Source organism: Thermovenabulum sp. (assembly GCF_049701175.1).
Classification (GTDB): Bacteria; Bacillota; Thermosediminibacteria; order Thermosediminibacterales; family Thermosediminibacteraceae; genus Thermovenabulum.
The window spans coordinates 1-57,671 of sequence record NZ_JBNATW010000010.1; the positions used below are offsets into that span (position 1 = coordinate 1).

At 37.1% G+C, this 57,671-nt stretch carries 54 protein-coding genes (1 of these 54 running past the window's edge); 43 read left to right on the forward strand and 11 right to left on the reverse strand.

Translation table 11 applies throughout. The annotated features are described in order from the left end of the window. Positions 1 to 87 precede the first annotated feature (87 nt). The 9 genes from ACPLVF_RS04925 to ACPLVF_RS04965 all read left to right on the forward strand — a co-directional run bounded on the left by ACPLVF_RS04925 (position 88) and on the right by ACPLVF_RS04965 (position 9,228). Positions 88 to 1,422 carry a pyrimidine-nucleoside phosphorylase gene (locus ACPLVF_RS04925; RefSeq protein ID WP_424906716.1) on the forward strand — a complete coding sequence of 445 codons (1,335 nt, stop codon included), beginning with the start codon at positions 88 to 90 and terminating at the stop codon, positions 1,420 to 1,422. A 15-nt stretch (positions 1,423 to 1,437) separates the two neighbouring features. Then, on the forward strand, positions 1,438 to 2,610 hold the full coding sequence (locus ACPLVF_RS04930; RefSeq protein WP_424906717.1) for a phosphopentomutase: 1,173 nt from the start codon (positions 1,438 to 1,440) through the stop codon (positions 2,608 to 2,610). Positions 2,611 to 2,726: 116 nt separating this feature from the next. Then, the gene (locus ACPLVF_RS04935; protein WP_424906778.1) at positions 2,727 to 3,545 is read left to right on the forward strand and encodes a purine-nucleoside phosphorylase; all 819 of its coding nucleotides are present in this window, start codon (positions 2,727 to 2,729) and stop codon (positions 3,543 to 3,545) included. A gap of 13 nt (positions 3,546 to 3,558) precedes the next feature. Then, positions 3,559 to 4,260, forward strand: a complete 702-nt coding sequence (gene lipB / locus ACPLVF_RS04940) for a lipoyl(octanoyl) transferase LipB (RefSeq protein WP_424906779.1) — start codon at positions 3,559 to 3,561, stop codon at positions 4,258 to 4,260. Then, positions 4,239 to 5,087, forward strand: coding sequence for a lipoyl synthase (lipA, locus tag ACPLVF_RS04945; protein WP_424906718.1), 849 nt, complete (start codon positions 4,239 to 4,241; stop codon positions 5,085 to 5,087). Before lipB ends, lipA begins: the two co-directional genes overlap by 22 nt. A 237-nt stretch (positions 5,088 to 5,324) precedes the next feature. Next, positions 5,325 to 6,326, forward strand: coding sequence for an aspartate kinase (locus ACPLVF_RS04950; RefSeq protein WP_424906719.1), 1,002 nt, complete (start codon positions 5,325 to 5,327; stop codon positions 6,324 to 6,326). A gap of 114 nt (positions 6,327 to 6,440) precedes the next feature. Further along, the gene (locus ACPLVF_RS04955; RefSeq protein ID WP_424906720.1) at positions 6,441 to 7,454 is read left to right on the forward strand and encodes an aspartate-semialdehyde dehydrogenase; all 1,014 of its coding nucleotides are present in this window, start codon (positions 6,441 to 6,443) and stop codon (positions 7,452 to 7,454) included. A gap of 10 nt (positions 7,455 to 7,464) precedes the next feature. Beyond that, positions 7,465 to 8,640, forward strand: coding sequence for an aspartate kinase (gene dapG / locus ACPLVF_RS04960; RefSeq protein ID WP_424906721.1), 1,176 nt, complete (start codon positions 7,465 to 7,467; stop codon positions 8,638 to 8,640). Positions 8,641 to 8,673: 33 nt separating this feature from the next. After that, positions 8,674 to 9,228 carry a pyruvate kinase alpha/beta domain-containing protein gene (locus ACPLVF_RS04965; RefSeq protein ID WP_424906722.1) on the forward strand — a complete coding sequence of 185 codons (555 nt, stop codon included), beginning with the start codon at positions 8,674 to 8,676 and terminating at the stop codon, positions 9,226 to 9,228. 31 nt (positions 9,229 to 9,259) lie between these two features. Here the strand turns inward: ACPLVF_RS04965 and ACPLVF_RS04970 are convergent, their stop codons facing one another. From ACPLVF_RS04970 to ACPLVF_RS04980, 3 genes are all read right to left on the reverse strand, one after another. Next, complete coding sequence (locus tag ACPLVF_RS04970) at positions 9,260 to 9,781, reverse strand: redoxin domain-containing protein (protein ID WP_424906723.1); 522 nt, start codon at positions 9,779 to 9,781, stop codon at positions 9,260 to 9,262. 39 nt (positions 9,782 to 9,820) lie between these two features. Further along, positions 9,821 to 10,474 carry a cytochrome c biogenesis CcdA family protein gene (locus ACPLVF_RS04975; RefSeq protein WP_424906724.1) on the reverse strand — a complete coding sequence of 218 codons (654 nt, stop codon included), beginning with the start codon at positions 10,472 to 10,474 and terminating at the stop codon, positions 9,821 to 9,823. A 111-nt stretch (positions 10,475 to 10,585) separates the two neighbouring features. Beyond that, a complete protein-coding gene (locus tag ACPLVF_RS04980) occupies positions 10,586 to 11,689 on the reverse strand; it encodes a coiled-coil domain-containing protein (protein ID WP_424906725.1) in 1,104 nt (367 codons plus the stop codon). A 90-nt stretch (positions 11,690 to 11,779) separates the two neighbouring features. On the opposite strand from ACPLVF_RS04980, the gene ACPLVF_RS04985 reads away from it, so the two are divergent. Then, the gene (locus ACPLVF_RS04985) at positions 11,780 to 12,517 is read left to right on the forward strand and encodes a metallophosphoesterase family protein (protein ID WP_424906726.1); all 738 of its coding nucleotides are present in this window, start codon (positions 11,780 to 11,782) and stop codon (positions 12,515 to 12,517) included. 13 nt (positions 12,518 to 12,530) lie between these two features. Continuing rightward, positions 12,531 to 12,701, forward strand: a complete 171-nt coding sequence (locus tag ACPLVF_RS04990) for a PAS domain S-box protein (protein ID WP_424906727.1) — start codon at positions 12,531 to 12,533, stop codon at positions 12,699 to 12,701. Between the two features lie 43 nt (positions 12,702 to 12,744). On the opposite strand, the gene ychF is transcribed toward ACPLVF_RS04990, so the two are convergent. After that, on the reverse strand, positions 12,745 to 13,839 hold the full coding sequence (gene ychF / locus ACPLVF_RS04995; protein ID WP_424906728.1) for a redox-regulated ATPase YchF: 1,095 nt from the start codon (positions 13,837 to 13,839) through the stop codon (positions 12,745 to 12,747). Between the two features lie 197 nt (positions 13,840 to 14,036). On the opposite strand from ychF, the gene ACPLVF_RS05000 reads away from it, so the two are divergent. Both ACPLVF_RS05000 and ACPLVF_RS05005 read left to right on the forward strand, forming a co-directional pair. Beyond that, positions 14,037 to 14,834: a Cof-type HAD-IIB family hydrolase gene (locus ACPLVF_RS05000; protein WP_424906729.1), complete on the forward strand. Its 798-nt coding sequence runs from the start codon at positions 14,037 to 14,039 to the stop codon at positions 14,832 to 14,834. A 20-nt stretch (positions 14,835 to 14,854) separates the two neighbouring features. Next, positions 14,855 to 16,459: a TolB family protein gene (locus ACPLVF_RS05005; RefSeq protein WP_424906730.1), complete on the forward strand. Its 1,605-nt coding sequence runs from the start codon at positions 14,855 to 14,857 to the stop codon at positions 16,457 to 16,459. Positions 16,460 to 16,464: 5 nt separating this feature from the next. Here ACPLVF_RS05005 and ACPLVF_RS05010 read toward each other — a convergent pair whose 3' ends face one another. After that, positions 16,465 to 17,190: a pseudouridine synthase gene (locus ACPLVF_RS05010; RefSeq protein WP_424906731.1), complete on the reverse strand. Its 726-nt coding sequence runs from the start codon at positions 17,188 to 17,190 to the stop codon at positions 16,465 to 16,467. A 98-nt stretch (positions 17,191 to 17,288) separates the two neighbouring features. Then, positions 17,289 to 17,717 (reverse strand): hypothetical protein, encoded by a 429-nt coding sequence (locus tag ACPLVF_RS05015; protein ID WP_424906732.1) that lies wholly within the window; start codon positions 17,715 to 17,717, stop codon positions 17,289 to 17,291. 260 nt (positions 17,718 to 17,977) lie between these two features. Between ACPLVF_RS05015 and ACPLVF_RS05020 the strand changes: the two genes are divergently transcribed. Continuing rightward, positions 17,978 to 19,063, forward strand: coding sequence for a S8 family peptidase (locus ACPLVF_RS05020; RefSeq protein WP_424906733.1), 1,086 nt, complete (start codon positions 17,978 to 17,980; stop codon positions 19,061 to 19,063). Positions 19,064 to 19,073: 10 nt separating this feature from the next. Then, entirely contained in the window at positions 19,074 to 19,379 is a 306-nt protein-coding gene (locus tag ACPLVF_RS05025; protein WP_424906734.1) for a hypothetical protein, read from the forward strand. Positions 19,380 to 19,619: 240 nt separating this feature from the next. Here ACPLVF_RS05025 and ACPLVF_RS05030 read toward each other — a convergent pair whose 3' ends face one another. Then, entirely contained in the window at positions 19,620 to 20,843 is a 1,224-nt protein-coding gene (locus ACPLVF_RS05030) for a polysaccharide deacetylase family protein (RefSeq protein ID WP_424906735.1), read from the reverse strand. 212 nt (positions 20,844 to 21,055) lie between these two features. Here ACPLVF_RS05030 and ACPLVF_RS05035 point away from each other — a divergent pair, with 212 nt between their 5' ends. Next, a complete protein-coding gene (locus ACPLVF_RS05035; protein ID WP_424906736.1) occupies positions 21,056 to 21,871 on the forward strand; it encodes a carbon-nitrogen family hydrolase in 816 nt (271 codons plus the stop codon). Between the two features lie 18 nt (positions 21,872 to 21,889). Next, positions 21,890 to 22,159 (forward strand): hypothetical protein, encoded by a 270-nt coding sequence (locus tag ACPLVF_RS05040; protein WP_424906737.1) that lies wholly within the window; start codon positions 21,890 to 21,892, stop codon positions 22,157 to 22,159. Here ACPLVF_RS05040 and splB read toward each other — a convergent pair. Beyond that, the gene (splB, locus tag ACPLVF_RS05045) at positions 22,156 to 23,178 is read right to left on the reverse strand and encodes a spore photoproduct lyase (protein ID WP_424906738.1); all 1,023 of its coding nucleotides are present in this window, start codon (positions 23,176 to 23,178) and stop codon (positions 22,156 to 22,158) included. The genes ACPLVF_RS05040 and splB overlap by 4 nt on opposite strands. An 81-nt stretch (positions 23,179 to 23,259) precedes the next feature. Here splB and ACPLVF_RS05050 point away from each other — a divergent pair, with 81 nt between their 5' ends. Then, positions 23,260 to 24,693, forward strand: a complete 1,434-nt coding sequence (locus ACPLVF_RS05050) for an RtcB family protein (protein ID WP_424906739.1) — start codon at positions 23,260 to 23,262, stop codon at positions 24,691 to 24,693. A 111-nt stretch (positions 24,694 to 24,804) separates the two neighbouring features. Further along, positions 24,805 to 26,577, forward strand: coding sequence for an FAD-dependent oxidoreductase (locus ACPLVF_RS05055; protein WP_424906740.1), 1,773 nt, complete (start codon positions 24,805 to 24,807; stop codon positions 26,575 to 26,577). Here the strand turns inward: ACPLVF_RS05055 and ACPLVF_RS05060 are convergent. The 3 genes from ACPLVF_RS05060 to ACPLVF_RS05070 form a co-directional block, all read right to left on the reverse strand. Then, positions 26,518 to 27,483 carry a polyprenyl synthetase family protein gene (locus ACPLVF_RS05060; protein ID WP_424906741.1) on the reverse strand — a complete coding sequence of 322 codons (966 nt, stop codon included), beginning with the start codon at positions 27,481 to 27,483 and terminating at the stop codon, positions 26,518 to 26,520. The two genes, ACPLVF_RS05055 and ACPLVF_RS05060, sit on opposite strands and share 60 nt — an antisense overlap. 163 nt (positions 27,484 to 27,646) lie before the next feature. Further along, entirely contained in the window at positions 27,647 to 28,474 is an 828-nt protein-coding gene (locus ACPLVF_RS05065) for an FMN-binding protein (protein WP_424906742.1), read from the reverse strand. Positions 28,475 to 28,613: 139 nt separating this feature from the next. Further along, the gene (locus ACPLVF_RS05070) at positions 28,614 to 29,462 is read right to left on the reverse strand and encodes a prenyltransferase (protein WP_424906780.1); all 849 of its coding nucleotides are present in this window, start codon (positions 29,460 to 29,462) and stop codon (positions 28,614 to 28,616) included. Positions 29,463 to 29,894: 432 nt separating this feature from the next. On the opposite strand from ACPLVF_RS05070, the gene ACPLVF_RS05075 reads away from it, so the two are divergent. The 24 genes from ACPLVF_RS05075 to ACPLVF_RS05190 all read left to right on the forward strand — a co-directional run. Then, on the forward strand, positions 29,895 to 31,178 hold the full coding sequence (locus ACPLVF_RS05075) for an ABC transporter substrate-binding protein (protein WP_424906743.1): 1,284 nt from the start codon (positions 29,895 to 29,897) through the stop codon (positions 31,176 to 31,178). Between the two features lie 63 nt (positions 31,179 to 31,241). Continuing rightward, on the forward strand, positions 31,242 to 32,096 hold the full coding sequence (locus ACPLVF_RS05080) for a branched-chain amino acid ABC transporter permease (RefSeq protein ID WP_424906744.1): 855 nt from the start codon (positions 31,242 to 31,244) through the stop codon (positions 32,094 to 32,096). 24 nt (positions 32,097 to 32,120) lie between these two features. Further along, a complete protein-coding gene (locus ACPLVF_RS05085; protein WP_424906745.1) occupies positions 32,121 to 33,107 on the forward strand; it encodes a branched-chain amino acid ABC transporter permease in 987 nt (328 codons plus the stop codon). Further along, a complete protein-coding gene (locus tag ACPLVF_RS05090) occupies positions 33,082 to 33,825 on the forward strand; it encodes an ABC transporter ATP-binding protein (RefSeq protein ID WP_424906746.1) in 744 nt (247 codons plus the stop codon). Before ACPLVF_RS05085 ends, ACPLVF_RS05090 begins: the two co-directional genes overlap by 26 nt. Next, positions 33,803 to 34,507 (forward strand): ABC transporter ATP-binding protein, encoded by a 705-nt coding sequence (locus ACPLVF_RS05095; protein ID WP_424906747.1) that lies wholly within the window; start codon positions 33,803 to 33,805, stop codon positions 34,505 to 34,507. The genes ACPLVF_RS05090 and ACPLVF_RS05095 overlap by 23 nt, the downstream gene beginning before the upstream one ends. 112 nt (positions 34,508 to 34,619) lie before the next feature. Next, positions 34,620 to 35,273, forward strand: a complete 654-nt coding sequence (locus tag ACPLVF_RS05100; protein ID WP_424906748.1) for a hypothetical protein — start codon at positions 34,620 to 34,622, stop codon at positions 35,271 to 35,273. Between the two features lie 355 nt (positions 35,274 to 35,628). After that, complete coding sequence (locus ACPLVF_RS05105; protein ID WP_424906749.1) at positions 35,629 to 36,798, forward strand: HD-GYP domain-containing protein; 1,170 nt, start codon at positions 35,629 to 35,631, stop codon at positions 36,796 to 36,798. A gap of 3 nt (positions 36,799 to 36,801) precedes the next feature. Further along, positions 36,802 to 37,368, forward strand: a complete 567-nt coding sequence (locus tag ACPLVF_RS05110) for a DUF5317 domain-containing protein (protein ID WP_424906750.1) — start codon at positions 36,802 to 36,804, stop codon at positions 37,366 to 37,368. 76 nt (positions 37,369 to 37,444) lie between these two features. Next, complete coding sequence (gene secA, locus ACPLVF_RS05115) at positions 37,445 to 39,958, forward strand: preprotein translocase subunit SecA (RefSeq protein ID WP_424906751.1); 2,514 nt, start codon at positions 37,445 to 37,447, stop codon at positions 39,956 to 39,958. A gap of 15 nt (positions 39,959 to 39,973) precedes the next feature. Continuing rightward, a protein-coding gene (prfB, locus tag ACPLVF_RS05120) for a peptide chain release factor 2 (RefSeq protein WP_424906752.1) occupies positions 39,974 to 41,072 on the forward strand; the annotation gives its coding sequence in 2 pieces (ribosomal slippage) (positions 39,974 to 40,033 and positions 40,035 to 41,072; 1,098 coding nt in all). 30 nt (positions 41,073 to 41,102) lie between these two features. After that, positions 41,103 to 41,549 (forward strand): hypothetical protein, encoded by a 447-nt coding sequence (locus ACPLVF_RS05125; RefSeq protein ID WP_424906753.1) that lies wholly within the window; start codon positions 41,103 to 41,105, stop codon positions 41,547 to 41,549. 21 nt (positions 41,550 to 41,570) lie between these two features. Beyond that, on the forward strand, positions 41,571 to 43,493 hold the full coding sequence (locus tag ACPLVF_RS05130) for a DUF5693 family protein (RefSeq protein WP_424906754.1): 1,923 nt from the start codon (positions 41,571 to 41,573) through the stop codon (positions 43,491 to 43,493). Between the two features lie 5 nt (positions 43,494 to 43,498). Further along, entirely contained in the window at positions 43,499 to 44,575 is a 1,077-nt protein-coding gene (gene csaB / locus ACPLVF_RS05135) for a polysaccharide pyruvyl transferase CsaB (protein ID WP_424906781.1), read from the forward strand. Between the two features lie 15 nt (positions 44,576 to 44,590). Then, the gene (locus tag ACPLVF_RS05140) at positions 44,591 to 45,328 is read left to right on the forward strand and encodes a WecB/TagA/CpsF family glycosyltransferase (protein WP_424906755.1); all 738 of its coding nucleotides are present in this window, start codon (positions 44,591 to 44,593) and stop codon (positions 45,326 to 45,328) included. An 11-nt stretch (positions 45,329 to 45,339) separates the two neighbouring features. After that, positions 45,340 to 46,182 carry a YitT family protein gene (locus ACPLVF_RS05145; RefSeq protein WP_424906782.1) on the forward strand — a complete coding sequence of 281 codons (843 nt, stop codon included), beginning with the start codon at positions 45,340 to 45,342 and terminating at the stop codon, positions 46,180 to 46,182. 244 nt (positions 46,183 to 46,426) lie between these two features. Continuing rightward, entirely contained in the window at positions 46,427 to 47,587 is a 1,161-nt protein-coding gene (locus ACPLVF_RS05150) for a glycosyltransferase family 4 protein (RefSeq protein WP_424906756.1), read from the forward strand. Beyond that, a complete protein-coding gene (locus tag ACPLVF_RS05155; protein WP_424906757.1) occupies positions 47,580 to 48,605 on the forward strand; it encodes a hypothetical protein in 1,026 nt (341 codons plus the stop codon). Before ACPLVF_RS05150 ends, ACPLVF_RS05155 begins: the two co-directional genes overlap by 8 nt. After that, positions 48,587 to 52,081: a glycosidase gene (locus tag ACPLVF_RS05160; RefSeq protein WP_424906758.1), complete on the forward strand. Its 3,495-nt coding sequence runs from the start codon at positions 48,587 to 48,589 to the stop codon at positions 52,079 to 52,081. The genes ACPLVF_RS05155 and ACPLVF_RS05160 overlap by 19 nt, the downstream gene beginning before the upstream one ends. A gap of 132 nt (positions 52,082 to 52,213) precedes the next feature. Further along, complete coding sequence (ftsE, locus tag ACPLVF_RS05165) at positions 52,214 to 52,888, forward strand: cell division ATP-binding protein FtsE (RefSeq protein WP_424906759.1); 675 nt, start codon at positions 52,214 to 52,216, stop codon at positions 52,886 to 52,888. 1 nt (position 52,889) lies between these two features. Further along, positions 52,890 to 53,762: a permease-like cell division protein FtsX gene (gene ftsX, locus ACPLVF_RS05170; RefSeq protein WP_424906760.1), complete on the forward strand. Its 873-nt coding sequence runs from the start codon at positions 52,890 to 52,892 to the stop codon at positions 53,760 to 53,762. A gap of 30 nt (positions 53,763 to 53,792) precedes the next feature. Further along, entirely contained in the window at positions 53,793 to 54,935 is a 1,143-nt protein-coding gene (locus tag ACPLVF_RS05175; RefSeq protein ID WP_424906761.1) for a murein hydrolase activator EnvC family protein, read from the forward strand. Between the two features lie 27 nt (positions 54,936 to 54,962). Then, positions 54,963 to 56,183, forward strand: a complete 1,221-nt coding sequence (locus tag ACPLVF_RS05180) for a S41 family peptidase (RefSeq protein WP_424906762.1) — start codon at positions 54,963 to 54,965, stop codon at positions 56,181 to 56,183. Positions 56,184 to 56,186: 3 nt separating this feature from the next. After that, positions 56,187 to 57,428 carry a PDZ domain-containing protein gene (locus ACPLVF_RS05185; protein WP_424906763.1) on the forward strand — a complete coding sequence of 414 codons (1,242 nt, stop codon included), beginning with the start codon at positions 56,187 to 56,189 and terminating at the stop codon, positions 57,426 to 57,428. A gap of 237 nt (positions 57,429 to 57,665) precedes the next feature. Beyond that, positions 57,666 to 57,671, forward strand: partial view of a hypothetical protein gene (locus ACPLVF_RS05190; protein WP_068748311.1) — the 5' portion only. The gene runs 192 nt beyond the window's last position; the window shows 6 of its 198 coding nt (coding positions 1–6); the start codon lies at positions 57,666 to 57,668; the stop codon falls past the right edge of the window.

A 57,671-nucleotide genomic window follows, 5' to 3' on the forward strand; every position in this document is an offset into this window, starting at 1 on the left:
ATGCAATAAATTTGTGATAGAAATTAAAAAAAATGGTACAAAGCAAAAAGCTCATAATGTAAAAAGGAGAAAAAAGAAGGTGAAGGTATGTTTTTTGTTTCTGATATAATTGAAAAGAAAAAAAGGGGAATAAAACTTTCAAAGGAAGAAATAGAATTTTTGATAAAAGGTTATGTAGCTGGGGAAATCCCCGATTATCAAATTGCGGCTTTTTTGATGGCTGTTTACTTTCAGGGGATGGACGAAGAAGAGACCACATACCTTACTTTAGCAATGGCATCTTCAGGGGAAATGATTGACCTATCAAAGATTGATGGAGTAAAGGTTGACAAGCATTCCAGCGGAGGGATAGCTGATACCACCTCCCTTGTTCTTATACCTTTGGTGGCTTCTGCCGGGGTTAAAGCAGCCAAGATGTCCGGGAGGGGGCTCGGGCATACCGGTGGGACCATTGACAAATTGGAATCCATTCCTGGTTTTAAGACAGAGCTTTCTTTAGAGGAATTTATTGAAAATGTGAATAAAATAGGAGCTGCAATAACGGGACAGTCAAAACACCTGGTCCCAGCGGATAAAAAGCTCTACGCCTTGCGCGACGTCACCTCAACGGTGGACTCAATACCCTTAATTGCGAGTTCTATAATGAGCAAAAAAATTGCAGGTGGAGCTGATAAAATAGTGCTCGATGTAAAATTTGGACGCGGGGCGTTTATGAAAACTTACGAAGAAGCAAAAGAGCTTGCCGAGTTGATGGTTAAAATAGGAAACCTTGCTGGAAGGGAAACGGTAGCCTTTGTCACGGACATGGAACAGCCCTTAGGCCTTGCGATAGGAAATTCCATAGAAGTAATCGAGGCTATAGAGACCCTTAAAGGCAACGGACATGAGGATTTAATAAACCTTTGTTTTGAATTGGGTTCCGAAATGCTTCTTTTATCAGGGCTTTACAAGGAAAAGGAAGAAGCGATAAAGGTATTAAAGGATAACATAACAAGCGGTAAGGCATTGCAGAAATTTAGAGAAATTATAAAAGCTCAGGGTGGAGATGAAAAAGTAGTAGAGGATTACAGCCTTTTACCCGGTGCAAAATATACTTTGGAGGTTTATCCTGAGGAAGATGGATATGTGAGAGAAATAGATGCTTTGAGGTTGGGACTTACCGCAATGAAGCTCGGAGCCGGAAGGCAGAAAAAGGAAGATGTTATAGACTTAGGAGTAGGAATTTGGATATTTAAAAAAGTGGGGGACTTTTCAGAGAAAGAAAAGCCTCTTGCTAAAATACTAGCCAATGATAAGGATAAACTGAATTGGGCGGTAAAAGAAGTAGAGGAGTCTTTTATACTTTCCAAGGAAAAAGTGCCAAAAAGAAAGGTAGTGTGGGCAAAAATTACCGGTAGTGAAATCATAGAATATAAAAGCTAAAGCGAGGTAGATAAATTGATAGAAAGGGTAATACTTATAGTTTTGGACAGTGTAGGAATTGGGGAACTTCCCGATGCAAAGCTGTTTAATGATGAAGGAAGCAATACTTTGGCAAATACGGCTAAAAAAGTTGGTGGGCTTAATCTACCTAATTTAGAAAAAATGGGCCTCGGCAACATTACGGATATACTTGGAGTAAGCCACAGTGATGAACCAATAGCATCTTACGGAAAAGCGGCGGAAAAATCATCAGGCAAAGACACCACTACGGGTCATTGGGAGATTGCTGGGCTCATTCTCGAAAAGCCTTTTCCCGTATACCCTAACGGATTTCCGGAAGAACTGATTAGCGAATTTGAAAAAAGGATAGGGAGGAAAATTTTAGGCAATTATCCTGCTTCGGGGACGGAAATAATAAAGGAATTGGGCGAGGAACATATGAAAACCGGATATCCTATTGTATACACTTCAGCGGATTCCGTTTTTCAAGTAGCTGCTCATGAGGAAGTTATTCCCTTAGAGGAATTGTACAAAATATGCGAAATTGCAAGAGAATTATTAGTGGGAGAGCACGCGGTGGCTCGTGTAATTGCAAGGCCCTTTATAGGAACCCCGGGGAATTTTACAAGAACTTATAATAGAAAGGATTTTTCATTAAAACCCCCTGAAGATACACTCCTTGACAAAGTAAAAAATAAAGGGTATGAGGTATGGGGGATTGGGAAGATAGGAGATATTTTTGCAAAAAAGGGCTTAACGGAAGAGATACATACAGAGGGGAATATGGATGGCGTCGATAAAACTATTGAAGCAATGAAAAGAGCAAAAAGGGGATTAATTTTTACAAACCTTGTAGATTTTGATATGATTTACGGCCACAGAAACGATGCCGAGGGATACGCAAAAGCCCTTGAAGAATTTGACAGCAGAATCCCGGAGATAATTTCTCATATGAAAGAAGCTGATTGCCTTATAATTACCGCTGACCACGGCTGCGATCCTACTACCGAAAGTACCGATCATTCAAGGGAATACGTGCCGGTTTTGGTATACGGGCAACGGATAAAGAGTGGAGTAAATTTGGGTACTTTATCGAGCTTTGCTGATATAGGCCAAACTATTGCCGAGATGCTGGGATGCGAAAGATTAAAAAACGGAGAAAGTTTTTTAAGCAAAATAATAATATAGGGGACAATACCGCCTGCCGGGAAGGTCCCTTTTATATAGGCGGAAAAAAATATCCCGGCTCAAGCCCCTTTTAAAAATTTAATCTTAATAAAAAGGGCTTGATGAATTTTAGGATTATGAGCGAAAGAGAAAGGCTCTTAAAGGCTGTTTCCTACTTAAAAAACGCGGTAAAAATAAAACCCGAAATAGGAATTGTATTGGGCAGCGGGTTAGGGGAATTAGGTAACCTTGTAAAAAACCCTTTAATAATTCCCTACAAAGACATTCCCGAATTTCCTGTACCTACAGTAAAGGGGCATAAGGGAAACCTTATTTTTGGTAATTTCTATGGAAAAAATGTAGCAATGATGCAGGGGCGCTTTCACTTGTATGAAGGATATCCTGTAAATAAGGTTGTTTTCGGAGTAAGGGTGCTTGGCCTTTTGGGAATAAAGACCCTAATAGTTTCAAATGCTGCCGGAGGTATTAACGAAAATTTACAACCCGGAGATTTGATGGTGATAAAGGATCACATCAACTTTGTAGGAGAAAATCCGGCAGGAGGCGAAGAAATAGAGGAATTGGGCCCTCGATTTTTTGATATGACCTGTGCTTATGACGAAAAATTAAGAAATATAGCAAGAGAAGTCTTTGAAGAATTGGGAGTAAGTTTTAAAGAAGGGGTTTACGCCTTTTTTAAAGGGCCATCTTATGAAACACCAGCAGAAATAAGGATGCTTAAAATACTTGGAGCGGATGCAGTGGGAATGTCTACAGTTCCCGAAGTTATTGCGGCGAGGCAGATGGGGATAAGGGTTTTTGGGATTTCCCTTATTACCAATATGGCTGCAGGCATAAGCAAAGCGCCCCTCTCCCATGAAGAAGTCCTTGATGTTTCAAAAAAAGCAGGAGAAAAATTTATAAAAATTATTTTAGGTATTATTGAAAGAATTTAGTTAATAAATGGTGATGGTGATGAATGGAATTTTATTAAAACTTGGTATTGTCCCTTATCAAGAAGCAAAAGAAATACAACTTAAAGCCTTAGAATTTGTAAAGAATGAAAGAACCGAGATGATCTTGATGACTCTTCAGCACCCTCCGGTTTATACTATTGGAAGGGCAGGGGGATTTGAAAATATATTAATACCAATGGAAGAATTAAAAAAATTAGCTGAGGTTTACGAAGTGGAAAGGGGAGGGAATATCACCTTTCACGGTCCGGGGCAGATAGTGGCATATCCTATTATAAACCTCAACAAATGGGAAAAAGATGTTCACAAGTTTGTTTATTTTTTAGAAGAGTGCGTTATAAGGCTTTTGAAAGATTACGGCATTGAAGGTTCGAGGAAGGAAAAATATACGGGGGTCTGGGTAGAGGACGAAAAAATTTGTGCCATAGGAGTTGCTGTAAAAAGATGGATAACATGGCACGGGATTGCTTTAAATGTTAATACCGATTTATCCTATTTTTCAAAAATAAACCCCTGCGGTATCAGGGAATACGGTGTTACTTCTTTACAAAAATTGGGCATAAATGCGGATATAAATGAAGTTGAAGAAAAGTTAATACAGAAATTTCAGGAGGTATTTTGTGTAAATTTTAAGGAAATGACAATAGATGAATTTTTGAAATGGAGTGAACAAAATTGCAAAAACCTGAATGGTTGAAAGTTAAAGTAAATCAATATCAGTTGGAAGAGATGGCGAATTTTTTAAAGGATAGTAAACTTTATACGGTTTGTCAGAGCGCCCATTGTCCTAATATCGGTGAATGCTTTGGCAGGCGTACAGCTACTTTTATGATAATGGGAAATATATGTACCAGAAACTGCCGATTTTGTGCTGTGGATAAAGGTAAACCCCTTCCCGTAGATGAGGAAGAACCGAGAAGAATAGCGGAAGCTGCGAGAAAGTTAAACCTTCGCCATGTAGTTGTAACGTGTGTTACAAGGGATGATTTAGAAGACGGAGGGGCAAGTCATTTTGCAAAAACTATAAGTGAACTTAAAAAGATTCCTGGCCTTACTGTGGAGGTTTTGGTTTCTGATTTTCAGGGCAAGGAAGAATCCATAAAAACAGTGGTAATGGCAAAACCCGAGATTATTAATCATAATTTGGAAACAGTACCCCGGCTTTACCCTGAAGTAAGGCCTATGGCAAATTACGAAAGGTCGTTGTACCTTCTTAAGAGAGTAAAGGAATTGGACCCATCTATTTATACAAAATCCGGTATTATGGTTGGATTGGGAGAAACCGATGAAGAAGTAATAAAGGTAATGGAAGATCTGAGAAAAGTCGATTGCGATATGATGACAATAGGTCAATATTTAAGGCCTTCGAAAAAGCATTTGGAAGTTAAGGAATTCATTACACCCGAACAATTTGAAAAATATGAAAAAATTGGTTATGAAATGGGCTTTAAGTATGTGGCTTCGGGCCCACTTGTCCGAAGTTCCTATAATGCTGAAAAGGGAATAAACTATCTTAAGAATTAAGCTTTAAAACCTTTCATCCAAGAAGATGAAAGGTTTTTTTTGTTGCTTTTTTAATAATTAAATGGATGCTGACTGAAGATTTGATCCTCAAATATCAGAAAAGCAAAATAATTTAAATAAAAGGATATTTTAAATTTATGTCGAATATAATATACCAATATGTTTTTATAACATGAACAAATGTCCATAACACAAAGACATATTAAGCTTAAAATATTACAAGAAGGAGGTACCAATATGGCACTTATTGTTCAAAAATTTGGAGGCTCTTCATTAAATAACTTTGAAAACAGAATAAAAGCAGTAAAGAAAATAATAAAAGCAAAAAAAGAAGGGCATGATGTGGTAGTAGTGGTTTCAGCTATGGGAAGAAGAAATGACCCTTATGCAACGGATACTCTGCTGGACCTAATCTACCAGCATTCAAATAATGTTAATTTAAGGAATATAGACCTATTACTTTCCTGTGGAGAAATTATTTCTGCAGTCATTATTGCTGCTATGCTTGAAAATGAAGGATATCAATCGGTTGCTTTGACAGGTTTTCAGGCTGGCATAATAACGGATGACAATTTTGGCAATGCAGAGGTAATAGATGTGAAAACCGATAACATAAAACGTTTATTAAAAGAGGGGAAAATTCCGGTAATAACTGGATTTCAGGGTATTACAAAGGATTTTGAAATTACCACATTAGGGCGTGGAGGAAGCGACATATCCGCTGTTGTAATAGGAGGCTACCTTAATGCTGATAAAGTTGAAATTTACACTGATGTCCCCGGTGTTGCAGTGATAGACCCGTCCATATGCCCGTATGCTAAGTTTTTAAAAAACATCTCCTTTGATGAGATGATAAACATGGCTGTTTGTGGGGCAAGAGTGATGCATCCAAAAGCCGTTGAATTTGCAAAAAGGTTTAACTTGCCCTTTTACGTAAAATCCACCTTTTCCAATGAAGAGGGTACCCTTGTGGGTTTTGATAACTCCAAGGAGTATATTACCGGAATTGTAGTAAAAGAAGGCGAAATTTCCATAATTTTAAATGATGAAAGTAGGTTCAGTAAATCCATTGAGAGGAAAGTAAGAAATATACTAAAAAATTATGAGTATAAAGAAATATACTGGAGCATGTATGCATTTAAAATTTTAATAAATAATAAGTTAGCAAAGGATGCTGCTTTAAAAATTTATCACGAATTTTTTGCGGAAAATATAGAAGAAAAGGCAATTTCTTTTTGAGTCAAATTTAATAAATTTTTCATATTATATTTATTGACATGATTGTTATTATGTTTTAAAATTCTTTTTAAATATCATGATGAGCAACACTATTCATCAAAAGGAGGATCAAAAATGAAAAAATACAATGTAGCTGTTGTCGGAGCTACCGGCGCAGTTGGCAGGACAATGCTAAAAGTATTGGAGGAAAGGGATTTTCCCGTTAACAATTTGCTTTTGCTTGCTTCATCAAGGTCAGAAGGTATTTCTATTGAATTCAAGGGAAAGCCTTACAGGGTAAAAGAGGCACAGCCTCAAGACTTTGAAGGTATAGACATAGCTTTATTCTCGGCAGGCAAGGACATCAGCTTAAAACTTGCACCTGAAGCAGTAAAAAGGGGAGCTGTTGTAATAGACAACAGCAATGCCTTTAGATTAAACGAGGATGTGCCCCTTGTTGTTCCAGAAGTAAACTTGAAAGACCTTTACTGGCATAAGGGTTTAATAGCAAATCCCAACTGTTCGACTATTCAAATGGTTGTGGTATTAAAACCCCTTCATGACAGGGCGAAAATAAAAAGGGTAGTTGTATCCACCTATCAGGCTGTATCGGGTACGGGATTAGAGGCTATTGAAGAATTAAAAACTCAGTCCTTAGATATTTTAAATGGTAGACAGACCGAAGCAAAAGTTTATCCTCATCAAATAGCTTTTAATTTGCTTCCTCATATAGATGTTTTTGATGAAACGGGTTATTCCCTTGAAGAGTGGAAGATGGTCCACGAGACAAAAAAAATTATGGGGGATAAAAGCATTAAAGTCAGCGCTACTACTGTTAGGGTGCCTGTTTTAAACTGCCATTCTGAATCCGTAAATGTGGAATTTTATAATAAGATTACGAGGGAGGAAGCCATTGAAATTCTCTCCAAGGCAGAGGGGGTTGTAGTTCAGGATGATCCGGCAAATAAATTATACCCCATGCCCTATTTTGTGAGCGGGAAAAATGAGGTATTTGTGGGAAGGATAAGACAGGATTTTACTGTGGAGAGTGGGTTAAACCTCTGGATTGTCGCAGATAACTTAAGGAAGGGTGCTGCTTATAATGCCGTGCAGATTGCCGAAAGTCTTATAAAGCTTAATTTAATTTGAGGTGGGAATAATGAGAATTGTTGTTCAGAAGTTTGGAGGCACTTCGGTAGCAACTCCGAGTGCAAGGGAATTGGTTGTAAAGCATGTGCTTAATAAGATAAATGAGGGATATAAAACGGTGGTAGTGGTATCGGCTATGGGTAGGATGGGAGACCCTTATGCGACTGATACCTTGTTATCCCTTTTAAATGGTAAAAAAATGGAGGCAAGGGAAAGGGATTTACTTGTTTCCTGTGGCGAGATAATATCAGCTTCGGTCATGGCATCTCTTTTTGCGGATAAAGGTTATAAAGCAAAAGCTTTTACTGGCTTTCAAGCGGGAATTATTACAGATAATAATTTCGGGAATGCTAAAATTTTAGATATTAAACCCGAAAAAATCCTTCAGGCATTACAAGAAGGAATTATCCCTGTTGTCGCAGGCTTTCAGGGCTATACCGAGGATTTAGAAATAACAACCCTTGGCAGAGGAGGAAGCGATACTACAGCGGTAGCATTAGGGGCAGCTTTGAAGGCAGAATGTGTTGAGATATTTACCGATGTAGAGGGGATAATGACGGCAGATCCAAAACTTGTAAATAATGCAAAAATGCTTGATGAAGTAAATTACAGGGAAGTTACGGAAATGGCATACAACGGGGCAAAAGTAATACACCCAAGGGCGGTAGAGCTTGCTATGCAGCATAATATTCCACTAAGGGTAAGGTCTACCTTTTCCGATAACCAGGGGACACTTATAAAATTAGGGCCTGAAAAGGTAGTAACCGGTATTGCACATACTACGCATATTGCCCAGTTAAAAATAGAGGTGCCCAGCAATGACAAGGAATTAGAATCAAAAATATTTGAGAGTTTAGCCCAAAAGGGCATAAGCATAGATATGATAAACATATTTCCAGATGTGAAAATTTTTACCTTAGCTGAGGATGTAGTTTCAAAGGCTACAGAGGTCTTGAAGGAATTGGGAGTTTCCTTTGAGGTTACGAAAAACCTTGCAAAAGTTACTGTTGTTGGAGGGGGCATGATGGGCATTCCCGGGGTTATGCTCAGCATTATTGAAGCCCTTAAAAAAGAAAATATAGATATCCTCCAGACTTCCGATTCCCATACTACTATCTCCTGCCTTATTAAAGAAGAGGATGTAAAAAAAGCGGTACTTGCCCTACACGAAAAGTTTGAGCTATAATCATAACAAAAAGGAATATTGGGAGGGTGCAACATGTATTTTGAAAAACCCGGTGCTCAAAACACACAAAAGACTGTGGAAATAGTTAAAAATGCTGTGGAAGAGAGAGGTATAAAATATGTAGTGGCTGCCTCGAATGAAGGTAAAACAGCAAAGCTTTTAGTAGAAGCTGGGATAAACGCCCAGATCGTTATAGTTACTCATGCTTGCGGTTATAAAGCTCCGGGCGAAATGGAATTCCCGGAGGATTTAAGGGAGGAATTAATAAAGAAGGGGGTTAAGGTGCTTACAACAACCCACGTACTTTCGGGAGCGGAAAGGGGTTTAAGCAGAAAATTCGGTGGGGTTTACCCTGTGGAAATAATAGCAAATACCTTGCGAATGTTTGGCCAGGGAGTAAAGGTGTGCGTAGAAGTAGCAACAATGGCTTTGGATGCAGGGCTTATTCCTTACGGTGAGGAAATAATAGCGGTAGGAGGTACGAGCGAGGGAGCCGATACTGCTATCATATTAAAGCCCGCCCATGCCGCAAATATAATGGAAACTTGGATTTCGGAAATTCTATGTAAGCCAAAAAATAAAAATTAAAAAAGGCAACCTGCCTGGCTTAAGAATACGGTCAGGCAGGTTTTTTTATGCCTTCTTCAATGGAATTAATCATTTTTATTATATAATCTTTGGTTAAAGCGCCTTCTATTCTGGTTTTTATAATACCGTTGCAGTCTATGAGGATATTTAGCGGTATTCCTCTGATTAAGTATTTTTTAATAATCTCTCCCCTGTTGTCAAAAAGCACCGGGAATGTATAACCTTTTTCTTTTAGATACGTTTTTACTTTTTCTTGTTCCATGTCTAAGTTAACAGTTATTAAAACGGTATTTGATGGGATTTCAGAAAAAAAGGTTTGAAGCTCTACTAACTCTTTTAAACAATAGGGACAGTTGATGGACCAGAAGGTTAAAAGTATGGTTTTACCTTTATAGTCAGAAAGTCTTACAGGGTTACCATTAATATCTTTCAGTTCAAAATCAGGGGCTTGGTTATTTTCGAAGGGAATAGCTTTACTGCTTTTAGAGGCACATCCGGTTAAGGAAAAAAGCAGTAAAAGGGTTACGAAAACGAAAATTACGGTCTTTCTCAATTATAATACCTCCCATTAAAAATTTTTTAAAAAAAAAAACTAAATTAAATTAAAAAATAATAACATGCCCATAATTATCAACAAAATACCTGCAAGTTTCTTTGAGTAAGGTGCAAGCTTGGAAAAAACTCCTTGAATTTTTTTTGATGCATTAAAAAGAATTGAAAAAATAAAAAAGGGTAAGCCAAGGCCTAAGGAAAAGGTAATCAAAAGCAAAGAACCCGTCTTTATATCCCGGGTTGACCCTGCAAGAATCAAGATGGCAGAGAGAATTGGGCCGATACATGGAGTCCAGCCGGCTGAGAAAAAAACCCCGAGCAAAAAGGAAGTAAGGGGGGAAATCGTTTTGAAGTTAATATATTTTCTTTTTTCTTTTAATAAAAAGTTAATCCTTAAAAAATCAAGTAAGTTCAAACCCAGGAGTATAACAATTATTCCTGCGATTCTGGAAAATATAATTTTATTGATAATAAAAAACTTACTTATAGCGGTAAAGGAAAGCCCGAGCAAAGTAAACATTAAGGAAAAACCGATAATAAAGAAAAGGGAGTTTAATACCGTATTTGCTTTTTTGTCAGCACCACTTCCTGCCAAAATTCCGATGTAAACGGGAAGCAAAGGTACAATGCATGGGGAGAAAAATGCGAGAATCCCTCCCATAAAGGCAGAAAAAAACGTAACACCGTAATTCATTATAATCATCCTTCTTATTACAATAATAAATTTAGACTAATTGACCTTGTTTTATTATATTATAGCATAAAAAATTATAATATATAGATATAACAATATTATTAAAAACAATTATTTTTTAAAGTACATAATCAATTTCTCTTCATCTGTTTCAATAGAAGATATCTTCAATTCATACGGAAGGGGAGGGGGTGTAAAGGATAAGTCATACCCTGTTAAAAGGTCTTTAATCACTTCTGGTGGAAGGGTGACGCCATTAAATTCAAGCTTAACCGGATTGAATTTTATTTTACCATCATTTGTTAATTCCATTGTACAGGTTATGGAGTAAACTATATTACCATTTTTATCCTTTTCAGAAACTGTAATTCCTTCCTTTGTAATTGTGAAAAAAACGTTTTTTAATTCTTCCCTTCCCGAAAGAAGCTTTTCCGTCAGGGATTTTTCAAAAAACTCCCCTTTTGCGGTAAGCGTAAAATAATTGACCTGAAGCCTGTCAGGGCTTATCGATGTCCAAGGCAGTGCTGTCAAATTCTTTAATAGATAATCCAATGAGGGCAATATTACCTGCCAGTTTTTGCTGAGTTCCTCAAGGAATTTGGGATCCTTTAGAAATTTTTTTGCCCTCGCGAGCTCATACTCCTTTTTTATTTTGGCATTTTCCAATTCTAATAGGGTATTTTTCGCCTCCTCTTCTAATTTTGCTATCCTTTTTTGATTTTCCATTATTTTTGCTTCCTCCTGCTTTTTTATGACTATTAAGGTTTTCATTTCGTCTATCACACTATTATAGTATTCGGTTATAAAGATAATGTTATCGAGCCTTCGAAGAAATTCACCCAAGGTTTCAGAACCTGCAAGCACAGCAAGAAAAGTTCCAAAACCTCCTTTATAAGCAAAAATAATAAAAGAAGATAGCTTCCTTCTTTTTTCTTTAAGGGCATTATCTAAATTTTTTATTTCCCTTTTATTTCTTAAAAGGGCTTTATTTAATTCTTCTTTTTGATGGTTAAGGAAATTTATTTTTTCCTTTAATGCATGGATTTTAGAATCAAGGGACAAAATTTCTTCTAACAATTCTTGCTCATTTGGACCCTGCAAAGGCATAGAAGAAGGAAAAGAAAAAGAAATAAAAGGGCAGGAAAATAGGATAAATATAAGGTAGAATAGTAATATAAATGATGTTAAAAAAAATTTATTTTTGTTTGCAGCCATAAATTTTTCCTCCCGTTTTTAAAATATTCGACGGCTTTTTAAAATATCCTTGAATTTATAAAAATTAAAGGAATAAAAAGGAGGGTAATCATGAAAATTGCGGTTTTTTCTGATGTGCATTCTAATTATGAAGCGTTAAAAGGCGTTCTGGAAGATATTAAACTATTTAAACCTGATAAGATACTTTGTCTTGGGGACCTGGTAGGGTACGGTGCAAGCCCTAACGAGGTAATAGAGCTTATAAGAGAAAATAACATCACCACTATTTTAGGCAATTACGATGAGGCGGTGGGTTTTAGGAAAATAGTCTGCGGCTGCGACTATAAGAATGAAGAAGAAGCAAGGATGGGAGAAATATCCCTCTCGTGGACTTCTGAAAATATAAATCCTGAAAATCGGGAGTTTTTGAAAACCCTGAAAAGGCAGATGAAAATTGAGTTGGAAGGTTTAAAAATCCTTGCTGTCCACGGAAGCCCGGAAAGGATAAATGAATACCTTTACGAAGATGTTTCCGCTGATAGGATTGAAAAATACTTCGAGGAAAACGATGTTGATATAATTCTTTGCGGGCATACTCATATTCCCTATATAAGACATGTAAAGGGAAAATTTTTAATAAACCCGGGCAGTGTGGGAAAACCGAAGCCAGAAATGGGAAAAAAGAGGTTCTGTCCGGATGCTACGTGGATTTACATGGAAATTAATAGAGATGACTTTATTTTTAAAATAATGAAGGTTCCCTATGATTATGAAAAAAGTGCAAGGCTTATTGAAGAAAAGGGTTTGCCCAAGGTTTTTGCAAATCTTGTAAGGGGAATTACAGAATAGGTAGGGTTGTATTATGAAAATTCTTTCCGAAATGATTGAAAACATTGAGATAATTTTAAACCATGTTCACGAGGGTATAGTTATTGCCGATAAAGAGGGAAGGGTTTTGTATGTCAATGAAGCAAATGAAAGGATAACCGGGCTTGAAAATAGAAAAATTCTCGGGAAGTATGTTAAAGGATAAGGACAAAATAAAAAAAGGTGCCTTAAAAAAGGCGCCTTTTTTATTAAACATTAAACCTAAAATAAACCACATCTCCGTCCTTCATAACGTAGTCCTTGCCTTCTATTCTTACAAGGCCTTTTTCTTTTGCCTCATTTTGGCTCTTACATTTTGCCAAATCTTCAAAGGAGATCACTTCTGCCCTTATAAATCCCCTCTCAAAATCGCTGTGTATTTTTCCTGCAGCTTGAGGGGCTTTAGTGCCCTCTTTTATGGTCCAAGCGCGGACCTCTTTTGGCCCTGCCGTAAAAAAGGTGATGAGTCCTAAAAGTTTGTAAGAAGCTTTAATTAATTTATCCAGTCCTGATTCTTCAAGACCGTATTCCTTTAACAGCTCCTTTTTTTCTTCCTCCTCAAGTTCTGCAAATTCTGCTTCAATTTTAGCACAAATTGGAATTACTTCTGCATTTTCTTTTTTAGCATATTCTTTTACCTTTTTTAAAAGCTCGCCTTCTTTTTTCAAAAGTAGGTCTTCTTCAGAAATGTTTGCAACATAAATTACCGGTTTGGAAGTGAGGAGAAAATACTGCCTTACAATTTGCTTTTCTTCTTCAGAAAGATCCATAGCCCGAACGGGAATTCCCTTTTCAAGGTTTTCTTTTATTCTTTCGAGAAGTGCAACTTCTTCAATGTACTGCTTTTCGCCGGATTTTGCCTGTTTTTTTGCTTTTTCGAGGCGTTTCTCTAAGGTCTCCATATCGGCAAATATTAGTTCAAAATTGATGGTCTCAATATCCCTGATAGGGTCTACCCTTCCGTCCACATGTACGACGTTTGGGTCTTCAAAACACCTTACCACATGGGCTATGGCATCTACTTCTCGGATGTGGGATAAAAATTTATTTCCAAGCCCTTCTCCTTTGCTTGCACCTCTTACAAGCCCAGCTATATCTACGAATTTAATTACTGCGGGGGTAACTTTTGCCGGATTTTCCATTTTGGCCAAAAATTCAAGCCTTTCGTCGGGGACCGATACAACCCCCACGTTTGGTTCTATGGTGCAAAAGGGGTAATTTGCGCATTCCGCGCCGGCTTTGGTAATAGCATTAAAAAGGGTGCTTTTACCTACATTTGGAAGACCAACAATCCCGATTTCCATTAGAAATTTACTCCTTTCAAAGGTTGTAACACAAAAAGTATTATATAAAAAGCTCGGCTGTTTGTAAATTGAATTTAATTTTTTTAGCTAAGGTTTATATAAAAAGATATTTGCATTAAAATATAGTAAAATATAGTTAACTATGTGTAACTTAGAAAGACCAGTATTAATATTTTTTGTAAATAAGGGGGTCTATCATGAAATACAGGCTCATAGTAACGGATTTGGATGGGACGCTGCTTGATGAAAAAAAGAATATTCCTGATGAAAATATAAAGGCAATAGAGAGGTACAGGCAAAAAGGGGGGCTTTTTACAATTGCTACGGGAAGAGGAGAAAAAGGAGCAATTCCTTACATTAAAAAATTGAATATAGATATTCCTGCTATATTGTTTAACGGTGGAGAGCTTTACGACCCCGTGAAGGGATGTATATATTCGGTGTATCTTGATAGGAAGATATATGATATTGTTTTGGATAATTTTAAAGATAACCCTGATGTGGGAATTGTAGTCCATTTTCACGACAAGGTTTTTATTTCTGAAAAAAAGCCTGTCCATGATTTATATTTTGAAGTTCAGGGGATAGTTTGTGACTGGGTTGAGAATCTAGAGGATATAAAAAAGGCAAACAAGGTGCTTCTCGTTGGCGATGTAGAAAAGACCAAAAAGGAGATTGCAAAAATAGAAGAAAGATTTGGCATAAATATTAATGCGGTACAAAGCGACAAATACTATTTTGAAATTCTTCCGGAAAAGGTCTCAAAGGGGGAGGGTTTGATAAAACTTTGCGAGTATCTAAACATACCTCTAACCAGTGCGTGTGCGGTAGGAGATAATTTTAACGATATTTCTTTGATAAAAGCAGCCGGGCTCGGAGTAGCTGTGGAAAATGCAGAAGAAACTCTGAAGAAAAAAGCCAGGTTCATTACGAAGAGAAACGATCAGGGGGGTGTAGCTTTCTTGATTGAAAATATACTATTAGGATGTATTTAAAAATTTAGGAGGAGAAGGTAATGTTATTTAAAATTTTAAGGACGAAAAAATTTCTTTTTATTGTGTGTTGGTGTTTAACCCTCTTATTCCTTTCATCTTGCAGCCTTATAAAATCTCAAAAAGAGCCTTCCCAAAATCAACAGAATACCGAGCCAAGTACCCCACCGGGTGAAAAGGACGACGTGATAATTCACGGGGTGGAACTGAGCAACCTGAAGCTTTTACGGTACGAAAATCCTTTGATGAACAATGCTTCTTATATTGAAGCTACAGTCAATAAGGGGTATATTCACTTTTTTACGTATTATCTTACCGATTCTTTTGCCTCTTCGGATAATAATTATTTCCCTATAGTAGCAGAGGATCCCGATAACGGCATAAAACTTTTTTTAGTCTCAAAGGATTTAAGATCGGTATTTACTGTTGACAGCATTAACAAGGATTTAGCTCAGCAGGGGTATCTTTTTTATATTTTGGGATGGAAAGATGATACGCTTTACTATATGAAAGCAGAAGGGGAGGAAAAAGAAAAAGGATTTTCCTTTTATAGCTTTAATACCCAAAATAAAAACAGCAAAAAACTTGCGTTCTTAAATCTGGAAAATCTTTATGTGGGCAACTTTAAGTTTGTACCCGAGAAAAATAGAGTGATATTATTTGTACCGGGAAAATTTTTGCAAATAAAGCTTGATAATGGGAATATTTCTCTTTTAAAATCTGGGCTGCCTTCTTACGATGGCCTTTTTTATTCGAGGATTTCGCCGGATGGAAGGTTTATCGCTTACAGCTACTTGGAGCCGGAAAGACGCGGAATATACGTTTTTGATGTGGAAAATAAAAAAGAGCAAAGGGTTGCTATATCAAAGGATGCGGACTATTTCATGCCCCAATGGTCTTATGATGGCAGGTATTTAGCTTTTTATTTTCTAAAAAAGAATGAAAAAGGGGAACTTGAATTTGTAGAAGGAGAAGATGGGCCTTATCCAATTGGGGATGGCATTAAAGTGGTGGATTTAAAAGAGAATGAACAATTTGATGTAACCCTCGAAGACGAAAAGGGCAAAAAAAGGATTGGATATTTTTATTTTAACAAAGACTCAAATTTCTTATTATTTACGGGTATTTCCTTGGAAAACGCTGGAAAACTGAGGGAATTCAGCATAAAGTTTGATATGGAAAACATGATTAATATTCCCTTTGAGGGCTTATGGTTCTTTGATTTAAATGAAAAAACGTCAAAAAAAATTTCTGGTGAAAAAAGACTGGGATTTTATCCTTCAGCTGTGATTTCAAAAAACGAGTATTACTATTTTGATTCTTACGGCCAGGGTTGGCAAGAATTAAGGTATTTTGAAAACGGTTCGGAAAAAGAGGTTTTTGGCAAAGATTATAGCTTTATGTCCGGAAGGTATTACACTCTGCCATTTATAAAAGACAAATTGATTCTTTCAGGGATTAATAAAGATGGTGAAATAAACGTTTTTGAAATTTATAAAGGAAAAGCACGGGAAATTTTTAAAGTAAAGGGGATACTCAGGGATTATTATGTTGCGGATGGCAATATTATAGTATTTATGAACACTCCGGAAGACCAAGAAAAGCTGATTGTAATTCCTTTAAACTAATGAAATCAATCTACATTTTCCTTCAATATTTTTAATTCTTCATCCGTTAATTCTCTCCATTCGCCTGGGGAAAGGGTCGAATCGAGCTTTAAAGCCCCTATTGCTGTTCTTTTTAAATAAACGACCCTTTTCCCCAAGGCCTCAAACATTCTCTTGATCTGGTGAAATTTTCCTTCGCTTATTTTAACCTTAGCCTTAGATACCTTATTGCTTTCAATAATAGTAAGTTCAGCAGGTTGGGTCTTAAAATCCTCCAATTGAATGCCTTTTTCAAAGGCTAAAATGTCTTCTTGGGTCAAGTAGCCTTCCACTTCAACGTAGTACTCTTTGAATACCTTGCTTTTCGGGGACAGAAGCTTGTGAGCAAGCATTCCGTCGTCGGTAAGAAGTATTAATCCTTCTGCATCTTTATCAAGTCTTCCCACAGGGAAAAGGTTTCGGTGGGAATATTCTCCTTCCAAAAGGTCAACCACCGTTTTGTCTTTTTTGTCATAGGTTGCACAAATTACTCCTTTTGGCTTATTGAGCATGATGTAAATATTTCTTTTAAAGACTAAAGTTTCCCCAAAAACCAATATTTCATCTACTTCGGGTAAAACGTGATAACCGGCGTCTTTTATAACCTCGCCGTTTACCATAACTTCTCCTTCCTTTATTATTTTTTTTACATCCTTTCTCGTCCCAAAACCGCACATGGAGAGAATTTTATCAATCCTTTCTTTTTTTTCCATAAATAAAACCCCTTTTAATATTTTTTTTGCCATTTTATATTATCATCTTTTTTTATTTTTTTAAATAAAAAAAGAGGTTGAGAACCAACCTCAAAAAATCACTTATCATTTAATACTTGAACCAAAGTATTTGCTATAATCTGTCGAAATTCTTCTGTGTTTAATAAATTTAAAAACATTGGGGCAAAAAGATTTTTTCCTTGAAGGAAGGTATTTTTGACTTCATAATTTTCATTGGTTTCAAGCAGTTTTTCCCTTACCTTACTCGATACATAAGCCATGCTATCAAGAAATGTTTTAAGAACATCCAGGGAGTTTGCAGCGGTTTTTAAAGAATTTTCCATTTTACCTGTTACGATGGTATGACGGAGCAATTTTTTGCTCAGGATTAAAAAATTTTCGTCATCCTTATTTTTTTCTTCTGCTTCTGTAGGTTTTTCGAACACTTCAACGTTAATATTTCCGGACGTTTCGTGAATATCTATATTTCTTTCTACCTCACTTTTTATTTCCTTTTCATCGGACATTTTTATCCCCCTCGCATTATATATTATCAATTTTATAATATGCCTTAGCACATAAATATGTTAGGGTGAATATTTTAATATTATAAGTCTTTAACGAGGGGTAGCGTCAAACAAAAATATGAAGATTCCCTAAAAATTGGTAATCACAGGTAGTAGCTGTCAAAAACAGAAAGCAAAAATAGCAGATAGACGTAGTTATTGAAAATAATTACTGAGTTTTAATGGGAAAAAAGGCATACTTCACAATTGGGGGAGGGAAAATGAAAGACAGCAGTTCTTACGCAAATAAAATAATAATTTTCAAAAAGGATACAACGCCTTTGCAAAGATTTGAAATATATAAAAAGTACGGATTAAGCGTAGGAAAAAACTTTAAAAGATTAAAAGTGGCACTTTGCTATGCAAAAGAAGCGGAAATTTTCGGGTTATTGAACGAAGAACCTTGGATTGAAGCTATAGAAGAGGACATAAATTTTGAACTTCAAGTTATACCGGATTCCATAAAAGCCTATTCTTTAAGGGGTCAGGAAATTCCATGGGGTGTTAAAAAATTAAAAGCCCCCGAATGCTGGGATGATTTTTGCGGTGACATGGTAAAAGTGGGTGTTATAGATACAGGAGTGGATACTGAGCATCCCGATTTGCGGGAGAATATTAAAGAGGTTTATGGCGCGTTTAAAAAAAATATGATCGAAGACGATAACGGGCATGGTTCCCATGTAAGCGGAATAATTGCAGCTATAAATAACGATATAGGTGTTGTAGGGGTGGCTCCCTGCGCAAAAATTTTTTCGGTAAAAGCCTTCGACAAAAACGGGAACGGACAGCTTTCGGGGATTTTGGAAGCCTTTGAGTGGTGTATAAATTCCAAGGTGGATGTAATAAATATGAGCTTTGGTATACCTAACGAAAGCTTAGCATTAAAGAGGGCAATTAAAGAGGCATATAAGGAAAACATTGTGCTTGTAGCTGCTGCCGGGAATTCGGGACAGAAAGACAGCGTGCTTTTTCCTGCTAAATACGAAGAGGTTATTGCAGTTACCGCATGTGATAAGAGAGGAAAATTTGCTAAATTTTCAAGTCAGGGAAGGGAAGTGGACTTTATAGCACCGGGTGTCGATATATTATCCTGTTATTACAATGGTAGTTACAGCTTAATGAGCGGGACTTCTATGGCCTGCCCCCATGTATCGGGAGCTGTGGCTTTAATATTGAGTAAAAAACATTTAAAGCCATCTGAGGTGAAAGAAGTCCTTTCAAACTCTGCAAGGGATTTAGGATATCCCCGGGAAAAACAGGGAGCAGGTTTTATAGATGTAAAAAGGGCTTTATCAATATTAGATTAGGAGGGATTTTATGAATTTCGAAGAACTGCAAAAAATTCTTGCATCAACGGGCTTAGATGCTGAGGCAATTTCAAAAGCCATGTCAAATTTCGGTATTACTCCCAATAATATGGAAAAAGCGCAGGAATTGCTGGAGCAATTCGGCATAAAAGATATTGACCAAGAAAGTATTGAAAATATGGTGAAATCCTTTGCCGAAATTTTACCGTCGGAAATAAAAAAACAGGTTTGCCAATTAGCTTTTGAGTTTGAAAAACTCTACCCCGATATGCCTATACCCGAAGAAATGAAAAAAATGCTCGAAAGCTGGAATTAACAAAATTAATAGAGCCCTGGCCTATTGAGCCAGGGCTTCATTTATGCATTAATTATAAAATGTTAAAGAAACAACAGCAGCAGAGGAAGCAAATTAATATTATGAATATGAGCAAGCAGATCCACCACCACCAATTGCAAGAACCGCTCCTGGTGATTTCTGTCATTATGGTTTACCCCCTTTTTGTGTTATTCTAATTTTATAATATGCGATAAGGGGGAAAGTGTGAAATTTTAGTGTTTATTCTTTATAATAGAAAAAGGCTTTTTCTAAATTATTCTTTTTTAAGTTTATTCCCAAATATTTTGTTGCCGTTTCGGGTATAATATATGCCTTGCCATTTTTAACAATCAGGTTTATTTTATGATTTAATGGAGAACCGTTTAGAACTGCAAATCCATCGGGATGATATATATTTAAGGTATTATCACCTTTTTTTAGTATAATGCTTTTATTTTGAGTGTCCCATATAGTTTCTACGCCCAGAGGAGCAAAAAAAGCTTTGGCGGCAACAAAGTTTGCATTTCCTTTTGAAAAGGATTCTATTATATAGGACTTTATTTGTTCCTTTTCATTGATAATTAACCGGGCTACATTGGGGTAACGGGGTATTATATTAATATTTTTAATACTTCCCTTTAACATGGCTGAAAAAATTTCCTTTGATGTATTTGGGGACACTATAATCCTTTTGAGTAAAAAAGGATCGGAGCTCTTGTAAATCGTGCCATCTTTAAGGTTGACGGTGAATCCGAGTTTATAATATTTTTTGGAAATTTCTAATGCGATTTTATTGTAATGACCGTAAGGAAAGGCGATAGCTCTCGGCTTAGGAAGGCCTATTTCTTCAAAAACTCCGTTTAATTCTTCAAAATCTTTAGCGATTTCTTCCTTGCTACTTAAGGTAAGAATGGATTTTTTATCAACTAATCTATGCATGTTAAAAGTATGAGAACCAAATTCGAAGACTCCGCTTTTTTGCATCTCTAAGATTTGTTTAACATTTAAATGTTTAAACTTAGTTATTACTTTTGAGTTTTCATCCTTTTTTATGCTGGAACCTATTAAAAAAACAACCGCTTTAAAACCGTATTTTTTTAATATTGGATATGCGATTTTGTATACTGATTCGTAACCATCGTCAAAGGTTATTAATACCGTTTTTTCTGGTAAGGGTATTTTATTGTAAAGATATTCTTCGATTTCAGATAAAGATGCGGTATGGTAGTCGTTCTCAAAAAGGTATTTCATCTGGGATTCGAATTCTTCTTTTGTTATTATTGCTTTTGTGGTGGAAAAATTTAACAAGGGTTCATCGGTGATATGATGATAACAAAGCACTGTGACGTGAGAGGGTGAATTTGTCAGTTCTATAATGGGAAACACGGTGGTAATAAGGGAAGACATATATAAAGATAAAATAAAAACATTAGAGATTATTAATTTAAACAGTCTTTTTTTCATTTCATTTCCTCCAAAGGAGTAAGTTTTAATGATATAATTTGCTATATAAATAGTTTTAAATATAATATATATTAAGTATATCATACGTAACTTTGTGCCTCAATACCGCCTGCCGGGAGATGGCACGTAAAAAAAGGCGGACTAAAAATATCCCGGTTATCCGAACAATTTCCTTTTATAAAAGTTCGGGTATTGTTGGGAATTTACAATTTATGAGCGACAAAAAAGAGAGTTTAAAAGTGGCTTTAATACAATTGCAAATAGAAGATGGAAGGGTTGAGAATAATATAAATAGAGTTTTGAATAAAATAAAGGAAGCTTTGGACCATAACAAAAATATAGATGTTGTGGTTTTGCCTGAAATGTGGAATACAGGATACGACTTGAAAAATCTTAATAATATTGCTGATGAAGAAGGAAAACCTTCTATAGAAAAGCTAAAGGAATTGGCTAAAAATTATGCTGTGAATATTGTTGCTGGCTCCATTGCAGATAAACGGGAAGAGGAAGGCAGTAAAAAGATTTATAATTCTTCTTATATAATAAATCGCTTCGGCGAAGTTATGGCAAGATACGATAAAGTGCACCTTTTCAGGCTTATGAATGAAGATAAATATCTTGCATCAGGAAGTAAAATAGCTACCTTTGAAATTGACGGAATAAAATGTGGCGTAATTATTTGCTATGATCTTCGTTTCCCGGAATTTATTAGAAAAATAGCCCTCGAAGGTATAAAGGTGCTTTTTGTTCCTGCTCAATGGCCCATGCCCCGGGACAAACACTGGAGGCTATTAAATGTTGTAAGGGCAATAGAAAATCAGATTTACGTAATAGGTGTAAACAGGGCAGGTAAGCAGGGGAATGTGATTTTTCCGGGAGCATCTTTGATTGTTGACCCGTGGGGCGAAGTAGAGGTTGAGCTTGAGGACAAAGAGTGTGTTTTTTGCCATACTATTAACCTCGGTAAGATAGAGAAAGTAAGAAGATACCTTCCGGTTTATGAAGACCGAAGGCCGGATTTATATTAATAAAAAGGAGGCGGTTTAATGAAATGCCATACCATAATGGGCATCTTGATTGACAACAGAAATGCTTGTGCACCGAAGGTCCAAGAAATATTGACAAAATATGGATGCAACATTAAAGCTAGATTAGGGCTGCATGAAGTTGATGAGAAACAGTGCTACGACGAGGGGCTAATAATACTTCAGCTTTGCGGCAGTGATGAGGAAATTGAAAACCTTCAAAAAGAGCTTAATTCTCTTGAACGGGTAAAAGCAAAGAAATTCGTTCTTTCCTTTGATGAGGAGAATTAAACAAAATAAAGGATATTGTGTGCCGGGAAATACTCCCGGATTTTTTCTTCAAAGAAGTTTTTCAATTCCTCCATTTTTTCCTTGGGATAAAGGTATTTTCCGTAACCGAACTGTCCGAATTTGAAAATCCTTTCCCCTTCTTCTAAAGGTAATTTGGTCCGCGGGAAAACCTCCAAAATGTTCTTCTTTGCCCTTGCTGTAAATCTATAAGTAATAAGCTCAAATTCAATAGTTTTATTGTAGTTTTGAAAGCACTTGGCTAATTTGAAAAGCATTTTATCATATTCGTATTCCCAACCGGGATAGTGAAAAATGGGTCCTATCATGAACCCCAGTTTGTAATCTGCTTTTGCAACCTTTAAGGCAGCATTAATCCTCCCATCTAAAGATGGAGTTTTATGTTCAAACTGTTTTATAATACTTTCGGAATTTATACTGAAGCGTATCGTTGTTTTCTGATTATGTTCAACATCAAGTAAGGAATCTACATTTGAAAATTTGGTTACAAACCTGAAATACCCGTATCCCTCCTTGCTGAAAAATTCAATGGTTTTCTTAAGGGAATCGGTGTAGGGTTCAACAGGGAGGGGGTCCGAAGTGGCAGACCCTTCAAAAAAAGTAATTTCAGGAACCCTTTTTTCAATATATTTTTTTGCTTTTTTAAGGATTTCCTCAATGTTTACATAAACCCTTATATAGGGTTTTTTGCCAAGTGTGGTATTTAAATAACAGTATTCGCACTCTCCTACACAGCTTGTTACAAGGGGAAGTTGAAAATGGGCGGATGGCTTGCAGCTTTCAAAATCAAGGGTACGGCGAATTCCGACCACTAAAGTCCTTTTTGCCTCAAAGAATGCCTCCTGAGGTGTTTTCCCGGGGATTCCCGTTATCCTATTATGAGACCCTATTATTTCGGTATCAACACCGAGTTCCTGCATCTTTAAATAAATTTTTTTCCCCATAGGGTAGTCTAATGCTTCTTTTTCAAAAAATGCCCTTTTAGGAATAAATACGTACATAGGTATCCCTCCATAAGTATTTTTCCCTTTTCTTTATTGAGTGTTTCAGTTAATATTGTCTTTAAGGGAGGTATATTTACTATGAAGGAAAAACTGAGAAAGATATCAACGAACCTGTACGAGTTTGAAAATGAAGAAAATAAAATAAAAATAAATGTGTATTTAAGTGAAAGGCTTTTCAATGATTTTGTAGAGGATGAATCTTTAAAGCAGCTTTACAATGCTTCCATGTTGAAAGGAGTTGTAAGCCCTGTAATAGGGATGCCTGACATCCATACGGGTTTTGGGCTCCCCATAGGGGGTGTGATGGCAACCGACTGGGAAGAAGGTGTGGTGTCTGCCGGAGCGGTGGGGATGGACATTAACTGCGGGGTGAGGTTGATTACTACAAATATTCCTGCGGAGGAATTGACAAGAGAACGTTTAAAAAAAATATTGGAATTAATTTCGGAATACGTGCCTTCAGGAGTAGGCAAATCCAGTGCAATAAAGGCTTTTAGAAAACCGGATTTGGAAGCAATAGCTTCGGTGGGTGTCAAACATTTCATCGATGCGGGGTTTGGGCGAAAGGAAGATCTTTTTAGGATTGAAGATAATGGATGCATAACCTTTGCGGATGCGAATTGTGTGCCTAAAACTGCAAGGGAAAGAGCGGATCAACTCTGCACAATAGGAGGAGGCAACCATTTTATTGAAATAGGAAAAATCAGTAATATCTTTGATGAAAAAACCGCCGAATACTTTGGATTGAAAAAGGGCTTTGTTTATGTGCTTATACATACAGGTAGCAGGGGATTGGGTCACCAGATATGCACCGATTTTTCTAAAAGAATGTGGGAAAATCAGGATAAAAATGGAACGAAAGCTCCGGTTAAAGGACTTGCCTGCGCACCCATTCATTCGGAGGACGGGCAAAAATACTTGGGTGCAATGGGGGCTGCTGCGAATTACGCTTTTTGCAACAGGCAGCTAATAACTTATTTTATAAGGGAGGCTTTTTGCAAAGTTTTTAAAAAAGATGAAAAGGAATTAGGGCTCAACATTTTATACGATGTTGCCCATAATATTGCAAAAAAAGAAAAACACAATGGGAGATGGCTTTTGGTCCATAGAAAGGGAGCCACAAGGGCATTGCCCGCTGGCCATCCGGATAATCCTTTGATTTTTAAAGAAACCGGACATCCAGCAATAATTCCCGGAAGCATGGGAACGGCGTCTTATGTACTTATAGGACTGAAAGCTATTAGTGCGACTTTCAATTCGGTAAATCACGGTGCAGGCAGGGTAATGTCACGAAAAAAAGCAAAGGAGGAATTTACAAAAGAAGAGCTTTTAAAACAGCTTGATAATGTCTATATAGCTTCAAAGGACTTAAAGGCCCTTCTTGATGAAGCGCCGCTGGCATATAAGGATATAGATGAGGTGGTAAATACCCTTGTGGAAGCGGGACTTACACAACCTATTGTGAGGTTAAAGCCAATGGGAGTACTCAAAGGGGAAGGAGAAGAATCATAGGATTTTTTTAATTTTTTTATAATTAAAGAAGGTTTATAAAAAAAATCATAGAAATATAATATAAGGATAAAAATATATAATTAAATTAGAATTTTCGGAGGTGATATATTGATGAAGACAAAAAAAATCGTTGTGCTTGGAGGAGGATTTGGGGGGTTAACTGCTGCACTTACACTTAATAAGCTTTTTAAAAAAAGTAAGGATGTAGAGCTTTACCTTATTAACCGATCGAAAGACCAGATTTACTTAACTCAGCTTCACGAAGTAGCGGGAAGGAGAATAAAGCCAGAGGGTGTATGTTATCCTTTAGATATTGCCCTTGAAGAAACAAAGGTAGAACTCATCATTGACGATATAAAGGACTTTGACCTCAACAATAGGCTGTTAATAGGAGAAAAGGGCGAATATTATTTTGATTACCTCCTTTTAGCCTGTGGAAGTGAGCCGGAATTCTTTAACATCCCCGGAATGAAGGAAAATTCTTTCACATTGTGGTCCTACGAAGATGCAGTAAAGATAAGGCAGCATATTGAAGAAATGTTTGAAAGGGCAAAAGAAGAAAAGGATTTAGACAAAAGAAGGGAATTATTGACCTTTGTGGTAGGTGGCGGAGGATTTACCGGTATTGAAATGATCGGTGAACTTGTTGAATGGGTTGAAGAATTATCAAAAAAAGGTGAAATAAGGAAAGAAGAAGTATCTTTAATAGTTGTTGAAGCCCTTCCCAAAATTTTACCCAATCTCGACGAATCATTGATTAACGTATCCAAAAATTATCTTGAAAGACACAATGTAAGAATTCTCACTAATTCCCCTATTGTAAAGGTTGAAGAAGACAAGGTGGTTTTAAAAACCGGGGAAGAGATAAAAACCCGCACCCTTATATGGACGGGAGGAGTAAGGGGAAGCAGCATTGCATCGAAACTTGGATTGCAGACGGGTGGAAGAGGAAGAATTGTCGTAAACGAATTTATGGAAACAAGTGAAAAGGGCATCTACGCTATAGGTGATGTTGCTTTTTACACCGATGAAAAAAAGAACGTGATGCCTGCTTTGGTAGAATCTGCTATGCAGTCAGGACAATGTGCTGCTTACAACATTTACGCAGATATTACCGGTAAGAGTAAAAAGCCTTTGAAGCTTAACCTCCACGGCAATATGGTTTCTCTCGGAGAAAAATACTGCGTGGCTCAAGTTATGGGGATGAAACTCACTGGATTCCCAGCAAAATTCATAAAGCATGCGGCAGATATGCACTATCTATACCTTGTCGGGGGATTCGGCTTTGTCAAGGAATACTTTAGAAAGCAGTTTTTTGAAAAACTAAGGGATAGGTCTTATATAATCGAGAATGTGACTGTTAACACAAGTTTAATCTGGCTTGCGATTTTAAGGATATACTTGGGTTACAGATGGCTTATGTCGGGAATAGAAAAGGTGCATGCGGGCTGGCTTTCCGAAGGTACAAAACTTGTAGCCGGAGCTTCTACAAGTCCCATAGGACCCAATACTCCTGAGTGGTATGCCCATTTTGTAGAAAAATTTATTTTTCCTCATGCATTGTTTTTCCAGACGGTTATTACGCTTTCAGAGCTTACCATCGGTGTCTGCTTAATTTTGGGCTTATTTACAAGCCTTGCAGCCTTGGGTTCCTTATTTATGCTGCTTAATTTTATGATTTCTGGCTCGGGAGATATGTGGTTCTTTATGGTATCCCTTGCGGTGCTCTTCTCGGGAGCGGGGCATTCCTTCGGTATCGATAAATATTTGATTCCAGCCCTAATAAAATTCGGTAAAAGGGTATTAAGGGGAGGAAAGCCTACATCAAAAGGTGCGCTCTATAGAGGAAAGGGCAATGAATTCAAGGGCACTTTTAACGGATAAATTTTCGACTTGAGACAAATTACTAATGGACCTATCCAAGAATTTTTTGGCAATTTGTTTTGAGTAGTCAATGGCACCCGATTCACGCACAATTTTTACAATTTGGGAAGAAGAATCCTTTCCGCTTTTTATATCTTCAATCAATTCCAAAAGCACCTTATTATAATCAGGCAATGATATTGCGTAAAGAAGGGGTAAGGTTATTACCCCTTCTTTTATGTCATTTCCAGGGCTTTTACCGAGCACTTCCATTTGTCCTGTAAAATCCAAGATGTCATCAATTATTTGGAAGGCCATACCGAAATTTATCCCATAGTTTTTCAAAGCGGTTATTGTTTCATTTTTTGAGCTGGAAATTATTGCTCCCACCTCACAGCTCAGTCCAAAAAGCAGAGCTGTTTTTTTCTTAACCCTTTTTAAGTAATCGGCAAAGGAAATTATTTTAAAATTCTGCTCTTTTTGCTTTATTTCTCCTATAACCATTTTTTCCAATACCCTTGAAAATCTATTTATAATGTCGAAGTCCTTTATGGAGTTTAAAAAATTAAAGGCTTTAATAAGAACATAATCGCCTGCATAAACAGCGGCATCTTTTCCGAAAAGGGATTGAAGGGTAGGCAATCCCCTTCTAAGCTTGGAATCATCCACAATATCGTCGTGAATAAGGGTAGCAGAGTGTATTAGTTCTACTGCGCAGGCAAGATTTATGGCTTTGACTTTGTCGTAATTTTTTCCGCATTTTGCACAAAGGAGCAGAAGAATAGGCCTTAACCTTTTTCCCCCGTTTAAAACGGTATTTTTTACTGCTTCAGAAATGAGGCCGAAATTAGCGCTGAATTGTTTTTTTAGCAAAGAATCCATTTCTTTAATTTCATCTTGAATAATATCAATGGCGAAATATGACATATAAAAACCTCTCTTTTAAATTAAAATTAATCCATATTGAAATAGTTTATCATAAAAAAGTCATAAAAAATCAACTTTGAAATAGTTTTTAAAAAAATTGAAGGCATAGGTTATATGCCTTCAATTTACTTACTAAATACAATTAATCTTAATTTTTAAAAATTTATTTTGCAAAGGACAACGCTTCTGAAACCAATGTCTTGAATTTTTCTGTAGTATGGGTTGCACCTGTCACCTTATCAACAGCAGCGGGATCTTGTTTTTCGATTAAGGATTTGCTTAATGATTCATACGCTTTTGTCGGGGTCATTTTTGTTTGTGCTTCCATATTCTTTGCGTAATCCGCGTTGGAGAGCTTGTAATTGGTGTTGTCATCCTTATTTATTTCATCCCAAAATACGGAGGAAATCTTTCCATCTTTTACAATTACTGCAACCATTGCCTTCCAGCCGTGGTCATCAAATTCTTTTTCTATAGCCTTGTAGAGCCCATCTTTGTATTGTCCTTGTGAGGTTACAGGATTCTTTAGAGCTTCGGCAACGATAGTTTTAAAATCTTGAACGGTGTGGGTTGCACCGGTTACCGCATCCACTTCATCGACTTTTTGTTTTGATATCAATGAATTTGCTAAAGCTGTAGCTGCATCAAGAGGTGTAGTATTAGTTTTTGCCTTCATATTTTTTGCATATTCGGCATCAAAGGTCTTAAGTTTTCCATCTTTGTTTATGTAGTCGAAAAATACATTGGTAATTTTCCCATCTTTAACAATAACCGTAGCCATTGGTTTCCAGCCGTGATCATCAAAATCCTTTGCTTCAGCATAGTATACCCCGTCTTTTAATGTTTCCTGAGAAGGTTGAGCTTGCTGTTGCTCTTGTGGTTGCTGCTGTTGTTGCTGTTGCTGCTGCTGGCTTTGATTGGAAGAAGAACAGCCTGCAAGCAACATTGCAACAAGTAAAACACATACAACTGCAGCTATAATTTTTTTCATAAAATGACCCCCTTAATTCTATCTATTTATATATTTGAAAATTATTTTATGTTATTAATATATTATACAAAAAATAGAAAAATCCTTCTTTATCCAACCAAAAATTATTTTTTATAATCACAATCACAAATTGTCGTATTTAGATATATTTAGAAAGTAGCGAAGCTATAATAAGTGTAAGGCCGGTGAGCTGATAGATTTGAACGGTCAGCGCATTGGCTTCAATAAACCTTGGTATATCGTTTAAATTATTTTTTGCAATTTTTACAGCTTTAATTGAATTCGGAATGGTAATCAAAGGGAGTAAGAACAAAAATTTTTTTGAATAGACTGCAAGTAAAAGGTCGGCAATGTAAGCCATCGCAAAAAGTAGTGCATAAACCTTTATAGAGCGTTCTTTACCCAGTCTCACTACCCAATTTTTCTTATTTCCTTTTTTATCGGCTTCATAGTCCGGAAATTGGTTGACCCATAGGACGTTTGCAATTAAAAATCCTAATATTGTAGATGCAATGATGGCTTCTTTTGAGATATTATGAGCTAATACCAAATACATTCCGCAAAGAACAAGGGGACCGAAGGTGATACCTACTGCCAATTCACCGAGACCTCTGTAGCATAGCATAAAGGGTGGCAAACTGTAAAAAACCGCCAATGCCATGCCTAAAAGCCCTATATAAAATACCTTAGGTTCCCTAAGAAATGAAATAAATATCCCTATCGCAGCAGCTGCCGAAAGGGTATAAATTGCGATTTTCTTTGCGTCTTCTACTGTTAAGAGGCCGTCGACTATAGTCTTTTTACCACCACTAAAGGGAGTCCTTTCATCTGGTGCAATAAAAGTATCAACGCCCGATTTATAGTCTACAACTTCGTTTACTGCATTTTTCCCTATTTCGATTAAATACACCCCCACTGAGCCCAACAAAAACCAAAAAAGGTTAAACTTATTCTCCATACCATAGGATAGTGCAGCAGCTACGAGCATAGGTACCGTGGAAGCAATCCATATTTTTGGGTCAGCCAACTGCCAGAAGCCCTTCCAAAAATTTGGGTTTTTTATAACAAAAACCCCCTTTCCAATTTATTATTTACTTTTAAAATACTTTACTTTAACAAATAGTGTCAAAGGAGAAAATCGGGAATGGGATATAAATAACAATAAAATTCTTCAAATTGGTTTGATTTATATTGTTTTATAGCAATATTATGATTATTTCCTTTAAACGCGTTTATTTAAATTTTTGTATCTAAATTTTATTGAATACAAAAAAACAAAATAGTGTATCACAATATATCAAAAATATAATAAAAATAAAAAATATTGACGAAAAAGAGGTATTTTAAAAATTTTATCGAATTAAAAAAAATAGATATTAAATTATTAATCAAAAAATAAAAATAGAGGAGGTTGCGAAGCATGAAAAAAAGTATTGCTTTAATTGTAGCCTTCTTCCTGGTTGCTTCTTTAATCCTACAGGGATGTTCGCAGCAAGCACAAAAGCCCGCAGAGCAGCAGGAAATAAAAATAGGAGCCATTCTTCCTTTGACGGGTTCCGCGGCAGCTACAGGTGTAAAGTTGAAGTATGCCATTGAAACAGCGGAAGAAATAATCAACGGGGAACATCCGGAAATCAACATGGAACTTGCAAAATCAGCGGGACTCCCCAATTTAAAAGGCGCAAAAGTCAAATTCATTTTTGCTGACCATCAGGCAAACCCTGAAATTGCAAAATCGGAAGCGGAAAGGCTGATTCAAAACGAAAAGGTTGTAGGATTAATCGGATGCTACCACAGCTCCGCAACAAAACCGGCAAGTCAGGTTGCAGAAAGGTTCCAGATACCTTTCGTAGCGGGTTCGTCAAGCTCGGCAGCTTTAACCGAAAGAGGTTTAAAGTGGTTTACGAGAATTGCTCCTCACGATGGAATGGAAACAAAATTCTTCTTTGACTATTTAAAATACTTAAACGAAAAATTCAACGCGGGCATCAAAAAGATAGCTGTTGTTTATATAGACAATGAATACGGCGTTCACGCCTTCCAGATGGTGCAAAAGACAATAGAAAACTATAAAAATGATGGATTTGAACTTGTGCTTGATGTAAAATACCCGGCAAATGTATCTAACGTAGATACAGAAGTACAGAAGATAAAAGCGGCAGCTCCAGATGCTATATTCCATGCTTCCTATATCGGAGACATGACTATGTTCGTTAAAAAGTACAAGGAATTAAATGTAGTTCCCAAAGTAGTTCTTTCATACTGCGGCGGTTATCAGGATCCGCAATTTGTAAAGAACCTCGGCAAGGACGCGGATTATTTTGAAGGGCCCAACGCTACTACCTCTGCACTATTCAGCAAAATGCCCGACTTAGCCAAGATAAACGAGATTTATAAGAAAAAGTCTGGAGTAGATATTGACGGTCCTACATTGGAAGACTTTGCATCGGCTATGGTGATTGCGGAAGCCATAAACAAGGCAGGTACTACGGATCCAGCAAAGGTTATGGAAGTTTTAAAGAACACCGAATTTAGCGCACCGTATTTTGTATCGGGTAAAATAAAGTTTGGCGAAGACGGACAGAATATATATTCCGCTTCGGTTATGACTCAGATTCAAAACGGAATATATGAAGCCGTTTGGCCGGAGAATTTCCAGACAAAACCGCCAATTCCTGCTTTCCCCGAATGGAGTAAGAGATAAAAATAAAGTGTAGAGAGGGGGCTTTAAAAGCCCCCTTAAAGTTAATCCTGAAAGGAGATGGATATGCTGGGTCAGGTGATAATAAGCGGTGTTTTGATAGGATTTGTATATTCTCTCGTGGCAGTAGGATTGACCTTGATATGGGGTGTTATGGATATAATAAATTTTGCTCATGGTGAATTCTTGATGATTTCTATGTATACTGCTTTTTGGATGTATGCCCTCTTTAAATTAGACCCTCTTTTAACCCTTCCCATAGCTTCCTTCTTTATTTTTGTTATAAGTTTTTTAACATATAAATTGATAATTAAAAAGGTTTTAGATGCTCCCGGTTTAACAGCCCTGCTTGCTACATTTGGACTTAGTTTATTCATAAGAAACTTGGCTCAATTTTTATGGACACCTAATTACAGGTTCATTACCGAATCTTTTGTAGCTGACAAAAAAGTCGCTATGGGCCCTGTTATAATAGGAATGCCTCAATTAGTTGCGGCATTTGGCAGTATTTTGATGACAGTAATAATTTTTTATTTTGTAAAAAAGACCAAAATGGGTATGGCAATTCAGGCAACGGCCCTTGACAGGGATACGGCAAAACTCATGGGAATTGATACCGAAAAGGTGTATGCCGTTACTTTTGGCATATCCGGTATTTGCGTGGGAGTAGCAGGAACGCTCCTTTCTACCTTTTTTCCGGTCTATCCTGAAGCGGGTGCGCTATACAGCCTCCTTGCTTTTGTGATAGTTGCCTTTGGAGGTTTTGGCAATATTCAAGGGGCGCTGCTTGGTGGTATAATAGTGGGGCTTGCGGAGAGTTTGGGAGGATTTTTTCTTGGGACTCAATTTAAATATGCTGTTGTATTCCTGCTTTACCTTTTGGTGCTTCAATTCAGGCCAAAGGGTTTATTCGGATGGTAATACGGGAAGGGCTGGTGGTAAGATATGAAAAAGCCAAAAATTAATACTTTGATGGTAATTCTTCTTTCAATTTTGATACTACCTTTTATATATACCAACAACAACTTCCGCCATATCTTAATTTTGTTTTTGATTTTTGCAGGATTGGGTGAAGCGTGGAATATAATCACCGGTTTTGCAGGTCAGACATCTTTCGGACATGCTGCATTCTTTGGTATAGGGGCTTATACATCTACAGTGCTCTTTTATAAATTTCACATATCTCCGTGGTTCGGCATGATAATGGGTGCGTTTTTAGCAGCAATTATTTCAGCATTGGTGAGTTATCCGTGCTTCAAGTTAAAAGGCCATTATTTTGCTATAGCGACCCTCGCTATAGCGGAAATCATAAAACAGATTTTTGTCAGTTGGGATTATGTGGAAGGAGCTACGGGAATTTCCATACCCATTGTGGAAGAAGGGATTTATAATTTCCAATTTCACTCGTCAAAAATACCCTACTTTCTAATAGCCTATATCCTCTTCTTAGCGGTGGTGTATACTGCAAAGGCAATAGAAAAAAACAGGATGGGTTATTATTTAAAGGCTATCAGGGATAGTCATGAAGCTGCTGAAGCTTTGGGTATAAATACGACGATTTACAAACTTTATGCTATGATGATAAGTGCAGCGTTTACCGCGAGTTTGGGAACTCTTTACGCTCAGTATATATTGTATATTGACCCCTTTATGGTATTTCCCCTCGAAATTTCTATGAAAATAGTTTTACTTACCGTATTGGGAGGTATCGGCAGCATTTATGGCCCTATAATAGGTGCGGCAGTGTTAATTCCTTTATCGGAGTATACGCGTATAATATTGGGTGGTACCGGTAAGGGGATAGACCTCATCATTTTCGGAGCTTTGATAGTAATAATAGCCTGTTATGAACCCAACGGTATAATAGGTATTTTGAAGCAAAAAAGGAAAAAGGGGGAGCCCATCCATGCAAAAGCAAAAGCTTTGTCTTGAAAATATAACCATGAAGTTCGGAAACCTCATAGCTAATGAGGACATAAGTTTTGTAGTCAATGAGGGTGAAATAGTAAGTCTAATTGGTCCTAACGGAGCGGGGAAGACCACACTCTTTAACTGCATCACTGGATTTTATAAGCCCTTTTCGGGAAAAGTTTTTTTCGAGGGTACCGAAATCACCGGTTGGCCTCCCCACAGGATTACCGCATTAGGTTTGACGAGGACCTTTCAAATTGTTAAACCTTTGAAGGAAATGACGGTAAGGGATAATGTTTTAACCGGAGCATTCTTAAGGGCGAAAAACAGGAAGGAAGCGGAAGAAATCGCCGATGAAGTATTACATTTTACGCAGCTTTATGAAAAAAGGGATTTACTTGCATCGAGCTTGACCATTGTTGATAAAAAAAGATTGGAACTTGCAAGAATTCTTGCTACGAAACCCAAGATGGTCATGCTCGATGAGGTTATGGCAGGCCTTAATACAACGGAAATAAAACAGGCAGTGGATATGTGTTTGAAACTGCGGGAAAGCGGTATTACTTTACTGATTGTGGAGCATATAATGGAAGCTATTATGCCGATATCCGACCGGGTGATAGTATTAAATGCTGGTAAAAAGATTGCTGAGGGACCTCCTCAAGAAATCATCAATAATGAGGATGTAATAAAAGCGTATTTGGGGGAAAGATATCATGCTAAAAGTAAAAAATCTTAATGTGGGCTATGATAATGTCCCTGTAATTTTTGATGTATCCTTTGAGGTAAAGGAAAAAGAATTGGTCTCAATTGTTGGGTCAAACGGTGCAGGGAAAACTACGATATTGAAGACAATTTCAGGGCTCTTAAAACCCTTTTCCGGGGAAATAGAGTTTATGGGGAAAAGGATTGATACCTTGCCTGCTCATGAAATAGTAAAGTTAGGGATTGCACATGTGCCGGAAGGCAGAAGGGTCTTTGGGAAGATGAGCGTTCTCGATAATCTTTTACTTGGAGCGTACACTATTTCAGACAATAAATTAGTAAAGAAAACCCTAAATGAAGTATATGAAATATTCCCAAGGTTGAAAGAAAGGGAAAATCAAAAAGCCGAGACCCTTTCTGGCGGAGAACAGCAGATGCTCGCAATTGCAAGAAGTCTTATGTCGAGGCCCAAAATTTTGCTTGTTGATGAAATGTCCTTAGGATTAATGCCCATCCTTGTGGATAAGGTTTTGGAAATCCTAAAATCCATATCCGAGGCGGGAATGACAATACTTCTTGTAGAGCAGAAGGTCCAGGAAGCCCTTGAAATGGCAGATAGAGGATATATTTTACAAACGGGAAGGATAGTGGCGGAAGGCACCGGAAGGGAACTTTTGGAAAGTGAAATGGTAAAAAAAGCATATATGGGCATGTAAGCTACTCCCCGGAAGGGGTGTTTTTTTTATGTTTTTTTATAAATGTTGTTATTTTTGCAGGAATTTTATGTAATTTTGTAGAATACATAGAAGTACTAAATGGAGGGATGGTATGTCGAAGGAAAGGGAAGAAATTAAGCAATACGAGGATGTTATTAAAAAAATAAAGGATGTTATTTCGGTAAAAATTAATACTTCTCCTGATGGAAGTATTTCCGAAATACACGTCCTTGCAAATTCCAATAGAAGTCCTAAACAGATAGTAAGGGACATCGAATCGGCATTGATTGCGTGTTTTGGTTCTAACATTGACCATAAAAAGATAAGTGTTGCCCAATTGGGAGAAGAATCTGGCAACAAATACCTTTTAAGGTTGAAAGTAAACGGTATAGAAGTCAAAAAATCCGGGATTACATACGAGGTAATGGTCAGTTTATTAGGGCCGGAAAATAATATTTATGAAGGCAGGGCATTAGGAGGAGGAAGTCTTAATAATTTAATGAAACTTTCTGCCCAAGCCACATTAGAAGCTGTCCATAAATTTTTGAACAGGGAATATGTTTTTAACTTAGAAGAAGTATTATCTTATAAAATTTCAGATAAAGAAGCCGTTGCTGTACTTGTTTCAAGTTCTGTTAATGGACACGAAGAGTATTTTTTAGGTTCTTCGCTTCTCAAACAGGACAAGCCCGAATGTACTGCACGAGCAACCCTTGATGCTATAAACAGGAGATTGACAGTTATTACTTCAGAAAATTGCGAATAAAAGGGCCGACAGTAATTTATAGCGAAGCGGGGGGTTATAGCCTGCTCTAATAGCGGAAGGAGCAGAGTCCGTTTTTTAGGAGGAGGCTATAATAATGAGAATTAACGATACCCTTGTTAAGATTATCCTTGCCCTTTTCGCCCTGGTTTTAGCCGGCGGCGCCAATTTAAAATTTGGGCCATAAATGATTTTAACTGTCGGCCCTTTTATTTTAAATTAATAAATTTTGCAGGTGATGCAGGTGCGAAAACAGGAGATATCAAAATCTTTTTTTATATTTTTTATATTTCTTTTAATTTTAGCATTATATTTTATTATAGATTCCGCAAGCTTTTTTTTAACAAGCTTTTTTTTAATGAATAAAGAAGTTAAATTTACATCCTTCTTGTTTTTTTCATTTTTATTAATTTTGAGCGAACAGCTTCCCGTATCCCTTCCAGACCATACGGAAATTACTGTGGGTTTTGCTATAAATATAGCTTCAATACTATTATTTGGTTATAAATTCAGTGTGATGATGGTTTTAGTATCCGAAATAATAACTGAGATCATAAGGCGAAAAGTGATGACTTTTTATAAGTCTGCTACAAATATATGTATATGCATATTGATGGTTGGAATTTCTGGGCTAATTTATGAAAAATTGGGAGGGAATATTGGCAATATTTGGAGCTATTATAATTTTATTAAGATAATTTTACTAATAACTATATATTTTATAATAAATACAAGTCTAGTCTTAACAGGAATTTACCTTTTAGGCTCTAAATCGGTATTGTATAATTATATCAATATCTTCATAAAGCTTATTCCGAATTACTTTTCCCTGGGTTTCCTCGGAGTTCTATTGGCCATAATTTATACTAACATAGGTATATTGGGAGTTATTTTGTTTTTAATTCCTCTTTTGGTGGCAAGGCATTCCTTTAAGCTCTATATGGATATGAGAAAAACCTATTTGGAGACCATCCAAGCCCTTGCAAATGCCCTTGAGGCAAAAGACCCTTACACACGGGGGCACTCGGAAAGGGTGGCTAAATTTGCGGTTGCAATAGCAGAGGAGTTGAATTTAAACCAGGACTTAATACAGAATCTAAATTACGCTGCTTTACTCCACGACATAGGAAAAATCGGAATACCGGAAATAATACTGAACAAGCCGGGAAAACTTTCCGATGAAGAATTTGCGAAAATAAAAGAACATCCCGTGAAGGGGGCGAGCATAACAAAAAATGTTGATTTTCTATCCCAAGCATCCCTTTTCATCCTGCACCATCACGAAAGGTTAAACGGAAGCGGTTACCCTTCTGGATTAAAAGGGGCTGAAATCCCCCTCGGAGCGGCAATTATAGCGGTAGCGGATGTATACGATGCCTTGACCACAGATAGACCCTATCGAAGGGCACTGAGTCCAAAAGATGCACTGAAGGAAATTGAAGATAACGTAGGAGTATTATTCAGAGAAGATATGGTAAAAGCTTTGAAGGTAGTGCTCGAAAAAGAAGGTGCATTAAAAGGAGGGTAAAATATGCTGGTTGATGTAATGATAATATCAGTAATAATTGGACTTTTGAGAAAGGGAAGTTTTTCTAATCTCGCAAAATTGCCCCTTAAAAACCTTCATTTAATATTCCTTTCCTTTATGATCAGGTACATTCCTTTTTTTCTAAAGGGCAGCCTTCATATTTTTGCAGTAAAATACAATATTTTTTTTGTATTAGTTTCCTACGGACTGCTAATGTACGCCATTACCTCCAACTTTCATTTAAGTCCCATGAAACCTGCCTTTTTTGGCGTTTTATTAAATGCTTTGGTTATTGTTGCCAATGGTGGGAAGATGCCCGTTTCAATAAAAGCTTTGGAAACAGCAGGGCTGAACTACCTAAAACCGCTTCTTTTCAGTTCCGATTACCTTTATCATACGGTGATGGATGCCTCTACCAAATTAGGCTTTTTAGGGGATATAATTCCCCTCCCGCCTCCCTATCCGCGCCCACGCGTTGTGAGCATCGGCGATATAATTCTTGGAATAGGTATATTTTGGTTGATCCAGTTAGGAATGTTGAAAAAGCACCTTTTAAGTGATAAAATTTAATAGATAAATTGAAAAGGGAACCTAAAAGAGGTTCCTTATATTTTTAGGTTTTCTACCTTACAGGAGGAATATTAAAATGCTGGAATTTTTTAAAAAAATTTTTGGGAATACCAATGAAAAGGAAATCAAAAAATTAATGCCTATTGTTGAAAGGGTTAACGATTGGGAGCCCAAAATCAGGGTTCTTTCCGATATAGAATTATCATCAAAAACTCAAGAATTTAAGGAAAGGCTTTCCAGAGGAGAAACTTTGGATGACCTTTTGCCGGAAGCTTTTGCGGTTGTAAGGGAGGCAGCAAAAAGGACCCTTGGAATGCGCCCCTTTGATGTCCAAGTGTTAGGAGCAATAGTTCTCCATCAAGGAAGAATTGCTGAGATGAAAACAGGAGAAGGCAAAACCCTTGTAGCAACCATGCCTGCTTATTTAAATGCCCTGACGGGCAAAGGGGTACATGTCGTGACCGTAAACGATTATTTGGCAAAACGCGATAGCGAGTGGATGGGCAAAGTCTACAGGTTTTTAGGTCTTGAAGTGGGGCTAATAGTTCACGGATTGGATTTTGAACAGAGAAAAAAGGCTTATAATGCGGATATCACCTATGGAACCAATAATGAGTTCGGTTTTGACTACTTAAGGGACAATATGGTGCTTTATAAAGAGCACATGGTACAAAGGGAATTAAATTATGCGATAATTGATGAGGTCGACAGCATCCTTATAGATGAGGCCCGAACCCCTTTAATAATTTCTGGACAGTCGGAGGAATCTACTGATATATACTACAAATTCGCAAAATTTGTGCCAAGGCTGAAACAGGGTGAAGATTTTATTGTTGACGAAAAGGCGCATACTGTAATTCCCACCGAGAGCGGTATAAAAAAGGCAGAAGATTTTTTAGGGGTGGAAAATTTATACGATGAAGAAAATGTTGAGCTTTTGCATCATTTCCACCAAGCGTTGAAAGCTCATTATTTAATGAAAAGGGATAGGGATTATGTTGTAAAGGATGGTCAGGTCATCATTGTTGACGAATTCACGGGAAGGCTTATGTTCGGAAGGCGTTACAGCGAGGGTTTGCACCAAGCGATAGAAGCAAAGGAAGGCGTAAAAGTGGAAAGGGAGAGCAAAACCCTTGCTATGATAACCTTCCAAAACTATTTCAGAATGTATAAAAAACTTGCAGGCATGACCGGTACCGCTGCTACAGAAGAGGAAGAATTTAGAAAAATTTACGGTTTGGATGTGGTAGTGATACCTACCAACAAGCCTATGATTAGGATAGATTATCCAGACGTGGTATATAAAACCGAAAAGGCTAAGTTTGAAGCAGTTGTTAGGGAAATAGAAGAGTGCTATAAAATAGGAAGACCGGTCCTTGTTGGCACAGTATCCATAGAAAAATCCGAAAAGCTCAGCGAAATGTTGAAGAAAAAGGGTATACCCCACCAGGTTTTAAATGCAAAATACCACGAAAAGGAAGCAGAAATAATTGCTAAAGCCGGGCAAAAGGGTGCAGTGACGATTGCAACAAATATGGCAGGTAGAGGTACAGATATTGTATTGGGAGAAGGGGTTGCTGAGCTGGGAGGGCTTCATGTAATAGGCACTGAAAGGCATGAGGCAAGGAGGATTGACAATCAGCTTAGGGGACGCTCCGGCAGGCAGGGGGACCCGGGCTCTTCGAGGTTTTTCGTTTCTTTAGAAGACGATTTGATGAGGTTATTTGGCTCAGACAATGTAAAAGGTCTTATGGATAGATTAGGAATTGAAGACGATCAGCCTATTGAACATCCGCTGATTACGAAGGCTATTGAAAACGCGCAGAAAAAGGTAGAGGCTAAAAACTTTGATATAAGAAAGCACCTTTTAGAATACGACGATGTGATGAACAAACAAAGGGAAATCATCTATGCTGAGAGAAGAAAGATTTTGGAAGGGGAAAATTTAAAGGAAAATATATTAAACATGATGGAGGATGTTGTAGAAGAAATCCTTAATATCTACGCTGGTAAAGAGATTCACCCTGAAGAGTGGGATTTAAAAGGGCTGTCGGAATATTTTTATGATATTTTCATGATAAAGGTGGATTTTTCCAATTACAACGTCGAAGAGAAAACAAGAGAGGATATAAAAGAAGAGCTAATTTCCCTACTGAAAAGGGCCTATGAAAAGAAGGAAGAGGAGATAGGGAGCGAAACACTCAGAGAGTTAGAAAAGGTTGTAATGCTTAAAGTGGTTGACCAAAAGTGGATGGATCATATTGATGCTATGGATCAGCTGAGGCAGGGAATTGGACTTAGGGCTTACGGGCAGAGAGACCCACTTGTTGAATATAAAATTGAAGGTTTCGAAATGTTTCAGGAAATGATTAAAAATATAAAAGAGGACACTTTGAGGTATCTATTCAGAATAAGAGTGAGTGCAATGCCTAAGAGGAAAGAAGTTGCAAGGAATGTCACTTATTTTCACGGGGATGAAGGCGAAAAGAAAATGCCGGTAAGAAAGGGAAAGAAAGTAGGAAGAAACGATCCTTGCCCCTGTGGAAGCGGAAAAAAATACAAAAAATGCTGCGGCAGGTTTGAATCTTAAAAGGAGGTATTTGTGATGCTTGATGAACTCAAAAGCCAATTAAAGGATTATGAAGAGCTGTTCAAAGAGATGAGGGATGCTCTTTGAAATTGATGCTGTTAAAGAGGAGATAAAGGTTTTAGAGGAAAAAACCTATAAACCAGATTTTTGGGATGATCCGCAAAAGGCTCAGGAGATAATGCAGAGGTTGAACCTTTTAAAAGAAAAAGTAGAAAATTACGAGACACTTTACAAGGAGTACCAAGATTTGCTGGCCTTAATTGAACTTGCAGAGGATGAAGCGGATGAGGAAGTGGTAAGGGAAATCCAGAAAGATGCAGAAAGATTTAAAAGGGATTTTGAGAAACTCCGATTAAAATCCCTATTGAGGGGCAAATACGACAAAAATAACGCTATACTTTCCCTGCATGCAGGTGCAGGAGGTACTGAGGCACAGGATTGGGTAGAAATGCTCTTGAGGATGTACACCCGTTGGGCTGAGGATAAGGGCTACAAGGTTAAGGTGCTTGATATCCTTCCCGGTGAGGAAGCGGGGATAAAGAGCGCAACAATTCTCGTAGAAGGCCCTTATGCTTACGGATACTTAAAATCCGAGAGCGGAGTCCACAGGTTGGTGAGGATTTCTCCCTTCGATGCAGCTGGAAGAAGGCATACATCCTTTGCATCGGTAGATGTTATTCCCGAAATTGAGGATGACATTGAAATCGAAATAAAACCGGAAGATATAAAGATAGAAACCTTTAGAGCCGGTGGGGCAGGCGGGCAATACGTAAACAAGACGGAATCAGCGGTGAGGATTATACACATTCCAACGGGGATTGTAGTGACCTGCCAAAATGAACGTTCTCAGCAGAGCAACCGCAATACCGCTATGAAGCTTTTAAAAGCAAAGCTCTTCAACCTTTACATGGAGGAACAGCAAAAAAAGATAAACGAGCTAAGAGGGGAACAAAAAGAGATTGCATGGGGAAGCCAAATAAGGTCTTATGTGTTTCATCCTTACAGCCTTGTAAAAGACCATAGAACCAACGTGGAAGTAGGGAATGTACAAGCTGTAATGGATGGAGAAATAGATGATTTTATAATTGCCTATTTAAAAATGAAGAAACAATAAAATAAAATATATTAAAATGGGGGATACCGGATGAAGAAAAAAACTTTATTTGCCCTTTCTTTTTTTATTGTTTTAATTTTTGCAATTATTGCAAAAGGTGCAGTAGACGATCCCGGTACAGAAGCTGACCCTTTGGTTACAAAAAGTTATGTGGATTCGGCAATAGATGATATTAGGAATTATATAGAAACCAAATTTATAAAAAGCGACTCTTTTGTTGTTGTAAGTCTTTGCAGTGGAGAAACATTAGTAGGTGACATGGGGACTGAAATTATTTTAAGAAGCGGTGTGGGAGTTGTCTACAGCATGCATGGAGGGGGGATCTCGGATATAACCGATGGGAAGGATTTAAAAAAGGGAGAAAAGATTTTAGCCAATCACCTTTTGATTATACCAAGGGATGACAACAGAGGGGTTTATGCAAAAACCAATTTAGTTCTTATGGTAAAGGGAAGCTATCAGATCATAAAAAAATAGGGTTCTGAAGGGATGGTTTGCATGAATAGGAATAAAAGGTTTGCAAAGAATTTTTTTACAGCAGTAATTGCCTTATCACTAATATTGTCATTTTTTGCCCTTATTCCTCGTATAAATGCTGAAGATAAAAATAAATTGGTGGATTTTGCGGTTTCTTACACAGACATAAAAATAACAGCTCAGGAACAAAACATGAGTGTGAAAGATGCAGCAAACCTCTTTAAAGGATGGGGAGTAAACTCCGTATTGTATAAGGAAAGTACCGTTCAGGACTTGGTAAATGACGGTAAGGTTTTTGTTACCAACAGGCAAGGGTTAAGAGCTTTAGGATACAATGGGAATTTTTTCTTTTCAGGAAGCGAAACTTATATATTAACTTCTGATAAGAAAATGTCTTCGAGGTTAATAAACCATCTAAAAAACAAAATCGGGAATGATAAGGTGGAGGTTTTCAGTTTAAATGGCCAGGATGCTATTGCTGTAAATATTCCTATGTTGAGTTTATTAAATATCGGCGTGGGTTTTGACAGGGATGAAATAAAAAGTCTTGAAAGTTTAGGATTACATACGGTATTAATGATAAAAAATTGGCCCCTCGTAAACGATGAATCTATTAAATTTGTTTTTGAAGATTTAGCAAACTCGGGGAGTATGATTACAGCTGTTCTTTTTTCCGATAAAAAAATTCCCGGTTTTCCAACAGGGTTAAAACCTATAGCCGATGAGTTCCATAAAAACAATTTGTCCCTTGGAACTGTAGAATTTTACAATCAGATGGGAATAGACAAATTAGCAAAACTTTTGAACAATAAAGTATTAAGGTTACATACTGTAGCTGACAATGAGCTTGGTACCATCACCCCAGAAAACCTTATAGACCGTTTTACCTTGGCGGTTAGAGAAAGAAATATTAGGATCCTTTATTATAAGATGCTTCCTGTAGATGAGGTTAATGCGAAATTACAGGTCAATTCGGAGGTAATTTCCAAAACGGTTTCTAAATTGAAAAACCAAGGTTTTGTAGTAGAATTGGGCTCTTTTAAACTCCCCAAACCTTATGATAACATACATCAAAACAGGATTTTATTGCTTTTATTAGGACTTGGACCAATTGCAGGCTTTGCTATGATTTTATTGCAGATAGGATTTAAATATGCTTTTGAAGTCTTTGGGATGCTTTCACTTTTATGGATAGCAATGCTTTTTGTTGCACCGACGATTTCGCTAAAATTGATGGCTTTAGCTTCAGTTGTAGTTTTTCCCGTTTTATCTATTTATAACCTTTTGAATAAAAAAGATATCTTTATCCTACAAGCTATTATTAAAATGGTTGTAATGACACTTTATTCTTTAATTGGTGCCTTTATAATGTCAGGGTTATTATCGTCAACAGAGTATATGGTAAAAATTGACCAATTTGCAGGTGTAAAGCTTGCATATTTGCTTCCTGTATTGATTGTTGCTTGCCTTGTCTATTTATTTTACAGCGATAAAGATCCTGTAAAGAAGATAAAGGAAATATTGGACCAGCCGGTGCTTGTTAAATATTTAATATTAGCTTTTGTGTTTTCAATAGTGGGTCTTGTATATTTGAGCAGAACTGGCAATGAATCAGCGGTTGGAGTGAGCACATTAGAGTTGAAGTTTAGATACCTTTTGGATAGGGTTCTTGGAGTAAGGCCGAGGACAAAGGAGTTTTTGGTCGGGCATCCCTTTATGCTGCTTTTGCTCTACAGAGGTTACAACGATAAAAGATTACCCCTTTTGGTTTTAGGGGCTATTGGACAGGTTTCCTTAGTAAACACTTTCGCTCATATACACACACCCTTTTTGATATCCCTTTTAAGGACTTTTGTAGGTTTGGGATTAGGTATAATTTTGGGCTTGGTTCTTTGTCTTTTAGCTGATTTTTCAAAAGGCCTGTTGAAGAGGTGGATAAATTGAAAAATGTGGTAATTTCTGGCTATTACGGATTTAACAATTTGGGCGACGAGGCGGTGCTTTATTTTATTGTAGAAAACCTCAAAAAAGAAATTCCCGGTATAAAAATCACCGTTTTATCCAACTCTCCAGAAGAGACTTCGAAAATTTACGGGGTTAATTCTGTAAAAAGGGATAATTTTAGGAATTTAATTTCCGCAATAAAAGAATCGGATATGCTTATAAGCGGAGGCGGAAGCCTGATTCAAGATGCCACAAGCTTTGCTTCCCTTTTATACTACCTTTCGTTGATTTATATTGCAAAAAAACTTGGGAAAAAGGTTTTCATATTTGCCCAGGGTTACGGCCCTGTTAATAGAAACCTATCAAAAAAATTGGCAATGTATATATTAAATAAAGTGGATTTTATAACTTTGAGGGATGAAGACTCGAAAGAGGATTTGTTGGACTTGGGCATTTCACCTTCAAAAATAAAAGTTACAGCGGATCCGGTAATAGGTATAGAACCCAGTAGTATTGACCAAAATATCGGTAAAAACATACTTATTGAAAAAGGAGTGGATTTTGAAAAGCCCACCATAGGTTTGTCAATAAGAAGTTGGAGGGATGAGGGGAGGATAATAGAGGAGTTTTCACATTTGATCGAACTTTTTGGTGACAGCGTAAATTTTGTTTTAATCCCTTATCACAAACCTCACGATGTAGAAATATCTGAGAAAGTGCTCAAGAATGTTTCACTGAAAAATGTTTTTGTCATAGAGGAGGTATTAGATCCTATTAAAACTTTTTCAATAATAAAAAACCTTGACCTAATGATAGGTATGAGACTTCACTCTCTAATAATGGCTTCAGCCTTGTATATCCCATGTGTTGGGGTTTCCTATGATCCAAAGGTAGACAGGTTTTTGAAAATGATAGGCAATCCTTATGTATTCGATGTAAAAAACATCAACGGTAGGGGAATTTATGATTCAGCAAAAAAAAGACTGGGCGAAGGTATAACTGAAAAAGAAAAAGAGCTGATCTTGAGATTAAAGGAAAGAGCAAGAGAAACGGTTATGAAAGCTTTAGAACTTCTTTCATAATCACGGAGGGAAAATATGAGGGAAATTATCAAAATCCTAAACGTTCCTTTTGATAGGATAACTTATAGTGAATCATTAATAAGGGCAGAAGAATTTATAATAAAAAGGATGGCAGCGGGAATAGTTACTCCAAATGCGGAGATAGTAATTTCCGCCAATAAAGACCAAAAGCTTTACAATGCGATTTGCAATGCAGATATATCCTTGCCCGATGGGATTGGAGTTTTTTTGGCATCAAGGATTAAGGGGACCCCTTTAAAGGAGAGAACAACGGGGTTTGATTTGATGGTAGAGCTTTTGAAACTTGCGGATAAAAAAGGCTACTCCGTATATTTACTGGGCGGTAAACCGGGGGTAGCGGATGATGCCCTTGAAAACATAAAAAAATCTTTCCCAAACATTAAGATATCAGGTGCTCACCACGGGTATTTTTCAGCGGAGGAAGAAAAAAGAATAATAGAAGAGCTCAATAAAAAGTCCCCGGACATGGTATTTGTCGGTATGGGAGCACCGAAGCAGGAATTATTTATTGATAGATATAGGGGTAAAATAAATTGCGGTTTTTTAATGGGCGTTGGCGGGAGTTTGGATGTGCTTTCTGGCAGGACTAAAAGGGCGCCTTTGATTATGAGAAAATTAGGTCTTGAATGGCTTTACCGTTTGGTAAAAGAACCTTACCGAGCAAAGAGGATGACAGCACTTCCCAAGTTTTTAATAAAAGTTATTTTAATTGAAAAGAGGGGTAAAAAGTGAACCTGAGGCCAATGGTTTTGGATTATTTACAGATTGCAATAGGTTGCTTTATTTCTTCCCTTGGCCTTACAATGTTTTTGGTCCCCAATAAAGTAGCGGCGGGCGGAGTAAGCGGCCTTGCAACAGTTTTGCATTACCTTTTTCATGTACCAGTAGGCTGGACCATGCTTGTTTTAAATGTGCCCCTTTTTGTTGCAGGGGTAGTGTATTTAGGCAAGGGTTTTGGGGTAAAAACCATTGTTGGCACCCTTTTATTTTCCGTTTTTACAGAGCTTACCGCAAAATTCCCGGTGCCTACAAGGGATCTTCTCCTTGCAACGGTCTACGGTGGGATTTTATTGGGAGCCGGATTGGGTATTGTTTTCAGAACAAGGGCCACAACGGGTGGGTCGGACCTTGCCGCTATGCTCATCAATCATTTTTTTCCTTCTATAAGCGTAGGTCAGGGCATTTTATTTGTTGATTTTTTTGTAATTTTACTTGATGGCTTAGCTTTTAACTGGGAATTAGCGATGTACTCTTGGATTGCCCTATACGTGAGCAGTAAGGTGATTGACCTTGTCCAGGAAGGGATAAACTATGCAAAGGCTGTATATATTATTTCTGATCACAATGAAAAAATAGCTCAGAAAATAATGGAAGAAATGAATAGGGGAGTAACCGTATTAAAAGGTATGGGAGGTTATACGGGGGAAAGCCGAAATATCCTATTGTGTGCAGTAACGAGACTTGAACTTTCCCGACTTAAAAAAATAATAAAGGATATAGATCCTGCCGCTTTTGTCATTGTCCACGACGTGCATGAGGTTTTAGGAGAAGGATTTAGCTTTAATAAGAAGGAAGAAGTCATTTAAGCCCGCGATATTTAAAAATCGCGGGCTTTTTTGTGATTTTTTAAAAAAAATTTGGGACAAAAAAAATAGAAAAAAATATTAAGTAAAATCTTAGAATATTTAACAAATTCAAAAGTTGACATAATATCAACAAAAAATAACATTTAATAAATGAAGTAGACAGGATAATAGCTGATAAATTTTGAGATAATACTAATAATGTGTTTTTTATAAAAAATAAAAATTAAAAAGCGAGGGATGAGATATGAATATAGGTATAGTTTCTACTTATCCACCGAGGGAATGCGGACTGGCGTCTTTTGCAAAGGACCTTTGTGATAATTTGTGTTTGCACGGGCAAAATGTAAAAATTATTGCAATGACCGATAGAAATTCCAATTACGAATACACAGAAGAAGTTATGTTTGAAATACATGAAGAAGTAAAAGATGATTACCTTATAGCCTCTGAGGTTGTAAATGCTTCAAATCTCGATGTTGTACTTTTACAACACGAGTATGGTATATTCGGCGGAGCTGATGGGGTAAATATATTAAAATTTACGGAAAGGTTAAAAAAACCATGTATTTTAACTACCCATACAGTCTTAACTGTGCCGACCTACAGACAAAAAAAGATATTGATGGAACTTGCAGATAGATCAAAAGCAGTAATTTGCATGACAAGACGTTCCGCAGAAATATTAAATGAAGTTTATAGGGTACCTTTAAATAAGATTTATATTATTCCTCATGGAGTGCCAAAGTTTGAAAAAAAGGATCGCAACAGGTTAAAAGAAAAATACGGGTTTTCAGGGAGGCCGGTTGTAACTACTTTTGGCTTCATCGGGCCTGGCAAGGGAATAGAAATAGGGATTTTAGCAATTAATAAATTAAAGAACAAATTTCCAAACATACTATATATTGTAGCAGGGGAAACCCATCCCAAACTTAAAAAAAGTGAGGGGGAAGTCTACAGAGATTCTCTTTTAAAGCTTGTGGAACAATTATCTCTCCAGGAAAACGTTTATTTTATAAATAAATACATCAGCTTAGAAGAATTAGGTGAAATACTTTACATGACTGATGTTTATTTAACGCCTTATCCTGGGAGGCAGCAGGCTGTAAGTGGGACGCTTTCTTATGCAATAGGATGCGGTAGGGCCATAGTTTCAACACCTTATGAGTATTCACTTGAAATGCTTAAGAATGAACGAGGTCTTGTTTCTTCTTCTGCTGACCCGGACCAATTATCCTTACTAATAGAAAAAGTGTTATCTGATGAAATCTTAAAGGCAAAGCTGGAAAAAAATGCATCAAAATTGGGCGAAACCATGCTTTGGCCCAATGTAGCCAAAAGCTATATTGAAATAATTGAAGAACTATTAGGGGTTAAACTCAAAAGGAGTGCTTCTGAAGATGTATAAACACTTATTGAGGATGACGGACCAAAACGGAATAATCCAGTTTTCAAAGAAAGCGGAGCCAGATATTAATAGTGGATATACCGTTGACGACAATGCGCGGGCACTGATAGTATCAATAAACATGAAAAATGAAGATGGAAAAAGACTTTCGAGTATATACGGAAATTTTTTAAAGGAGGCTCAAAAAAGAGACGGCACTTTCTCAAACTTAAAAATAGGCAAAAATTTCTTGCCGGATTTAGACTCTGAAGACTGTTTTGGAAGGGCGTTTCTTGCATCTTGCTTTGCAGCTTCAGAAGGAGATGAAGAGCTAAAAGATTTAGGTATGAGGCTGATTAGAAAAAGCCTTCCTAATACCTTAAATATACGTTCTCTAAGAGCAGCTGCTTACTGCATTATTGGTTTTGGATATCTAAAGGATATTTTTCCTGGCAATAGGTTCATTTTCGATGCCGCAAAAAAATTAGCCTATCATCTAATAGAGCACTACAGCCTAAACAGCTCTGGATCATGGCAGTGGTTTGAAGAAAAATTAACCTACTGCAATGCACTCCTACCCCATTCCCTATTTACTTACTATGAACTAAGTAGTGACAGAAAGGCTCTAAAAGTGGCCGAAAAGACCTTAAAGTTCTTATCCGATGCCCTTTTTGAAAAAGGGTATTTAAACATTATAGGCAATCGGGGATGGTGGAATAAAGAAAGCAAACCTCCGCTTTACGATCAACAGCCTGTTGATGCCGCATCAATGATTCTTGCATGTTTACAGGCCTTTGTTGCAACGGGGAAAAAAGAATATATGATTTTTGCTAAGGGTGCATATAACTGGTATTGGGGTGAAAATATCAATAAAATACCTGTAGTAAATGAGGAAACCCAAGGATGCCATGATGCATTGGTACCTGATGGGGTTAATTTAAATCAGGGTGCTGAAGCCCTCGTTTCATACCTGATAGCGTGTCAGTTATTAAAAGAATTTGAAAGGGGAAATGCGTTGGAATGTGTCCCAGCGGTTTAGAGGAAGCCCTTTATTATACCAACCTCGAAAAAATAAAAAAAGAGATACCTGAAAATTTTTCTGCAAGCTGTATAATAGGAATACCCTTTTACAATGAAAAGGATACCCTTATAGAAGTGATAAAAACTGCAATGGATAGTTTAAAATTCTTAAATAATTCAAAGTTGATAATGGTGGTTGGCGACCCTGCTGGAGAAGAAGCCTTGAATGCAGTTAAAAATGAGTTTGGCGATGAAGTTCTTGGTTTTCTGATGCCAAAGGGAGTGAACGGAAGGGGTTATAGCATAAGGGCGATTTTAGAAGCGGCAAAAATTATGAAAGGCGATGTAATACTTTTAGAAGCTGATCTCAAACGGGAAAACAATTATGGGATAAAGCCTGAATGGATTGACAGGCTCTACGAACCTCTTATGGAAGGTTACGATGCCTCTATTGCGGTTTTTAGCAGACACCCCTTTGAAGATACAACAGGATCTCTTTTTGTATCACCGCTTATTTCAGCCCTTTACAGGGTTAGGTTTGCCGACCCTTTAAGTGGTGTTTTCGGGATTTCTAAAAGTTTAATTGAAGAAATGTCTATGGATTTTGATAAATACAAAGAAATCTTAGGAGGGTTTGGCGTAAACCCCTGGATTTTAACCTATTTATTGCGGAACAATAGGAAAATCTGTGAGGTTGCCTTAGGAGCAAAGTTTTCTCCATTAACTTTTGGTAAAAGGTCCATAGTTTTTAAAGAAATGGCTTTTTCCCTTTTTAGCATGGTTGCTGAGGATGAAAATAGATGGCTTGAAGCAAAAAAGGTTGTAAAATTTCCTGACCTTTACGATATTGGGGAAAGAGAAAAGCCTTTAGAGGTGTTTTGTAATTACGAAGTTTACGTAAAGGAATTTAAAACAGGTTATTTTCATTACCGCAATTTTTTAACAAAAATATTGGATGAAAAAATAATTTCTGACTTGGATAGAATGCTCGAGGCCTCATTGACCGATTTTAATTTTTCCAATGAATTATGGGCAAAAATAGTTTACTCTTTTTTGTTAGGGTTTGCTTTTTCAGAAGGGATATCCAAAGATGATTTGTTAAACTCTTTTATGGCATTGTACGACGGTAGGGTGGCAGGATTTTTAAGGGAGAAAAAGGAAGAAGGGATAAACGAACAATTCGAAGCTTTTGAGAAAGAAAAAAGAAGTTTTATAACAAAGTGGAAGGAAAAGTCTGTTTTAAAAAATCCTGTCCTTATTCCCTTGGATTATATGGAATATATCCCGGGTGTACCAATAGTAATTCCCAAAAAGTTAAAAGGCATTAGAGGTAAGGAAGTATTCCCCAATGAAATATTAAAAAGGCTGCACAGAAGATACAAAGATAACTTTAAAGAATTTGTCAAGGAAGAATTGAAGGCAAGAGAAGATGAACCAGACGAAGTGGTAAAAAAATATAAAGAATTCTTGTCAAGGCTTGAAAAAGCGTTGGAAAAAATATTTCCGGGGGACCTTTGTACCGAGCAAGGTGTAAGAGAATTTTGCGGTGCTATTTTTGAAAAATTTCCCCATAAGAAAATCCTTACAATAAAGTGGGAAATATTGAGGAAGGTAATATATGAATTTCCACCAAGAAATCTCCTTGTAATGTTAAAGTTCAAAAGCCTGCGGGAATTGTTGGATAACATCGATGTGAGGGATATTTTAACCCTTGCTCAATACACGGAAGATACAGATTATTTCGACAGAATTTTTATGTGGCTGCAGGATAACCTAAGGCATGACAGCTTTGAAGAAGCTGATATATTGCCGCTAATAATAAGTAAGGAACGTTTTCCTGGAATTAGCGAGCTAAGAGAGATATCGGATTTTAACAGGTTGACAGCTCGAATTTCGGTGGTAAATTTGGGAAAGGGTATGGGTGGCGAATACCCTCGGGTAAGGTATTTTTGCAGGATAGCAAAGAGTATTGTAGAAGCGGAATTTTATTCCAAGCTGTGGGCAACATTTGCTGCAGAACGCAAAGAGGTTGGAATAAAAGTAATAAATTCTATAATCGGTCATTTTGGTAAGGATATCTTTTCCGCCCATCACATATTTGAAAACATGATACAAAGGGAGTTCATAAAGAGGGTAAACCAACTTGCAGATACATTAATATCTCAAGGAGAAAAAGATGAAGCGAGTTATCTAAAAACTATGGTAAGAGGATATGGTTTAAGCACCACATTGAAAGATGGAACCTTTATGCCCTGTTCTGTCTGGACGTGGGCTAGTTTTAGTTTCAAAGGAGGAGAAGGAATTCCTACACCTCTTTTTTTACATGTGGAAAGGGATTGGTTTAACCACGATTTTATTGAAGAAGTCTATAAAGAAATGGGAAATGATGTGAAAGACATAGAGAAAAAAATTTTTAACCTGATAGGACTTGGCAGAGAAGCACAGGACCTGCGCCAGTTATTACTGGGGGTTATCCCTCCCAAAGAGGAAGAAGTAGTAATTCAGGAAATTGAGCCGTGGCCACCTGCGGGAATGTTGAAAAGATATAAGTTGGAGCCTCTGCTTAAACCTATTAGGGAGCACTGGTGGGAAAACAGGTATGTATTAAATGCTGCAGCATTTAGATTAGATGGCAAGGTTTATATACTCTACAGAGCCTTTGGACAGGATGAGGTATCCCGGATTGGGCTTGCGATAACTGATGGTTTCAATGTAATTGAAAGGCTTGAAAGCCCCATTTTTTCACCACATATGAAGGAAGAAGTAAAAGGTTGTGAAGATCCGAGGGTAGTAATTGTCGATGACGAGATAGTTATGCTTTACACTGCCTATGACGGTGTTGTTGCACAAATAGCTGCGGCATCAATTAGGGTAGAAGATTTTTTAAACAGGGATTTTGATAAATGGAAGAGGTTAGGCCTTGCGTTCCCCGGGCTTTGGGATAAGGATGCCCTTTTATTTCCGGAAAAAATAGAGGGGAAATATGTAATTTACCATAGAATTGAACCGAGCATCTGGATGGCTTATTCCGATGAGCTTAGGTTTCCTTGGCCCGATAAGGGCCACAAAATAATAGTTGGGCCGAGGGCTGGGTTTATGTGGGATTCGCTAAAAATTGGCGCAGGTGCTCAGCCGATTAAGACCAAATATGGATGGCTCTTAATTTATCACGGTGTGGATTTTGAACTGGTGTACAGATTGGGAGTCCTTCTTGTGGACTTAAAAGACCCGGGAAAGGTTTTGTATAGATCACCAAATCCTATACTGTCTCCTGAGACTGAAAGCGAAATAGGGAAAAAGGGAGAGAGCTGGGTGCCCAATGTGGTTTTTACCTGCGGAGCGGTCCCGGTAAAAGATAAAGAGGTATTGGAAGATGAGGATGAGATTATTGTTTATTACGGGGCTGCTGATACGAGCATCTTTATAGCGACGGGGAAAATAGCAGATTTAATTCCAAAAGAAATTAGGCAAAGGCTGTCATCCAAAAGGGTATGACAGCTTTTTTTTAATTAATTTTACCATTATTTCCTGTAATTTAAACTCAAATGTGGGAAGGATTTTTGCTTTTTTCGTCGAAATTAAAATAAATCAAGGTATTTTGTCGATATAATTTTCGAGGTGATATTCGTGATAGAGATGTACAATGTGACAAAAATTTACAGTGGAGGACATATAGCATTACAGGACATTACGGTAAAGATACAAAAGGGTGAGTTTGTTTTTATTGTTGGTCCCAGCGGTGCAGGAAAATCAACCTTTATAAAGTTATTAATAAGGGAAGAAGTGCCCACAAAGGGGCAGATATTTTTCAACGGCAAGAATATAACCCGGATGAAACATTCACAGGTGCCTTTTTTGAGAAGGCGAATTGGTGTGGTATTTCAGGACTTCAGGCTTCTCCCACAAAAAACGGTTTATGAAAACGTAGCTTTTGCTATGGAAGTAATAGAGGCGCCTTTAAGGGAAATCAAAAAAAGGGTGCCCAAGGTGTTGGAAATGGTGGGGCTTTCTCATAAAATCAATGCAAAACCTCATGAGCTTTCAGGAGGAGAGCAGCAGAGGGTTTCCTTAGCAAGGGCATTGGTAAACAACCCTGATGTGATAATTGCGGATGAGCCTACGGGCAATCTTGATCCCGATACTTCGTGGGAAATTATGAAGCTTTTAAATGAAATAAACATGAATGGCACAACCTTAATAGTAGCCACTCATGCTAAGGATATTGTAAATGCTATGAGAAAAAGAGTACTGCAGCTGGATTCGGGCAAATTGGTTCGGGATGAAGAAAGAGGTGTCTACTAAAATGAAGCTAAGGACTCTAAAATATTTTTTCAAGGAAGCTCTTCAGAGCCTTTTTCGAAACAGTTGGATGAGTGTGGCATCTATTGGGGCTGTTGCTTCTGCATTGATTATTTTAGGTGCCTTTTTAATGCTTGCAATAAATGTTGATTACATAGCAAAGGATGTGGAATCGCAGGTAGAGATTACAGCATACCTTAAGGACGGTTTAAATCAACTGCAGGTGGATTTCTTGAAAAAACAAATACAAAACATGGAAGAAGTAAGTGAATTTAAATTTGTATCAAAAGAGGAGGCCTTTGAGGAATTCAAAAAACAGGTAGGACCGGAGCTTTTAGAGGGTATTGAAAACCCCCTTCCAAATTCTATTAGGATTAAAGTAAAAACTCCACAAGATGTTGTAAGCGTAGCTGAAAAAATAAAGGCATTGCAGGGAATTGAGGAAGTAAAATACGGTAAGGGAATAGTTGAAAAGCTTTTTAAAATAACCTATTGGATGAGGGTTATCGGAATTGCCGTAATGCTGGCATTTGCTGCCCTGTCGGTTTTTATAATTTCAAATACCATAAGGATTACGGTTTTTGCAAGGCGCAGGGAGATACAAATTATGAAATTCATCGGAGCTACCGATTGGTTTGTAAGATGGCCTTTTTTTATCGAAGGCATGATTCTCGGATTAATAGGCTCAATAATAGCTATTCTTATTCTTGCTGTATCCTATAATTATTTTTATAATACTATAAAATTTAATCTTCCAATGATTTCCCTTGTCCCGGTGCAATTGTTTTACAGCTATCTTCCTTATTTTGGTTTAATGGGAATGTTTCTTGGGGCTTTGGGAAGCGGTTTTTCATTGAAAAGGTTTTTGAAAGTGTAAAATATCACTATCCGGTGGGGAGGAAAAACCGTGAGGAAAAGGTGGAAGTACGGGGTTATACCAATTCTGCTTTTATTCTTTTTAATATATTCCTGTGGGACTGCACTGGGCATTGATTTAGAAGAATTGAAAGAAAAGCAGAAAGAGATACAAATGAAGTTAAACAATATAAGAAAGAACATAAATCAAGTGGAGAGCAAAAAAAGGAATGTTGTGGAGGAATTAGGAATTATAGAAAAAGAACTCAATCGTGCTCAGAAGGATTTGGAAAGAGTTGCTGCAAAGTTAGTAGAAACCCAAAAAAAACTTGAACAGACAAAACAGGATTTGAAAGCTGCTGAAAAGGCTTTAGAGGATCAAAAGCAAAACCTTTCCACACGACTTATTGCCATGTATAAATCTGGCCCAGTAGATTACATTGAAGTTATACTTTCTGCAAAAAGTTTTTCCGATTTTCTGACAAGATTAGACATGGTAAAACGGATTGTGGATTACGATAGGGACCTTTTGAATACATATAAAGCCAAGAGGGAAGAGGTAAGTATTAAAAAAGCTCAGTTAGAAAGGCAGCAGTATGAAATATCACAGCAACAGAATACTATAAAGGAGAAAAAGATTCAGATTGCTTCAAGGCAAGCGGAAAGGAAAAAGCTTCTCGCTGAATTGGAGAAGGAAAAACAGCAGTACTTAAGGGAAGAGGAACAGTTAGAACGTGACTCAAAACAGATTGCTGCAATGATACAAAAGATTCAGGCACAAAACAAGAGGAAATTTGTAGGTACCGGCGTATTTCAATGGCCTGTGCCTTCATCAAACCAGGTTACTTCAGACTATGGATGGAGGGTTCACCCCATTTTTCGCGTGAAAAAATTCCATACGGGGATTGATATAGCTGCATCCTACGGTGCCGATGTGGTAGCAGCGGACGATGGGGTGGTTATATATGCTGGTTGGTACGGAGGATACGGAAATACTGTAATTATAGATCACGGAGGCTCAATATCTACTTTATATGCACATCTTTCAAGAATAAACGTCAGCGAAGGGGATAAAGTAAAGAAAGGCAGTAAAATTGCAGATGTAGGAAGTACTGGCTTTTCTACAGGGCCGCATCTTCATTTTGAGGTGAGAAAAGAAGGTCAATGTGTAAATCCCTGGAGCTGGCTAAAATAGGAATTAAAAGGATAGGTGGTTTTCAAATTGAAATTCTCCATAAATAAAAAGACACTTTTGACTGTATTTGCTGTAATCATATTATGCATTTTTTCCTTTTATCTCGGGCTTAGTTTTAAAGCTATGCCCCTTTATGCTTTAAAAGAGGATACTACAGCGAAAGAGTATAATAAAGACTTAGAGTCCCTATTAGAAGTAAAGGATTATATCAAAAAAAAGTTTGTTAGAGATATACCCGATTCCACACTTATTGAAGGTGCCATTAAGGGGATGGTGGAATCTTTAAAAGACCCTTATTCAGTTTACATGGATAAAAATGAATTTGAAGATTTTGTTACATCAATAAACGGTTCCTTTGAAGGGGTAGGTCTGTCCCTCGGTGTTGACGAAAAGACGAAAAATATAATTGTTATTTCACCTATTGAGGGTACCCCGGCGCATAAGGCTGGTATACTCCCTCGGGATGTGATTGTTAGAGTAGATAAAGTTGATCTTAGAGGCAAAAGTTTGGATGAAGCAGTGAAATTGCTGAGGGGAAAAAAGGGGACTAAGGTAACCGTCTATGTAGAAAGGCCTGGAATCAAGGATTTGCTGAAATTTGAACTAATTAGAGATAATATAAAGATTAGAACTGTAAAATCAGAAATGATAGAAGGTCAAATCGGATATATTAAGATTACCTCCTTCGATACATACACTCCACAAGAGCTTAATGAGGCCTTGAAAAACTTAAAAGATAAGAAAATTAAAGGCTTGATTTTGGATTTAAGGAATAATCCTGGAGGGGCTCTGGATTCAGCGGTAAAAGTTGCAGATATTTTGCTGGGAAAAGGTTTAATAGTATATACCGAAGATAAAAATAAAAATAGGTTAGAAGAATTTTATTCCGATGAATCAAAAGTAGAAATTCCCTTTGTTGTACTCATAAATGAGAACAGTGCCAGTGCTGCAGAAATAGTTGCGGGTGCTGTAAAGGATTTTAAGGCAGGACTTCTAATTGGAGAAAAAACCTTCGGTAAAGGTACAGTACAGGAATTGGTGCCCCTTGCCGGTGGAGGTGGAATAAAGCTCACCATTGCAAAGTATTATCTTCCTTCAGGGCGTTCCATAGAGGGTGAAGGGATAATTCCTGATGTTGTTATTAAAGCTGAGGAACAAAGTGCTTATGCTACTTCCTTTGAAAAAGATGCCCAACTAAAAAAGGCTGTAGAAGTATTGAGGGCAAAAATTAAAACAGGGAGCAATTGATTTATGAACCTTGTTTTAAAGATACTTTACTTTATATTATTGGGAATTCCTCAAGCAATCTTTAACCCCTTTTTTTGGGTAGTGCTTTTTATAGTTTTCGTTCAGTACAAAAGAACTGCTGATTTTGAAGAAAAAATGTTTGGTTTTACAACGACGAACCCCTTAAAAAGGGTATCGTCTTCACTTATGTATGGGATTTTTGGAGGATTCGTGGGGAGTATAATCATTGTTGCCTTGGGAGTAAGCATAGCCGGTTCGGGTCTTGCTTATGTATGGCCGTTGGCTCTTTTATTGATGCTTATAAGCCCTCATTTAATGTGCTTTTCCTATGCAGGCGGAATAATTTCCATATTTTCTTTACTATTTGGGTTTCCTAAGGTGGACGTTCCAGGACTGATGGCCCTTGTGGGAGTACTTCATGCTGTTGAAAGTTTATTAATCTATTTTTCGGGGCATTTAAATGCCTCACCGGCCTTAATAAAGGATGAAAAGAGGGGAATTATAGGAGGTTTTATAATTCAAAGTTTTTGGCCTGTACCCTTTATTCTTTTAACCATTGCTGTAGGCATTCCTTCGGGAGTTGAAGCGGTAAATATGCCGGATTGGTGGCCTATAATTAGGCCACAGGGGCTCAATTTAGAAAATGTAATTTACCTTATGATGCCAGTCGTTGCGGCTTTGGGTTACGGCGACATAGCACTAACAAGGCAACCTTATAAAAAAAGCAGGGAATCAGCAGTTTATTTAATAATGTTCAGTAGTTTTTTGATACTATTTTCCGTTCTGGGCTCGAGAATAAACTTTTTTAAATACGTTGCTGCTCTTTTTGCACCTATTGGTCACGAATATTTGATAATAATAGGCAAGAAAAAAGAAAGAAATAGAGAGCCCCTTTTTACTATTCCTCCTTTTGGCGTCAGAATCCTTTATGTATTGGAAAATTCTCCGGCGGAAAGAATGGGTATAAGGCCCGGTGATATAATTATTTCCATTAACGGAAGGCCTGTAAATAACATAGAGGACCTTAAGGAAATTAAGGCCCTTGCTCCAACATTTCTTTGGATAGATTATGTAACTCCAAAAAATGAGAAAAAGTATGCCGAAATGACATTTTACCCTTATGGTTTTGACAGCTTAGGGGTTATTTTGATACCCAAGGATGGGGATGTAGCATCTATATCCTTGGAGGAAACCGGTGTTATAAAAAAAATAAAGAGGATTTTTACAAAAAAACCTTCTTCCTGAGGGGAGAAGGTTTTTTATATGTATAAATTTAACAATTACGGGTTAAACTATTATTGAAAGACGAAAAACAAAAATTAAAAAAATTATAGAAAATTTTACGATATTTTTAAGATACTCACTTGAATAATTTTTTAACATAGTATATAATAATTGTGAATGATATAACAGTCTCAATAGCTATCGCAATAATTATTATTATAAAATTTAAATTAATCTACATAGAAAAGGAGGGATAAAATGACA

Bases quoted from the DNA above. Each gene is read 5' to 3' on its own strand.
- ACPLVF_RS04925 (WP_424906716.1), top strand. From the start codon at position 88: ATGTTTTTTGTTTCTGATATAATTGAAAAGAAAAAAAGGGGAATAAAA.
- ACPLVF_RS04935 (WP_424906778.1), top strand. From the start codon at position 2,727: ATGAGCGAAAGAGAAAGGCTCTTAAAGGCTGTTTCCTACTTAAAAAAC.
- lipB (WP_424906779.1), top strand. From the start codon at position 3,559: ATGGTGATGAATGGAATTTTATTAAAACTTGGTATTGTCCCTTATCAA.
- ACPLVF_RS04950 (WP_424906719.1), top strand. From the start codon at position 5,325: ATGGCACTTATTGTTCAAAAATTTGGAGGCTCTTCATTAAATAACTTT.
- ACPLVF_RS04955 (WP_424906720.1), top strand. From the start codon at position 6,441: ATGAAAAAATACAATGTAGCTGTTGTCGGAGCTACCGGCGCAGTTGGC.
- dapG (WP_424906721.1), top strand. From the start codon at position 7,465: ATGAGAATTGTTGTTCAGAAGTTTGGAGGCACTTCGGTAGCAACTCCG.
- ACPLVF_RS04965 (WP_424906722.1), top strand. From the start codon at position 8,674: ATGTATTTTGAAAAACCCGGTGCTCAAAACACACAAAAGACTGTGGAA.
- ACPLVF_RS04975 (WP_424906724.1), bottom strand. From the start codon at position 10,474: ATGAATTACGGTGTTACGTTTTTTTCTGCCTTTATGGGAGGGATTCTC.
- ACPLVF_RS04980 (WP_424906725.1), bottom strand. From the start codon at position 11,689: ATGGCTGCAAACAAAAATAAATTTTTTTTAACATCATTTATATTACTA.
- ACPLVF_RS04985 (WP_424906726.1), top strand. From the start codon at position 11,780: ATGAAAATTGCGGTTTTTTCTGATGTGCATTCTAATTATGAAGCGTTA.
- ACPLVF_RS04990 (WP_424906727.1), top strand. From the start codon at position 12,531: ATGAAAATTCTTTCCGAAATGATTGAAAACATTGAGATAATTTTAAAC.
- ychF (WP_424906728.1), bottom strand. From the start codon at position 13,839: ATGGAAATCGGGATTGTTGGTCTTCCAAATGTAGGTAAAAGCACCCTT.
- ACPLVF_RS05000 (WP_424906729.1), top strand. From the start codon at position 14,037: ATGAAATACAGGCTCATAGTAACGGATTTGGATGGGACGCTGCTTGAT.
- ACPLVF_RS05005 (WP_424906730.1), top strand. From the start codon at position 14,855: ATGTTATTTAAAATTTTAAGGACGAAAAAATTTCTTTTTATTGTGTGT.
- ACPLVF_RS05010 (WP_424906731.1), bottom strand. From the start codon at position 17,190: ATGGAAAAAAAAGAAAGGATTGATAAAATTCTCTCCATGTGCGGTTTT.
- ACPLVF_RS05015 (WP_424906732.1), bottom strand. From the start codon at position 17,717: ATGTCCGATGAAAAGGAAATAAAAAGTGAGGTAGAAAGAAATATAGAT.
- ACPLVF_RS05020 (WP_424906733.1), top strand. From the start codon at position 17,978: ATGAAAGACAGCAGTTCTTACGCAAATAAAATAATAATTTTCAAAAAG.
- ACPLVF_RS05025 (WP_424906734.1), top strand. From the start codon at position 19,074: ATGAATTTCGAAGAACTGCAAAAAATTCTTGCATCAACGGGCTTAGAT.
- ACPLVF_RS05030 (WP_424906735.1), bottom strand. From the start codon at position 20,843: ATGAAAAAAAGACTGTTTAAATTAATAATCTCTAATGTTTTTATTTTA.
- ACPLVF_RS05035 (WP_424906736.1), top strand. From the start codon at position 21,056: ATGAGCGACAAAAAAGAGAGTTTAAAAGTGGCTTTAATACAATTGCAA.
- ACPLVF_RS05040 (WP_424906737.1), top strand. From the start codon at position 21,890: ATGAAATGCCATACCATAATGGGCATCTTGATTGACAACAGAAATGCT.
- splB (WP_424906738.1), bottom strand. From the start codon at position 23,178: ATGTACGTATTTATTCCTAAAAGGGCATTTTTTGAAAAAGAAGCATTA.
- ACPLVF_RS05050 (WP_424906739.1), top strand. From the start codon at position 23,260: ATGAAGGAAAAACTGAGAAAGATATCAACGAACCTGTACGAGTTTGAA.
- ACPLVF_RS05055 (WP_424906740.1), top strand. From the start codon at position 24,805: ATGAAGACAAAAAAAATCGTTGTGCTTGGAGGAGGATTTGGGGGGTTA.
- ACPLVF_RS05060 (WP_424906741.1), bottom strand. From the start codon at position 27,483: ATGTCATATTTCGCCATTGATATTATTCAAGATGAAATTAAAGAAATG.
- ACPLVF_RS05065 (WP_424906742.1), bottom strand. From the start codon at position 28,474: ATGAAAAAAATTATAGCTGCAGTTGTATGTGTTTTACTTGTTGCAATG.
- ACPLVF_RS05070 (WP_424906780.1), bottom strand. From the start codon at position 29,462: ATGCTCGTAGCTGCTGCACTATCCTATGGTATGGAGAATAAGTTTAAC.
- ACPLVF_RS05075 (WP_424906743.1), top strand. From the start codon at position 29,895: ATGAAAAAAAGTATTGCTTTAATTGTAGCCTTCTTCCTGGTTGCTTCT.
- ACPLVF_RS05080 (WP_424906744.1), top strand. From the start codon at position 31,242: ATGCTGGGTCAGGTGATAATAAGCGGTGTTTTGATAGGATTTGTATAT.
- ACPLVF_RS05085 (WP_424906745.1), top strand. From the start codon at position 32,121: ATGAAAAAGCCAAAAATTAATACTTTGATGGTAATTCTTCTTTCAATT.
- ACPLVF_RS05090 (WP_424906746.1), top strand. From the start codon at position 33,082: ATGCAAAAGCAAAAGCTTTGTCTTGAAAATATAACCATGAAGTTCGGA.
- ACPLVF_RS05095 (WP_424906747.1), top strand. From the start codon at position 33,803: ATGCTAAAAGTAAAAAATCTTAATGTGGGCTATGATAATGTCCCTGTA.
- ACPLVF_RS05100 (WP_424906748.1), top strand. From the start codon at position 34,620: ATGTCGAAGGAAAGGGAAGAAATTAAGCAATACGAGGATGTTATTAAA.
- ACPLVF_RS05105 (WP_424906749.1), top strand. From the start codon at position 35,629: ATGAATAAAGAAGTTAAATTTACATCCTTCTTGTTTTTTTCATTTTTA.
- ACPLVF_RS05110 (WP_424906750.1), top strand. From the start codon at position 36,802: ATGCTGGTTGATGTAATGATAATATCAGTAATAATTGGACTTTTGAGA.
- secA (WP_424906751.1), top strand. From the start codon at position 37,445: ATGCTGGAATTTTTTAAAAAAATTTTTGGGAATACCAATGAAAAGGAA.
- ACPLVF_RS05125 (WP_424906753.1), top strand. From the start codon at position 41,103: ATGAAGAAAAAAACTTTATTTGCCCTTTCTTTTTTTATTGTTTTAATT.
- ACPLVF_RS05130 (WP_424906754.1), top strand. From the start codon at position 41,571: ATGAATAGGAATAAAAGGTTTGCAAAGAATTTTTTTACAGCAGTAATT.
- ACPLVF_RS05140 (WP_424906755.1), top strand. From the start codon at position 44,591: ATGAGGGAAATTATCAAAATCCTAAACGTTCCTTTTGATAGGATAACT.
- ACPLVF_RS05145 (WP_424906782.1), top strand. From the start codon at position 45,340: ATGGTTTTGGATTATTTACAGATTGCAATAGGTTGCTTTATTTCTTCC.
- ACPLVF_RS05150 (WP_424906756.1), top strand. From the start codon at position 46,427: ATGAATATAGGTATAGTTTCTACTTATCCACCGAGGGAATGCGGACTG.
- ACPLVF_RS05155 (WP_424906757.1), top strand. From the start codon at position 47,580: ATGTATAAACACTTATTGAGGATGACGGACCAAAACGGAATAATCCAG.
- ACPLVF_RS05160 (WP_424906758.1), top strand. From the start codon at position 48,587: ATGTGTCCCAGCGGTTTAGAGGAAGCCCTTTATTATACCAACCTCGAA.
- ftsX (WP_424906760.1), top strand. From the start codon at position 52,890: ATGAAGCTAAGGACTCTAAAATATTTTTTCAAGGAAGCTCTTCAGAGC.
- ACPLVF_RS05185 (WP_424906763.1), top strand. From the start codon at position 56,187: ATGAACCTTGTTTTAAAGATACTTTACTTTATATTATTGGGAATTCCT.